Source organism: Amylibacter sp. IMCC11727, from assembly GCF_029854195.1.
In the GTDB taxonomy this organism is placed as follows: Bacteria; Pseudomonadota; Alphaproteobacteria; order Rhodobacterales; family Rhodobacteraceae; genus Amylibacter.
Window position 1 is genome coordinate 2,980,592 of sequence record NZ_CP122960.1, and the last position, 57,671, is coordinate 3,038,262.

Consider the following 57,671-nt stretch of genomic DNA (forward strand, 5'->3'; position numbering starts at 1 on the left):
ACGGGATAGAATTTCGCCAACTTGTCTTCGAATGGGGTAACGTCATCACGCCCTCGGGCCATAGTGACCAACCCATCCCATGCCCGCCAGGCCACAACAATGATGTAAATATGGACTGACAGGTTGAGCCAAAAACCAAGTCGCGACGTGCCCATGGGCACATCGTTCAGCGCATTAAACTCCACAATCCCCGTGGACAGGCCCATCAAAAGGAACAAACCAAACTGGTTGCGGTACAGGTATTTCGCAGTCCAATCATCGGTGGCAATCAATCGGTGTTCTGGACGTTCTGGCGCCAATAGGAACCGCCCCAGTGCCAAGGCCAAACGCGGCAAAGCAACAACGTTAAACACGATCACTTGGGCAAACTGCGCCATATCTGGCGTAATCAAATTGGTCGTAACCAGTCGCGCCACCGCAAAGAATGCAATCAGGCCATAGATTTGTTTTAACAGTCGAAAGCTCAGAAATTTCAGCGATTCAAACAGCGTCGCATCATCGCCGATGGTTTGCGTATGCCAATTTCGTGTCAGCCAATTCACCAGCTTTTCTGCAACAAGGCCCACTGCCAACCCTAACAGGATGGATCCGAGCAGTTGTAAAATCCCCATCCCACCTAAAGTGTTGTAGAAATTGCTAAAACTGGTGGCTTGGCTCGAAATCAAAATCGGCAATCGCACGATGGCTTCATATACGGCAGTCCATGTCCCGTTGGCCGCCGCCATTAAGAAATCCAAAACGGATGTTTCGCTGGCAACCTCTTCTTCTTTTTTGGCAACGGCATCCAAACGTTCCAGCAACATGTTGCGCACGTCTGCATCAGACATTCGTGAAACCATATCGCGCACATCTTCAGGCGTCAGGTCGGCTGCATCAACGGGATCCGTTGCCGAGGACTCTCCTCCGCCTGAAGTTGGTATAAGTGTCTGGGCAGACACAGGCTGCACCGCAAAAAGAGTTAGAATGACGGCAAGTGCCGCCCAAAAAGTCGTGAAACGCATACCAAAAGTCCCCAAAGCCCCAATCTGCCACGTAATCTGCACAGGGCGTTCATTGCCGTTAGGACAAAATCAAAATTCTGTGTCAGGCGCAAGCATCTGCATGGCCGACGAAACCTGGATTTTGGGGAAATGTGGTTACTGACCGAACGCATGGGAGCGAGGGGTGGGGTGGGTGATATGCACCCGATCAGTAACCAGTCTTGCTGCTTGCAAGATCACTATAGGCATCGCTGCCCAATCAAGGCAATCACAAATTGCGTAAAAGTTGCGCGATTAACAATATACTCTACCCTTGATTTCAGGACTTTATTTACCATTTACTGCTCGGCCCCTGAATTTGTGATTATTACGACGATGGATCGTCACCTTGATGGGACTTTCGGATTACTGAATGAACAAAAGATTAACGTTTCCCTTTTCAGCCAAATAATCGTCCAGCCACTGACAGCCTAGGTCAGCAGAATACGTCTAAATACTCGCTGTTTATGGCGAGGCACATAAATCTGTGCCACAAGGGTTGAACACCGCACCAAGACATTCATGTTAAAGCGGACAGCGAAACGCACGCGGTGCAAAGGAATCACCATGGAGCCCATGCAGCAGCCCATTTTAAACACCCCAACTTTGGATGAGCGCCCGAAACTCGAAGGTGGCAAACCCATTGTGCTGCATACAGAGTTTTCGCCTGCAGGGGATCAGCCCACTGCGATTAAAGAGCTGTGCGGCGGGATCAATGACGGCGAACAGAACCAAGTTTTGTTGGGGGCAACGGGCACGGGTAAAACATTTACCATGGCCAAAGTGATCGAAGAAACGCAGCGCCCCGCCATCATCTTAGCCCCAAATAAAACGCTCGCCGCCCAGCTTTATGGGGAGTTCAAATCTTTCTTCCCAGACAACGCTGTCGAATATTTCGTCAGCTTTTATGATTACTACCAACCAGAAGCCTATGTGGCGCGCTCTGACACGTTCATTGAAAAAGAAAGCCAGATCAACGAACAGATTGATCGGATGCGCCATTCGGCCACCCGCGCATTGATGGAACGGGACGACGTGATCATCGTCGCCTCTGTGTCGTGTATTTACGGCATCGGCTCGGTTGAAACCTACACTGCCATGACCATCGACCTGATCGCGGGTCAGGAATACAACCAACGCGGCGTGATGACTGATCTGGTGGCTTTGCAATACAAACGCAACGACAACGCGTTCGTGCGCGGCTCGTTCCGCGTGCGCGGGGACAGCGTTGAAATCTGGCCCGCCCACATGGAAGATCGCGGCTGGCGGTTTTCGTTTTTTGGCGAGGAATTGGAAAGCATCGTCGAATTTGACACGCTGACGGGTGAAAAACACGCAACCCTTGATAAGGTCCGCGTTTACGCCAACAGCCACTATGTGACGCCGCGCCCCACCATGAACCAAGCACTTAAAGGTATCAAAGCAGAGCTGGGCATTCGCCTCAAACAGCTCGAAGACGAGGGCAAACTGCTCGAAGCGCAGCGGTTAGAACAGCGCACAAATTTCGATCTGGAAATGCTAGAGGCCACAGGCGTTTGTAACGGTATCGAAAACTATTCCCGCTATCTGACGGGCCGCGCCCCAGGGGAACCGCCGCCCACATTGTTCGAATACATTCCAGACAATGCCATCGTGTTTGCGGATGAATCCCACGTGTCTGTCCCCCAAATTGGCGGCATGTACAAAGGCGACTATCGGCGCAAATTCACACTGGCCGAACACGGATTTCGCCTGCCATCCTGCATGGACAACCGTCCGCTGAAATTCGAAGAGTGGGACGCCATGCGACCCCAATCCGTGTTTGTCTCGGCCACCCCACAAAAATGGGAACTGGAACAATCAGGCGGCGTATTTGCCGAACAAATCATTCGCCCAACGGGCCTCCTTGATCCGCCCGTGGAAATCCACCCCGTGGAAACACAGGTGGATGATCTGCTGGACGAAGTGCGCAGCGTGGCCGAAGGCGGCGGGCGCGTACTGGTCACAACCCTGACCAAACGCATGTCCGAAGACCTGACCGAATACATGCACGAACAGGGCATCCGCGTGCGCTACATGCACTCTGATATCGACACATTGGAACGCATCGAAATCCTGCGCGATCTGCGGCTCGGCGCCTTTGATGTGCTGATCGGGATCAACCTCTTGCGCGAAGGGTTGGACATCCCTGAATGTAAGCTGGTGGCCATTTTGGATGCAGATAAAGAAGGCTTCTTACGCTCTGAAACCTCGCTCGTGCAAACCATTGGGCGGGCCGCGCGAAACGCAGATGGCCGCGTGATCATGTATGCTGACCGCATCACAGGGTCTATGGAACGGGCTATTGGCGAAACCAACCGACGCCGTGAAAAGCAACAGGCCTATAACGAAAAGCACGGTATCACCCCAGAAACCGTAAGAAAGAACGTCGAAGACGTACTTGCGGGCCTTTACGAAGGGGACACGGATCAATCCCGCGTCACCGCCAAGGTCGACAAACCGATGATCGGGGAAAACCTGCAAACCCACTTGGATGCCATGCGCAAAGACATGTTGAAAGCAGCCGAGAACCTCGAGTTTGAAGAGGCCGCACGCCTGCGCGACGAGGTGAAACGTTTGGAAGCGGTGGAACTCACCATTTCAGACGATCCACTGGCACGACAATCCGCCGTTGCCGCCGCCGCAGAAGACGCCAAAAAAGCCAGCGGGCGCAGCACCGCAGGGCGGGCAGGCACAACCGTTGTACGCGGCAAAAGTAAACGCAAAAAGTTTTAGGGCAGCTTTAACAGCTGCCCCAACACCATCCTCTAGTCTGGATCATCACAGCGCACCGTCACGCGCACTTTGCCTTTCAGGGGTTGTGACCATTTCAGATCAAAACTCTGCCCTCCTGGCCCAACACCCCCTTCGAAATAAGGCTGTGTGTAAACAGGTGTATTGGAACTGCTGAGCATTTGCCCATCTGGCATCGCCGCCACCACATATCGGGCCTTGGCATCAAAGGGCATGTAATTGCCGATCCCCGTGCGCCAGCCCGCCCCAACTGTGGTGCGGCTCACTTCCAGTGTGACAGGGTTCATCATGTGTTCATCAACCCCTGTAAACGTGTTGCCGATCACTGTGATGTTGCGAAACTTATCAGGCAACAAGGGTGCGATGGAACTGTCTACGCTTTCCACACGCCCAAGGTTTGGGCCCGAAAACGCTTTAAATACATTACCACTGATGTTCAGCCCGTTAATGAAATGCCCTGTGCCATGGGGCTTGATCGAAATCCAACGGAACCATGATGCAGACCCAGCAGACGTGAAATGGTTGCCCGTGATCGTCATCCCACCAAACGAAAACCCCGTGATAATATTGGGCGTTGCATCGTGTTCGTTGGTCCATTCAATCGTACAATTGTCCACATAGTTGCCCACGAACGACAGCTTTGGATGGTTCTGCGCGATGATCAAACCCGACGACCGAATATTCCCGCCTGTGTTGTCATCTTGGAAAAAGTGGTTGCCCGTAATCAACGCCCCGCCGCCGCTGATCACCCCCCAATGCAGAAACCGCAACGCGCGGTTGTTGCGCACCTTCACATCATTGCAGTTGGCGTTAAACCCGATGGTTGTGCGCTGGCTGACCGAAATTTCCTGCTCGTTCGACAGCCATTGGTTGCGATCCAACAGCATCCCCGCACACCCATGCCCCGCAGAGGTCAGGCCGCGATCTTTTGGTGTGGTAAAGAAACAATCTCGCACGTGGAAAATTAGCCCGTCATCGGCAATCATCACACCGCTGGATCGCCCGTTACAGGCAAAATCAATACTGTCGAGCGAGAAGCGGCCCAAGTAATTGAAACCCGAAAAATCCAACAAATACTGGAACCGCGTGAACGTATAGGTTTGGTTTGCAGGTGCGCCATACAGTTGACGGCTGAGCGTCAATTCACCTGTGCTGGCGTTGACAGACCGCACATAGACCTCGCGGCCAACACCCGTGCCCTGCACCAATGATCCAGGCTGCACCCCGCTGACGTTTGAAATGCCCGACAGGTTAAACGGATTGTTGGGATCATATGTGGCGGTGCGTGTGACCTCTACGTCATTCCACGCTGGGCTTGATGCGGCCTCAATCCGACCGTTGCGCAGAACGCGCCGCGATGAAAATGTGTTGCGATTTCCAACCACCGCCTGAACGTCAATCGGGCTGGTCAGGCTCACGGTGCGCCCTTTCATATCCAGCGATTCATGATCGGAAAAATTCAACAAGGCTTGCAAACCCTTTTCCAAGGCCAGTTGTTCATTTCCAAACGCTGTAAAATACGTTGGATAATCGAAATTTTGCAGCAATTGCAGTTGCGCAGCCGCTGGCATTGAGACCGTACCATGAAACCGAATTTCCGATGCAATGGTGACGGTGCTATTCAGCTGAAACACCCCGTCAGGCACCAAAACCGTGCGCCCGTTTGCTGCGGCATCTGCTGCTTCGAAAGCGGCCACGTTGTTGGTACTCCCATCCCCAATCGCGCCATAATCGGTTACATCCACCACATCCAATTTTGACGATGTATAAATGTTTGTCACATCTTCGATGATGATGTCATCTATGCGAACGATCCCGTTGTTCACCCCAGTCAAATCAATGCCGAAATGTCCAAAAACGGGGTCTTGCCCCCAAACCATGTCCACACCGCCACGGCCACCAGACCCGACAATGGCGGACACTTCGATCACCTCACCGTAATTTTCCAGTGCGATTGATGCCCCTGTTTCATCCAAACCCGTGACGTGATTGCCCCCGCTGTCCCCCGCCCATGCGGCAATGCGCACCGATGGCAGTGGCCCAGCAACCGCCTTAATCCGTGCGCGAATTTGCCAATAACATCCCGGTATCATCGGCGTATTGCCCGTATACCGCAGCTTTTGCGTGTTCGACGTTTTCAGCAATTCCAAACACCCGCCAAAATCTGCATCCGCCGCGATCAACGTGGCATTGCTCGCCCCGTCGTATGTGTCTGATCCAGGCGTTCCATCCTCGCTCGACCACACATCAAGCCCAAGCGCAAAGGCTGGTGGCATCAACTGGAGCCCATCGGTAAGTGCCTTGTTCATTCAATGTCCTTTCAAAGCATTCGGGCCAAAGCCCCACAGCAAACCACGCGCTAAACGTCACGCGGGTTGGTTCGTTCGGCGAGGCTGAAAGCTCAGCGCACCATCGCGAAAGGAAATAAGGAACAAGGTTTAACGCTGGATGACAGGACCGTTCGGCACAGCTGCCACTTGCGCATGAAAAAGGGCGCACGCAGCGCCCTATCTGATGAAAATTTTGTGGGGATTACGCCCCGACACCAGCTGTTTGCAGAATGCTGACGCCACTGATCTGCCAGTCCCCAGCGACATTCACCAACGTGTAACGCGCCACGTAATACAAACCTTTAACATCGCGCAGCAGCACATCTTGGGTATATGCCCCATCCGTTTCCACCAATTCTTGGAACGTCACTTCGGCTGGGCGATGCACCATCGGATAGCCGTTCACAACCATTTGCGCAAACCGTTCAGGTGTTTGAAAAATCTGTTTAATATTGGGCGCGGCATAGCTGAACGCAGTTTGGAAATCATCTTTCATAAACGATTGAATTTGCCCCGTGATAACCGATTTAATCTCGTCCTCTTGAGCCTGCAAAGGCATGGCCATCAAGGCCAGTGCAAAAACGCTGCTTAGAATTTTCATGATGTTTTCCTCCAATACCCCTTTAAACCTAGGCTTGTTTCATCGCTCGTCAAACCTCTTGACCCGTCCCACCGCTTTGCTACAACCCATTCAAGGGGAGCGCGAAAGCCCCGTGAGGCGGCAGCCAGAGTTTCGCATCCACATACCTTAACCAAGGAAGGATGCTCTATGCCTGCCCCAAACGAAATCACACAATCCCAACTCAATCGTCTGATCGGCACACCCGATTGCCCCGTCATTATCGACGTGCGCATTGACGCAGATTTTGCCGAAGATCCGCGCATGATCCCAACCGCCCTGCGGTGGGATTTCAACGATTCCGATGCTGCTGCGGCTATGATCGGCGACCGTCGCGCGGTCGTTTCCTGCCACAAAGGTCTCAAACTCAGCCAAGGTTTTGCTGCGATCCTGCGCAATCTGGGCGTGGCCTGTGAATTCCTTCAAGGGGGTCATGTGGCATGGGCCGATGCGAACCTTCCGTTGATCCAACCCGCCCCAACAAACAGCCTCTGGGTCACGCGGCATCGGCCCAAAATTGACCGCATCGCCTGCCCTTGGTTGATCCGCCGCTTTATCGATCCAACTGCCCGCTTTCTGTTTGTCAGCCCTTCTCAGGTTTTGAATGTGGCTGAAAAATTCAATGCCACCGCCTTTGATGTGCCAGATTGCGATTGGACACACAGCGGTGACGCCTGCACGTTTGATGCGTTTTTGAAAGGTTTCGATCTATCGATCCCCGCCCTTGACCATATGGCCCGTATCATCCGCGCCGCCGATACGGACACACTGTCCACCGCGCCTGAAGCCGCAGGGTTGTTGGCGCTGTCCCTTGGTCTGTCGCGCATGTACCGCGATGATTTGGAACAGCTGGAACAGGGCCTTCTCCTATATGATGCGCTGTATCGTTGGGCGCGGGATGCCACCAAAGAAACCCACATTTGGGACGAAACCGCATGAGCCAACCAACCCTAACTGACGCCACCAAAGTTTGGGCCAAAATCGGCTTTCTGTCGTTTGGCGGCCCTGCAGGCCAAATCGCCCTGATGCACAAAGAGGTGGTCGAAACCCGCAAATGGATGTCCGAGCGCCACTTCCTCAACGCGCTCAGCTTTTGCATGTTGCTGCCAGGACCAGAGGCCATGCAGCTCGCCACCTTCGCAGGTTGGCGATTGCACGGAACCCTTGGGGGGCTGATCGCGGGCCTTTTGTTTGTTTTGCCAGGCGCATTTGTCATTTTGGCTCTGGCATTCCTCTACATCACATTCGGCCAACTGCCCGCAGCCGAGGCAATTTTCCTTGGCATTAAAGCCACCGTTGTCATCATCGTGATCGAAGCCCTGTTACGCGTTTCAAAAAAGGCTCTGCACAGCATGGCCCATTGGCTTCTTGCAGCCACCGCCTTCGTTGCCATCTTTTTCCTCAACCTGCCGTTTCCCCTGATCATCTTGGCCGCAGGTGTGTTTGGTTTGCTCACGTCCTCCCCGCCAGAGGACGTTGAAACCCTGTCCAAGGGCCAACCGATTGGCAAAACCATCCGCACCATCCTTTTGTGGCTCGCCATTTGGTGGCTGCCGATTTTGGTGCTTGATGCAATGCTGCCCGCGTCCATCCTCACCGAAATCGCGTATTTCTTTTCCAAACTTGCCACGGTGACATTCGGCGGCGCATATGCCGTGCTCGCCTATATGGGCCAAGACGTGGTCACAGCCAAAGACTGGCTGACCACTGGGCAAATGATGGATGGCCTTGGCCTAGCAGAAACCACCCCCGGTCCTTTGATCCTTGTAACAGAATTTGTGGGCATTCTTGCAGGCTATGCAAACGGGGGATGGGGCACGGCCCTGTTGGCAGCGGGCATCACGCTTTGGGTCACATTCACCCCCTGCTTTTTATGGATATTTGCAGGCGCACCCTATGTGGAATGGATCAGCGCCCAACCTCGCCTGCGCGGCGCATTAAACGCCATCACCGCAGCCGTTGTTGGCGTGATCCTCAACCTGTCCGTTTGGTTTGCCCTGCATGTATTCTTTGGCGAAGTGACCCAAACGAAAGCAGGCATCGCCACCCTGTGGGTCCCCACGTTCAGCAGCCTCAACCCAATCGTCGTGGCGCTGGCAATTGTCGCAGGTGTTCTCCTGTTGGTCCGCCATATGAACCTGCTGTGGGTGCTCGCCATTTCTGGCACGCTCGGTTTTGCATCCTCGCTGGTTTAAACCGCTGACTTGGGCAATTAGGTCCTGTTAACACTATCGACATCTCCGCAGCGCGAGACGGATTTTGCTCTGCACAAGGCATCTGGCGTGCATAAATCTGGCGATTTTCAGCGCCAGATAACGCCCCCTCTCGGGCATGCAAGCATGCCCTGCCGGGCAGCGAAGCAGGGCAAAATCCACCGCGCCGCGTTGCGGTTTCGCGAATTTTCGCCAGACCTGCGTTATCTACCCTTGAAATAGATCACTATTCCTGCGGTCAGATGCCTTGTTCTGACGAAAATTCGACTAAAACTGCGGTGATGTCGTTAGTGGTAACAGGCCCTAGCCCAAGTCGCCGTTCAAACCTGCTTCGATCAACGCCACGGTTTCTTCAACACCATAAAGTGCGATAAACCCACCAAAACGGGGCCCTTGGGATGCACCCAGCAGAACCTCGTAAATCGCGGTGAACCAATGGCGCAGCGGTTCAAACCCATGGTTCTTACCAACTGCAAACACAACAGACTGCAGATCGTCCGCATCGGCCATGTTCAGCGTTTCGATTGGCGCTTCGCCGTTGCCCATATCCGCGTTCTTTTTGTCAATCATGGCCTTAGCCGCATCCACATCCTTCAACGCCGCCGCCAAATCTGCCAACGCCGCGCGTTCCTGATCGGTGGGTGCGCGGAACACTTTCGCAGGCTTCACAAAATCATGGTAATACCGCACGGCAAATCCCGCTGCATCATCCAGACCTGGGTTCGTTTCAGGGGACGCTTCAGGCGCATATTTGTTGATGAACCCCCACATGGCATCCTTCGTTTCCGCCGAAGAAACAGACGCAAGGTTCAGCAACATCGAGAACGGCACAACCATATCGCTGGCGGGTACATTATGCCCATGAATATGGAACACAGGGTTGTTCAACCGCTGCGTTTCATCCTGCGAAGCATAGGCCCGCAACTGTTGGTGATATTCATCCACCGCTTTTGGGATCACATCGAAATGCATCCGCTTCGCGGTTTTTGGCTTTTGATACATAAAGTACGACAAGGATTCCGCCGACGCATAGGTCAGCCATTCATCAATCGAAACACCATTGCCAGACGTTTTCGAAATCTTGTGACCGTCTTCATCCAAGAACAGCTCATACACAAAATGGTCCGGTTTCTTGCCGCCCAAAATCTCGCAAATCCGATCATAGATCGGCGTGTTTGTGGAATGGTCCTTGCCATACATTTCAAAATCCACGTCGAGCGCAGCCCAGCGGGCCCCAAAATCTGGCTTCCATTGCAGCTTCACATTGCCGCCCGTCACAGGCAGCGTGAATTCTTTGCCATCCTCGTCGTCAAACGTGATCGTCCCGTTTTTGCCATCCACATGCTTCATCGGCACATACAAAACACGCCCTGTTTCAGGATGGATCGGCAGGAAGATGGAATAGGTCGCTTGGCGTTCTTCGCGCAATGATTTCAACATCACCTTCATTACGTCATCGTATTTTTCACAGGCCCGCAGCAGCACCTCGTCAAACTTGCCTGACTGATAATACTCGGTGGACGAAATGAACTCATACTCAAACCCAAAGGTATCAAGAAAGCTGTTCAATTTCGCGTTGTTGTGCGCACCAAAACTGTCATGCGTGCCAAACGGATCAGGCACAGACGTCAGCGGCTTTTGTAAATGCGCCTGCAAACTTTCGGCATTTGGCACATTGCCTGGAACCTTGCGCATCCCGTCCAGATCATCGGAAAAACAAATCAATCGCGTCGGAATATCTGAAAGCACCTCAAACGCGCGACGGATCATCGTCGTGCGCGCCACTTCGCCAAACGTGCCGATATGGGGCAGACCTGATGGGCCATATCCTGTTTCAAACAGCACATAACCCTTTTCAGGCGCACCCTTTGAATACCGTTTCAAAATCTTGCGGGCTTCTTCAAAAGGCCAGGCTTTGCTGCTCATCGCAAGATCACGGAGTTGGGACATGATAGATTCCAGTTTTCATTTGGTTCAAGCGCACTCCCTATTGCTCCTGCCCCCAAGGGTCAATATTATCGGCACGAATATCCACCAAAGGCCGCACCAATGACCGCAGATGACCTCAACGAAAGCCCATGGAACCTTCAGGACGCGTTAATTGCGCTTATGGTCTCCACATCCGTGTCCGATACGCAAGTGCGTACATTGGAACTGTTGTCCATTGATCGCGTGGTTGGCCATTTGCCTGTTTTCGCGGATTATGACGCGGATCGCATTACGATCATCTCTCAGACCGTATTCGATATTCTCGAAGACGAAGACGGCCTAGATGCGCTGTTCGGTCTGGTGCGCAGCGCTCTGCCAGAAAAATTCAACGAAACCGCATATGCCCTATGCTGTGATGTGGCTGCCGCTGATGGTCGCTTGCGCGAAGGCGAACTGCGGTTCTTGGAAGAAATCCGTTACGAGATGAACATTGATCGCCTTGCTGGGGCCGCGATTGAACGGGGCGCACGCGCCCGCCACCTAAAGGCGTAACGCCAGATTACTTGATGCTGTCGCGGAACACTTGCCAGTGACGATCAACGATCTGTTCATACCGCGCCGTTTTCTTTAACGCTTCAAGACCTGCATTGAACCGATACATGTTGGTTGTTCCGCGCCAGTGACGTTTGGAAATCACCACATGCAGCGTGGTTGTGGACAACGCCCGTTCCATTGCTTTCACATCACCTGTCATGTCTAGGCTCGCAATGGTACTTGGCCCCAGAAATTCGTTGGCAGACACGAAATCAACTTTACCCTCTGCCAATAACTCAAAACAGGCAGCAGGGCTGTCAGCACGCACCAAATCGATCAGATCGTTGGTCAACCAAAGACGACCGTTTTCTTCCAGATCGTGGGTGAAATAACCTGCTGGACGGCAAAGGGATTTGCCGTGAATATCTGAGTCATCAAAGAACCCATAATCCGCGTCTGCTTTGGCATACAACAACTCCAAAAACTCAAACACAGGCTCCGAGAAATGGAAATTCGTACAACGTTCGTTGTTCGGATCGGCCGCGCAATCTGGTTTGATCCATGGAAAGCCCATATCGAACTTCTTTTCGTCTAACAGCGGGAACAGATGCTGTGACCAATCGTTTTCCCATGTGATCGAAAAGGGCAGCGGGCTTGGGGCCGATTCAAATGACGCATTCACCAATTCGGTGAACATACCACCCCCCAGCCAATCCTGTTGCGTGAACGGCGCGTAATTTGATCCCGTCAACAAACGGATATCTGCATCATCCTGCAGCAATGGCGTCGGATCGGCCTGCAACGCAGTCACAGTTTTTGCAGGCTCGGTGGTTTCAACCGTTTCGGTTTCTGTGGCTGCACTTGCTGCGGTGGTCGTGACATCGTCGGGCGTTTCACCGTTGATGCACGGAACGTTCAGCGCCACACCTTGCGGAAGGTCCACAAGGTTGCCTCCCAACGCCTCTTCGTTTGCGTAATAAACAACCGACCACTTGCTGCGATCACCATAGTAATTTTGCGCAATCGACAACAGCGTATCACCTTCTTGCAAGACATAAGTCCGTCCGCAATCTTCCTGCGCCTGTGCGACACCGGCCACTGTGACCAGCACTCCCCCCGCAATAAGTTGTTTCAGCATAGCATTCCCCCGAAGGCTGCGTTGTGACTTCCGACTTAGAAGCTCTCCCAGATTCGAGTCATGTGGCTATCAACGATGCGCTGATAATCACCCGAGCGTTTCAACCCGTCGAGACCCGTATTGATTAGTTCTAACATCTCTTCCGCTTGCGGGTGGGATTTCCCAACAACCACATGCAAACCTTCGATGGACAGTGGGCGCGATTGAACCACATCAACTTTGTCTTCCAGGTTCAATTCTTTCATGGCTGTTCTGCCAGAAAATTCGTTGATCGCCACGGCATCAACTTTACCCTCTTCCAACAATTCAAAACAGTCTGCCATCGTAATCGGTTGTTCCAGTTTGACCAAACCCTTGGTCAACCAAAGGCGACCGTTGCCTTCCAAATCATGCGTGAAAAATCCCTTTGGACGGCACAGTGTTTTGCCTTCCATATCCGCATCTGAGTTGAACACCAGTGGGCGTTCCTTGGATGTGAACAACAGAACCAAAATTTCAAACATAGGCTCGGAGAAATGGAGGTTCTGACACCGCCAATTATCTGGCATCGCTTTGCAGTCAGGTTTGTACCAAGGATAGGCCAAATCCATCACCGCATCCGTCAGAAGCGGGTCAAGGTGCGCTGACCAATCGTTAACCACGTAAATGCCGAAATCTTTTACTTCGGCGTTGCCTTTCATCGCACTGTCGACAACTTCGGTGATCAAACCACCCCCGGGCAATTTGCGGTCAGTAAATGGCGCATAATCATCTGCCGTTACCAATTTGATTTTACGGTCGCGTGCAGAAACTTGAACCGCCGCAGATGCGTTCGACGATGTGGTCACGACAGCCGTGTCGTCGGTCGAACTTGCCGCCGCTTGTACCGTGCCACCTTCTAACCCTTGTGGAAGCCCCCCAATACACGTCAGGCGCAGTTTTTGCCCAACGCGAATACTGTCAGGATTGCTGCCAATCGCGGCGATATTTCCCTGATGGATCGCTGACCATTTCTTAGCGTCTTTATACTGGGAATCTGCAATTAGGGACAGTGAGTCACCACGCTTTACCGTATAAACCCCGCCGCAGGTCTGCGCAGCAACGGCCGTTGCCCCCATTACCAGCGAAATACCCGCTGCGATCAAACATCTTGTTATCATGGTTCCACTCTCCCATACATTTAGCGGCAATTTGCCAGTATTGTGGGTCACGCGCAACAGTCGTTGACATGTATATTCGGCATTTTTTCATTATTTTTGGGCACAAACATGCGAAGTCTTTGCCAAACTATTGGTAAAGTTCAAATATTGCCGATTTGGGCAACTCAACCCACAATAATCAGACATCATAAGTTGCCGCGAAGAACCTGCATTTTGGAAAATTTCCACAATATATTTCCCCCAAACTCACGAAACATGAACCGCCCTTCACCACAACACGCGCTTTCGTTGACGACCTGTAAAAACCTGTCTACTGAGTGAATTCAGTAAAAGCTGGGGAAGAGCTTTTGCGCGGGGCAGTTTAAAAATCTGAATTGATCACGCGCAGGCCAAAACGCATCTGCGTCCTAAAACCCCAACACTAGTAACAGGGTGGAATTGGTCGCGTGACACATCGTTTTAATCAGCTGAAAATCTCCTTGCTCACGCCTTCCGTTTTGGCTCTCACTCTGGCGCTTGCCGCCCCAAACAGCGCAATCGCCCAATCAGTCAGCCTATCCCCTGCTCCAATTGCCGAATACAATGCGCTTGTCTCTGATTGGCAAAGCAAGCGGGACGCGTTGAACGCCGCCCTTGCGAAGAAATCCGAATTCGAAACGGAAACACAATCGCTCACTGAAAAAGCAAACGCGCAGCAAGCGAAAATTGATGCCGCAAAAGACGGGCTCAGCAGCGCAGTTGTCAAAGTTGCCAGTGCCAAAAAACGCCTTTCGCGCGTGGACACATCTGACGCGGACCCACAGGGTGATGAACTGTCCACAGCTCTAATCCAGAGCCAGACCGAACTTAACACCGTCATCTCCTCTTCCGAGGATCTGCAATCCAGCATTTCAGCGATGAAAAACGAACATGAAAAGTTGCGCTCCACGGTGGATCAGTTGAAAAACGCCGCTGCGGCAGCCCAGGCCGCAGTCAGTGCCGCAGAAGTCCTGGTTGAAGCCGTTAAATCCGCACAACAGGCCATTTCCGAAGGTGATGGTGGTTCTGAAACGGATTTGGAATCCGAATTCTTCCAAGACGCTGTGGCCCAAGCCGAAAACGCCAGCAAATCAGAACAAGCCGCCAAAGCCGCCCTTGCCGCCACACGCAAACGCCAAATCGAAGTGGGTGAACGTTTGCTCAAAGCAGATGAACAGCTGGCCAACGCCAAACAGGCCGAAACCAACGCTTATGAAAAATTCGCAGCCGCCGATGCCGCCTTCAAGGCCCATCAGAAAAAGCGGAACGCAGAAATTGCGGCGCGCAACGAATTGATCGAAGGTATTGAACAAGAACTGTCCATCGCCCAAGACCAACTCGAAGCGCAACAAGCGATCCTGCAAAATGAATCTCTGACAATGCAGGATTTCACCGCGCAACAGGCCGCAGCCGCCAACACGCTTGCTGATCTGCAATCCGATGTGGATCGTGCCCGCAATGCGTTTGAAACCGCAACGAAAACACTGCGCGGCGATCAGAAAACCCGCGCGGTCCAGTCCGCAGCAATTATCGCGAACCTGAACGCCAGCATGCGCGAATTGATGATCGCTTCGGCCCCTGCAGCGGATACAAGCACGGCCACGGATCGCGTTATCCTGCCTGCCTCTGCATTGTTTTCAGCAAGCTCGGCAAAGCTGCAAAATGCTAATGGCGTTCGCCTGAATGAGATCGCCGCGATTTTGAAAGACGCAACAAACCGTGTCCCCGAAGGCATCGATTGGATGATCCGTGTCGACAGCTATGGCACTGGCAATTCGGGCGAGGCATGGTTCCTCAGCCAAAATCGCGCCCTGTCAGTGGCACAAGAACTGATCGCAATCGGCAAATTTACTGGATCACAAGTTTCAGCAAACGGCTTGGTAAACGCTCAGCCATTTTCTGATGCAACACAAAACGGCTGGATCGAAATCGTTCTGACGTCACGGTGATCCGCGCGGCCCTTGCCAATCCAGATCAATTGCTTTGAACTGCCGCAAACGAAACCAAAAGGCAGCCCAATGACATCCCTGTTCGAAGGCATTCGCATTCTCGACCTCACCTCGATGATTTCGGGGCCCACCACCACTATGATCCTCGCGGATCAAGGGGCGGATGTAATCAAAATCGAAACCCCTGAAACTGGCGATCACACCCGCATGGTGTCCACTCGTCGTGCTGGCATGTCCGCGTCTTTTGTGAACAACAACCGCAACAAACGTTCGCTTACGCTTAACCTCAAGGACGACCGTTGCCTTGCAGCGTTTCAAGCACTTGTGAAAACGGCAGATGTGATCGTGCAGAACTTTCGCCCTGGTGTCGCCGATCGTATCGGCGTTGGCGAAACGGCCTGTCGCGCACTCAAAGACGATATCATTTACGTGTCGATTTCAGGCTTTGGCGAAACAGGCCCCTATGCGCAAAAACCCGTCTATGACCCGCTGGTTCAGGCTCTTTCAGGCCTAACAACGGTGCAGGCAGGATCGGATCAAAACCGCCCTCGATTGGTGCGCACAATCCTACCCGACAAACTGACGGGATTTGCCGCATCACAGGCCATTTCCGCCGCCTTGTTTCACCGCGAACGCACAGGCACAGGGCAGCATATTCAACTGTCTATGCTCGACACTGTTATCTCGTTTCTTTGGGGCTCCGACATGGGCGGGCACACGTTTGTTGGCAATGAATTTACCCAAGAAAACGCCCAAAGCTTTATCGACCTGATCTATGAAACCGCCGATGGCTATATCTCGGTTGCGGTGCAATCCAACAAAGAATGGGCCAACCTGTCCCGCGCCTTTGACATGCCCGAACTGGTCGACGACCCACGGTTCAAAACGGCGGCTTTGCGCGGCAAAAACATCGACGAACGCCTTAACCTGACCCAAGAGGTTTTGCGCACCCGCACCACCGAAGACTGGCTCGCACGGCTCGAAGCAGAAGATGTCCCCTGCGCCCCCGTTTTGCATCGCCGCGAAATGCGCGTTCATCCGCAGGTGCAGGCCAATGATACCATCATGGAATATGAACACCCCACTGCGGGTCGCCTGCGCCAAGCCCGCCCAGCGCCACGGTTTTCGGAAACGCCCACATCCGTGCGCATTCCACCGCCAGCCTTAGGGGAACACACAGCCGAACTCTTGGCCGAAGCAGGACTATCTCAAACAGATATCGCCACACTCGCCGCCGAAGGGCTGATCAAACTGGGGGACAGCGCATGACCAAACCACTTGATTTTTACTATTGGCCAACTCCCAACGGTTGGAAAATCTCTATCCTGCTCGAAGAGTTGGGCATCCCCTACTCCACCCACATGCTCCACATCGGCAAGGGCGAACAGTTCACTCCAGAATTCCTCGCGATCAGCCCAAACAACCGCATGCCCGCCATTGTGGATCATGACGTAACTGGCGATCCCGTGTCCGTATTCGAAAGCGGTGCAATCATGTGGTATCTAGCAGAAAAAACGGGGCAATTCCTGTCCGAGGACCCAGTGAAGCGCAAAGAAACACTGGAATGGTTGTTCTGGCAAACGGGCAACCAAGGGCCCATGGCGGGGCAACACAGCCATTTTCACAACTACGCCCCTGACAGCGAAAAAGGCGGCTATGCCGCCAAACGATACGCTGGCGAATACACGCGCTGTTTGGGCGTGTTGGAGCGCCGTCTTGAAGGGCGGGATTACATCGTAGATGACTATTCCATCGCGGATATGATGTGTTGGCCTTGGGTGCTTATCGGCAAGGCCATGGGGCTCAGCCTAGACGAATTTCCAAACGTCATTGCGTGGCGCGCCCGCGTCAAAGACCGCCCTGCCGTGCAACGCGGTGTCAGTCTTGGCAAAGACAAACGCCCAAGCCGCCCTCATACCGATGCGGAACGCAAAATCCTGTTTGGTCAGAAATGAACGACCAAGCCAAAGGCCTGATCCTCACCAGCATTGGCGTTTTGTCTGTCATCCCCGACAGTTTGATCGTGCGTCTTGTGGAAACGGATGGGCTGACATTCATGTTTGTGCGCTGCGGTTTGGCAGGCTTGATGATCGGCCTGTTCACCCTGTTTCGGCACGGTTCAAACACCCTGCAAGCCTATAAAAACTTGGGGCGCTCGGGCCTGCAATACGGTGTGCTTTTGTGCATTTCCACTTTTTGCTTCATCTATGGTTTGCGCCTAACATCCGTGGCCAACGCATTGTTCATTGTTAGCACATCCCCTGTTTTTGCTGCGCTCGCCAGTTGGGCCTTTTTGGGGGAACGGTTTTCGCCGCGCATGATTTGGACCACTATCTTTGCCCTGATCGGCATTGCGATTATCGCTGCGGGGTCTCATTCAGGGGGGCAATCATCCCTACTTGGCGATGCTATAGCCCTTGGCGCTGCAGCCACGCTGGCCTTTGCCTTTACCACGGCACGCGCGTCGCGCAGCATGTCCATGGTTCCTGCAACCGCCATCGGGTATGCTCTGACGGCGATGATTTGCGTGCCGTTTGTGCGGTTTGACACACTGTCGCAAACCGATCTGACCCTTTTGATCATTCTTGGGGGCATGTTCGTTCCATTGGGAACGGCGCTTATGTCGCTTGGTCCACGCTACATCACCGCATCCGAAGTGTCCTTGCTCCTGTTGCTGGAGGCCGTTCTCGCACCGTTGCTTGTTTGGTATGTGGTTGGCGAAAACCCTGGTCCTTATGCCTTGATCGGCGGAGCGGTTGTTTTGAGCACTTTGTTCATTTCAAACATGATCGGCCTGAAACGCGGGCGTTAAGGCATCGCATCTTACACAAGGTTTAATTGCACATCCGCAAGATCGAGCCCCTGTGCCCCCGGGATGCGCATCACTTCCACGCCGTCCACAAAGATAGACGCGCCGCTGCCATCTTCAAAATCCTGCACATCCACGTCAAAATCGTCTAATTCTTGGCGACCTTCATGGCTGTAGATGTCCACTTCAAGACGATCCTCAGCCGCATCAAAATCCATCACTGTCGGCGCTTCTTCTACCCAAGTGTTAAAGTAGCTGGTGAAGGTATCTTCCCCCTCGCCGCCATAGGCTTCGGTGGCACCGCGAATGTGCAATTCATCGTTGCCTTCGCCACCATAAACCTCATCCACTTCCCCTTCGGTGTCCGTGCCAATTGCGGTGATAGTGTCATCCCCCGAGTCGCCGTGAACCACATCCGTGTCAATGCCTGTTGCGATATCGTCATCACCCGCACCGCCGAACACATCGCCAGTGCCATGGCCAGAAACGATCACATCCTCGCCGTCACCCCCAAAGATGGTCGCGTCTGACTCCCCGTCAGTAATCAAGTCATCGCCAGCCCCCCCGTGTAAATGGCTGATCGCGTCATCTTCAAAACCGCCGCGCAAAGTGTCATCCCCATCACCGCCAAACATGTGATTATTGCCCGACCAATCCGTCAAAACATCATCCCCTGCACCGCCAGACAACGTGTCATCTCCGTCGCCCCCCGTCAGGCGATCATCCCCCCAACTTTCCTCTGGCGTGCCGTCATCCTCTGCCATCAAATCCTGATCGGCACTGTCATCGTCTAGGATATCAAGCAGATCACCCCCTGTGTCTTGCGACACCGCATCCGCTTCACTTTCGGTATTTTCCGATGGCTCATCCTCAGACGCCACCAACCCTCCAATGGCGGTTCCCGCGAAACCCAAAACCGAAAGAATAATTATTTCCAACATCTGCCCATCCTTTTCACAGCGCAGCAGACCCACGCCACGTGAAATACGCCCTACAACCCCTTAGACATGGATACAGCGATATCAGAAACAAAGGGTTAATAGCAAAAACCTGATCTAGGACGGGGCCCATGGTCACGCGGATTTCCCCTTTCCTTTTAAACGATTCTCGCCTAAAGACCCCCATCTGCTGAATTGCAGATACTCCACGGGCCTTGCTGGACGACATCCCGGCCTGCGCCATAACACTAACTCATGAAGGAGACCCCGATGTCGATTACTGCTGAAGAAAAAGCACGCTTGATGAAAGAATACGCAACCAAAGAGGGCGACACTGGTTCCCCAGAAGTACAGGTTGCGATCCTGACATCCCGCATTTCAACGCTGACAGAGCATTTCAAAACCCACAAAAAAGACAACCACGGTCGTCGTGGCCTTTTGAAAATGGTTGCCCAGCGTCGTAAACTGCTCGACTACACAAAAGCAAAAGACGAAGCACGCTATCAGGACCTGATTAAGCGTCTCGGCATCCGCCGCTAAGCGATCTTTTGATCTGAATTTTGAAACCCACTCTTTGCAAAAAGGGTGGGTTTTATTTTGCCTCAATCACACAAACAGACCGCTATGATTATTCGCCACGCCACGCTTTACGGAACGGTTCCAGCCAAACACCAACCCGCATTTGATGCCCATATGGCAGGACCCGTTATCGCGGCAATGCAGCAGTATCCAAACATCGTAAAAGTCGAGCTAGAAAAGATCACTGAACAGGGTACAGAAACCCCGCCGATCTATTTGCAGTTCAATTCTTATTACGCGACTTTGGAAGACATGAACGCCGCTTTGGCCAGCCCTGTGCGCGACACCGTAAAGGTGCTGACCCAACAGGGTTTGAAACAGTTCGATGGCTATATGACTCATTCCGTGTCACAGCTTTTAACGCCCTAAACCAAGAAGTCCGCGATTGCCGTATCTTCGGTGATATCGCGCAAGCCAAACCCAGCTGTCGCCGCCGTTTGTTCAAGCTTTGCGAAATTGGCCCGATCATCTGTTTCGATACCGATAAACACCGTCCCGAAATTCCGCGCTGATTTCTTAAGATATTCAAACCGCGCAATATCGTCGTTTGGTCCCAGCATGCCCAAAAAATCCTTCAGCGCACCAGGCCGTTGGGGCAGGCGCAGGATGAAATACCGCTTTAGCCCTAAATACCGCTGGGCCCGTTCTTTTACCTCGGGCAGACGTTCGAAATCAAAGTTCCCACCCGAGGACACACAGACAACCGTCTTTCCTTTGATTTGATCGGCAATATCCGTCAGCGCATCCACCGACAACGCGCCAGCGGGTTCCAAAACCACGCCTTCCACGTTCAACATTTCGATCATGGTGGTACAAAGCCGATCCTCTGAAATGGCCAACACTTGATCTGGCGTCACATCCATCAGCGCCGCAAAATTGCGGCTGCCGATCCGCGCCACAGCGGCCCCATCCACAAAGCTGTCCACGGTATCAAGCGTCAGCGGCCCCTTATTGGCCACCGCAGCTGCAAGGCTCGCCCCACCAAGAGGCTCGCAAAACACATAGTTCAGCGCGTCCATCCCAAAATAGGAAACGATTCCCGCGGACAATCCACCACCCCCAACAGGCAGCACAATCACATCTGGGATCCGTCCCAATTGCGCTTCGATTTCCAACGCGACAGAGGATTGCCCCTCGATCACATCCATATCATCAAACGGCGACAGGAAATGCCCTGCCTCAGCTTTGCAAAATTCTTGCGCCGCGGCCAATGTGTCGTCGAAAAAATCACCGACCAGTACAATTTCAACAAACTCACCGCCAAAAACCTTGGTCTTCATAATCTTTTGCTGCGGCGTTGTTACGGGCATGTAAATCACGCCCTTCACCCCAAAATGTTTGCACACAAACGCCACACCCTGCGCATGGTTGCCCGCGCTGGCACAAACAAACAGGTTTTGCTTTGGGGTCTTTGCCAAAACCTTGCTGATCGCATTAAACGCCCCACGAATTTTATAGGATCGAACGGGCGACAGATCCTCACGTTTCAACCAAATATCCGCGCCAAACTTTTGGGACAGATGATCGTTGCGTTGTAACGGAGTGGCTTCAAACACAGCGCGCATCGCCTTTGTGGCTTGCGCTGTTTTATCTTGAAAATCGATCATGGGATGCTCGTGCGTTTGTTTGCACCAAAGCTAACGCATTGCACGCCCCAGAACCACCCGCTAAGGTTTCCAAATGGCACCCAATCGCCTTTCTCTCAGCCTGCAATCGCTGGTCGTTCTTACCACATGTGTCTTTCTGTTTGGCATGGGGCAGTTTCACCGCGCCGCAGGGGCCGTTGTTGCCCCCGTTTGGCAGGATCAATTTGCGCTCAGCGCGGATCAGCTTGGCTTTGTGATTTCTGTTATTTTCATTGTGAACATCGTGGCCCAAGGCTTTATCGGCACGCTGCTCGATAAATACGGCCCGCGTATCATTATTAGCCTGTTCCTCCTGATCCTTGCCCTTGGCACGCTCGCTTGTATTTACGCCAACTCCTTTGTCGGCCTTGTGGTTGCGCGCCTTGTTTTGGGCTTGGGGTTGTCCGTTGGCGGTGTTGGCATGTACATGTTGCTGGCCCGAAACTTCCATGCCGATCAATTTGGCTTTCTCAACGGTCTTATGGTGACGATTGGTGGCATTGGCGGGCTCGCCGCCACGTATCCGCTGGCCTTTGTCATTGATCGTTTCGGCTGGACCAACGTGTTCATCGGTCTTTCTATTTTCACCGCCTGTCTGGCTGCAATGGTCTTTGCCACCGCGCAAAAAGAACCCAAGGAATCGGACACAGCTCCACAGCCCAAAATCAGTTTCTTTTCGCTGTTGAAAAACAAAAACCTGCACCCGATCCTGTTGATGGCCATCGTCACATGGGCTCCCATCACCTGCATCACGGGTCTTTGGGGCGGCCCCTATTTCAAAGCCGTTCACGGGCTGTCGCTCAATGAAACCGGTGCATTTCAAATGCTGTTTTTTGCGGCCACTATGACATCGGGAACCGTGTTTGGCCTGATCGACAAATACACCCACATCTCACGTTACACGGTGATCCTTACCGCCTCGGCCATTTCTGTTCTGTGTCTCGCTGCTTTGGCGCTGGCAGACGCGCTGCCGCTTTATGTGGCCGCTGCGCTTTTGTTTGTCATGATCTTCTCACAACAATTCTACGTCCCGCTGATCGCCCAGTTGCGCGATGTGGTGCCAGACGCTGCCATCGGTCGTGCGTCGAGCCTTTATACAATCGTCGCCGTGGCGGCGATCCCCGCGTTTCAAACCCTGTTTGGCATCGTCATCCAATCCACCAACACACTGCCGCCCGAAACCAGCTATCAATACGCTTTTGGCGGCATGGCGCTACTTATCCTGATCCCATCGCTGATCTATGCCGTCCTACCAGCGGCGAAAAACCCTGTTTGACACGTCAGAACAGCCTCAACGTTGCGCCACTTCCGCCCAGTGCTGCACGCAACGCTTCCCTTTCGACGCAACCTCCTGTAAACGCGCGTCATCTGAAATGCAGCGTTACGGCCCCGCCGCTGCAAACGATGATCTGGGGCGGGACGCAATGGGGCGTCCAACACAACAAGGCACTGCGGGAAGGCCCCTTTGCCTAGAATGGAAAAAGTATGTTTGACGAAGTCAAAAAATCAATCGAATGGGGCGGTGAAACGCTCACTTTGGAAACGGGTAAAATTGCCCGTCAGGCCGACAGCACAGTTATCGCCACTTTGGGTGAAACTTCTGTTTTGGCCGCTGTTGTCTTTGCGAAGAAAGAAAAGCCAGGAATGGATTTCTTCCCACTGACCGTAAACTACCAAGAAAAATACTACGCCGCAGGTAAAATCCCAGGCGGTTTCTTTAAGCGTGAAGCACGCCCAACAGAAAAAGAAACACTGACAGCACGCCTGATCGACCGTCCGATCCGCCCGCTGTTTGTTCCGGGCTTTAAGCACGAAACACAAGTCACTCTGACAGTTCTGTCCCACGATCTGGAAAATGACCCGGACATGGTGGCGATGATTGCCGCATCCGCGGCCCTTACCCTGTCTGGCGCACCGTTCATGGGTCCAATCGGCGGCTGCCGCGTTGGCTTTGTGGATGGCGAATACGTGTTGAACCCATCCGTGGACGACATGCACGAGCTGCGCAACAACCCAGAACAGCGCCTTGATCTTGTTGTGGCTGGCACCAAAGACGCCGTAATGATGGTTGAGTCCGAAGCCTACGAACTGTCCGAAGCAGAAATGCTTGGCGCCGTTCAATTCGCGCACGAAAGCATCCAGCCAGTGATCGACCTGATCATCGACATGGCCGAAGAATGCGCGAACGAGCCGTTCGACTTCCAAGCACCTGACTATTCCGACATTTTGGCGAAAATCACCAAAATCGGCGAAGCAGACATGCGTGCGGCATTCGGCAACACAGACAAGCAAGAACGCACCGCCGCTGTTTCCGCAGCCCGCGACGCGATCATCGAAGCCTTGTCCGAAGAAGAGCGCGAAGACAGCAACCTGTCCACCGCCATGAAAAAGCTGGAAAGCTCGGTTGTGCGTGGCGATATCGTCAACACAGGCAAGCGCATCGACGGTCGTGATCTGACTACCGTTCGCGGTATCGTTGGTGAAACTGGCCTTCTGCCACGGACACACGGCTCTGCCTTGTTCACACGCGGCGAAACACAGGCGCTGGCTGTAACCACACTGGGTACAGGCGATGACGAGCAGATGATCGATTCACTGCAAGGCATGTTCCGCTCCAACTTCCTGCTGCATTACAACTTCCCTCCCTACTCTGTGGGCGAGTGTGGTCGTATGATGGGCCCTGGCCGCCGTGAAATCGGTCACGGTAAACTGGCATGGCGTGCGTTGCAGGCGGTTCTTCCTGCCCCAACGGATTTCCCATACACAATTCGTGTTGTGTCCGAGATCACAGAATCCAACGGCTCCTCCTCTATGGCATCCGTTTGTGGTGGCTCCTTGTCCATGATGGACGCAGGCGTTCCATTGAAAGCACCGGTTGCTGGTGTTGCGATGGGCTTGATCCTTGAAGACGACGGCAAATACGCCGTGCTGACAGACATCCTCGGCGACGAAGATCACCTCGGCGACATGGACTTCAAAGTGGCTGGTACAGAAAACGGCATCACGTCCTTGCAAATGGACATCAAAGTTGCTGGCATCACCACCGAGATCATGGAAAAAGCGCTGGATCAGGCCAAAGACGGCCGTATGCACATCCTTGGCGAAATGAACAAAGCACTGTCCGAGACAGGTTCCTTCTCCGAGCATGCACCACGCATTGAAACCATCAACATCAACCCAGACAAAATCCGCGAAGTCATCGGCTCTGGCGGTAAAGTGATCCGCGAAATCGTGGAAACATCTGGCGCGAAAGTGGACATCAACGACGACGGCACAATCAAGATCGCTTCTTCTAACGGCGCACAAATCGAAGCCGCAAAAGAAATGATCATGTCCATCGCAGCTGAACCAGAAGTGGGCACAATCTACACTGGTACAGTCGTGAAAGTGATGGACTTCGGTGCATTCGTGAACTTCTTTGGCAAACGGGACGGTCTTGTACACGTATCCCAAATGGCAAATGAGCGCGTTGGTCACCCAAAAGACGTCGTGTCCGAAGGTCAATCCGTTAAGGTGAAACTGATGGGCTTTGACGATCGTGGCAAGGTGCGCCTGTCCATGAAAGTGGTCGATCAGGAAACTGGCGAAGAAATCACAAACGAAGAGTAATCGCTCCCCCGCCCCAGACCTGATCTGGGGCCACACAAAATTCAGAAAGGCCTCGCATTTTGCGGGGCCTTTTTTACATCATGGCTCAAAAACAGCGCATCCAGAATTATTCATTTTCAAATCTCACAGCCGCCACAACAAATTGTGCGCTTTAATTTCAAAGACTTAACACCATTTTTACTGTGGAATCTGTTGCCTTTTCACGACGCACTCCGCTTTGGAAACCGAAACGTTAAACCGTGTGAATTTTCGTTGGCTTGTTCCAAAAACCACCGCTTCCTAGACCGAATTTACCAAAAATAAGGAACTCGGAAATGAATACATTCAAAACAACCGCTCTCACCCTCGGCGCCTTGTTGGTGTCTTCTGCGGCTTTCGCAGACGGCCATTCAAACGCACCTAAATTCTATGGTCATGTCTTTGGTGGATACACCAATGCGCCTGATCTTTCCTTTTCTGGAACGATTGGCGGTGCCCCGCAAACTGTGGCCACAGAATTCGGGTCGGGCTATAACTTCGGTATTGCTGTTGGTAAAAACATCGGCGCGTGGTCGAACAGTAAAATCAACACCCGTGCGGAAATCGAATTGTCCTACAGCCGCGCAAACGTGGATGCGATCGACTTTTCTGGAAATGGTGTAGGGTTTGAACCAAACACATCTGGCAGTATTTCCACCACGAACCTGTTTGCCAACGTTCTGTTCGATTTCAAGACCTCAACGAAATGGACCCCATACGCAGGCTTTGGCGCTGGTGTCGCATTCGTCGACAATGATCTCGTCTATGGTCCAAACGTTCGTATTTCTGACAGCGATCAAGCTTTTGCCGCACAGCTGATTGCTGGCACATCTTATGAACTGTCAGAGCAAATGGACCTCACCTTTGACGCACGATATTCCCGTGCATTCAACGTGTCCTCCTCTCGGTTGAACGGCGCAGGCGCGTCCACGGGCACAGTGACCGAAGACGTGGACAATCTGCGCGTTAACGTCGGTGTGCGCTTTAAATTCTAACCACACCCCAAGCGTTTCGCGAAATACAAGGTGCACGTTTCGCGAAACGCACCCGAATAAAGACACTCAACACCCGCATTAAAACTGTTCAATCACGCCCTCATCCCAAAACCGTGTCTTATCGTTATTTGAAACGTGAACATGATTCACGTTTACTGATTTCAACAAAACTTTCTTGGAAAGGAACTGAATATGACACTGGTAAAAACTCTGATCCGCCCCGTGATTATTGGCGCGACAGCTCTCTCTCTCACCGCTCCAATGGCTCAGGCGGATGGCAAAGATGTTGCGCTGGGACTTGTCGGCGGATTGATCATTGGCAAAGTCATCGCTGACAGCCAACAAGACCGCGCCGAAAATCAATACGTTTACACCAACCGACACAAAGCACAGCGGCACAAGCATGTGTCCAAGCGGCGTAGCTTTTACAAACGCCATCGTCATGGCGGCCGTATCCACACGCATCGGTATCACAAACGCCACACCCACTGGAACTAACACGCCAGCCCGCAGGTCGCGCTCTCCCTTTGGCGCGGCCTGCACCTTTATTTGCATTGAACATCAGGGCGCGGGTTCACCCGCGCAAACCACCCAAATCAATCCCGCGCGTACACATCTTCGTAGCGCACGATATCATCTTCACCCAGGTAAGAGCCCGTCTGCACCTCGATCAAAACCATCGGCACTTTGCCTGGGTTTTCCAAACGATGAACAGCGCCAAGCGGGATGTAAACTGACTGGTTCTCCCCAACCAATTGCACATCCTCATCAATGGTTACTTTCGCTGTCCCTTCGACAACGATCCAATGTTCCGCGCGGTGGACGTGGCTTTGCAAGCTCAGCGCCGCGCCGGGGTTCACCACAATCCGTTTCACCTGAAACCGCGATCCGTTGGCAAGGCTGTCAAAGCATCCCCACGGGCGGTGGTCACGAGGAAATTGCGTGGCCTGCACCGCCTCTTTATCCTTTAGCGCTTGAACCGCCAATTTAACATCTTGCCCGCGGCGTTTGTCCGCCACCAAAACCGCATCTGGCATGGCCACGGCAATAATATTATCCAGCCCAATGCCCACCAATTCCAGATTCTCGGATTCGGACCGCAGCAAACTGTTGGTGCATTCAATCGCGCTCGCGGGGCCGTTCGTCACCACCCCATCCGCGTCTGGTCCACCTTCGGCCCATACCGCGTCCCAGCCCCCCAGATCGGACCATTTGGCCGAAAAAGGCACAGCCGCAATATTCTGTGCGTGTTCCATCACTGCGTAATCAATTGAAATATCATCCGCCTGTGCCCAAGCGTCAGGGTTCAATCGCAAGAACCCTAAATCAACCTTTGCATCGGCCAATGACCGACCAACAGGATCAATCAACCCGCTGGCGTGGGCGCGAAACGCATCCACAATCGCCTTAGCCGAAAACAGGAATATCCCTGCATTCCACAGATAATTCCCCGCGTCGAGCATGGCCTGCGCCGCATCCGCATCTGGCTTTTCCACAAATCGGCGCAGCGCGACCGCATCACCTGACACAGGGGCGCCGTCCAACTCCAAATATCCGTACCCCGTTTCTGCATGGGTGGGCGCAATCCCGAAGGTTACCAAATCTCCAGCTTCGGCCCGCGCCACACCTGCGCGAACAGCCGCCCGAAACGCCGCCGCATCTGGAACCACATGATCACTTGGCGCCACCAACATCAGCGCATTTTCGTTTTGCGCATTCAAAAACAGCGCCGCCGCCAAAATCGCAGGGGCCGTGTTACGCCCTTCGGGTTCGATCAAAATTGCACCAGGATCAATGCCAGCACTGGTCAATTGTTCTGTCACAATGAACCGAAAATCCGAATTGGTCAGCACAATCGGCGCTGCAAACCCTTCGCCAGACACGCGTTTTGCGCTGGCTTGAAACAGGCTTTCTTCTCCCACCAACGGGGCAAACTGTTTGGGATAGCTTTTGCGCGACAAGGGCCACAAACGTGTACCCGACCCTCCGCACAGCAACACAGGCGTAATCATGCTCTACCTCTTATCATTCTTCCTTTCGGTATAAGATGCTTAGGGTCGCAGAACAAAGTTAATTTTCTAGGCACATCTTCCACAACCTTCAGCCCATTGATCCAACCAAACCGCAGCACAAATCCAAAACAAATCTTCCAGCCCATAAAAAAACGCGCCACAGTGGGCGCGTTTAATCTTAAAATGGCACGGCGATCAGCTCGGCAATTTTGTCTTACGCAGATAAGGCAGAACCGTTTCAAATTCGCCAAACTTCGCTGTCGCGTCTTCGTTTGAAACCGTAGGCGGAATGATCACATCTTCGCCCGTGGTCCAGTTTGCACCGGTCGCAACACCGTGTTTTGCGGATGTTTGCAACGCATCCAGTGCGCGCAAAATTTCGGCAAAGTTGCGGCCCACCGTCATTGGATAAGTCATCGACAGTTTCAACTGTTTGTCTGGCCCGATGATGAACACAGATCGCACTGTGGCGCTGTCCGCAGGGGTGCGCCCGTCAGGCATGTACGCCTCGGCTGGCAACATGTCGAATGCCTTTGACACTTCCAAACCCTCATCCGCAATGATCGGGAAACCCGCCTCTGCGCCCGATACGGATTCGATGTCCACTTTCCACTTCTTGTGCTCTGCCACGCCGTCCACGGATACGCCCATCACCTTTGTGCCACGCGCAGCCCATTCATCTGCCAGTTGCGCCACAGCGCCAAACTCTGTTGTACACACAGGTGTGAAATCCTTGGGGTGCGAAAACAAAATCGCCCAACTGTCGCCAATCCAATCGTGGAATTTATATGTGCCTTGATCCGTTTCAGCCGTGAAATTCGGAACCACATCATTGATACGCAAACCCATTTCGTTCTCCTTTTCAAACGTATTGGCGCCATTTTCTGCCCCTCAGCCCAGAAAGACAAGCGCCAATCCGCACAGTCACGGCGACACCTCTTGAATGGACAGAATGAATTCCTATCTGAAAACCACTGCTAAGCTGCTCAATTGTATTCGTAGGGGAACACCATGGCGCTCGCTCAAGGGGATATTGTCTTTATTGGTTATGATTCCGAAAGTTGGGACCGTTTTGCGGTGCTGGCCACACGGGATCTCGACGAAGGCGAGGTTGTGCGCATCACCACATCTGATTGGGACAGCGCCAACGGCGATTTCACGGATGAAGCCAATTACATCGAATGGACTGTCCCCACAGGGGGCATTCCATCGGGCCAAACCATTATCTTTTCTGAACAAAACGGCAGCACATGGCGCACGGGCACACCCGATAACCTCTATTCCAATCAATTCGGCGCACCTGTCGAAGTGGGCGAGGTGAACATCGACGGCCAATCCAATGGCATCACCAACGAAGAGCTGTTCTTGTTTCAAGGCGATCCGGGTGATCCAGACGTGATTTCAGGCCTCGTCACAAATAACAGCTCCACCGACATTCCACCGGGCCTGACCAGCACAACGGGCCTTGTGAACATTACAGGCAACAACTCCAACACTGTGGATCTTGCGGAATACAACGGCATTTCCACAGGAACCAAAGCAGAAATCCTCGCCGCTGTCGGCAACCCAGCCAACTGGGGACATGAAGGTGGCCGCGAATACAATGGTGGCACAGGCGGCACGACGGCGGGGGAAACCGATCTTCTTGATGGGTTTGATCTGCTCAACACCACCTTTGATATCATCTGCTTTCCGCCAGGCGTCATGATTACAACCCCAACAGGGGACGTGCCCGTTGAAACTCTGGCCGTTGGCGATCTGGTCCTAACCGCAGACAACGGCATGCAGCCCATCCGCTGGATTGGTTCCAAACATTTGTCAGGCGCACGCCTCCACGCTTGCGATCATTTCCGCCCTGTCAAAATCTCCGCTGGAGCCTTTGGCAACAACCTGCCCGCCAACGACATGTGGGTGTCCCCCCAACATCGCATGCTCGTAAAAGACCGCATTGCGGAATCCCTATTTGGGCACGCCGAAACGCTCGCCCCTGCAAAGGGCTTGGTAAACGGCAACGACATCATCATTGATCGCAGCGTCACATCAGTTGAATATATCCACCTGCTGTTTGACACCCACCAAGTGATCTTTGCCAACGGCTGCCAAACCGAAAGTTTTCATCCTGGCAAAACATCAATCAACGGGCTCACAGATGCCGCGCGCAACGAAGTGTTTGATCTCTTCCCTGAACTGCGCAGCAACCCGTCCCATTTTGGCACAGCCGCACGCCCATCACTCACCATTGCAGAAAGCCAGCTGATCACAGCTGAACGCACAGGCTATCAACCAACCGCTGCGCCCATCACACACGTCTGGTAATCCTCCGCCCACATCCTTGTGAAGCAATAGACCTTGCGGCCCGTTCTCTTGGTATGCTTTTAAATCAAATGACTTTTCAGATCGTTTAGGGACTTTCACATGAAACCACTTTTGACCGCAGCCATTCTTTTGCTCGGCGCAACCCAAGCACAGGCACAATCCTGCGGTGGATCGTTCAGTTCCTTCCTCAAGGGTGTAAAATCCGAAGCCGTTTCAAACGGCACCGCAGCGGGCACAGTGGATAAATTTCTGGCTAACGCTCGCATAGATCAAAAGGTGCTTAAGGCGGATCGCTCGCAAGGTGTGTTCAAACTCAACTTCACCCAATTTGCCCAACGGGTCATCAGCGCCAGCCGCCTGTCCAAAGGCAAAGCAAACCGCAAAAAATACAACAAAACCCTGACCAAAGTGCAAAACACCTACGGCGTTGATCCTGCCGTGATGCTTGCGTTTTGGGCGCTCGAAACGGATTACGGTGCGTTTCAAGGCAACTTCAACACACTGAACGCACTGCTTACGCTCAGCCATGATTGCCGCCGCCCCGAATTGTTCCGCCCGCATATTTTTGCCGCGCTCGAACTTTACAAACGTGGTGATTTTTCACCCACCAAAACTACAGGCGCTTGGGCTGGTGAAATCGGCATGGTGCAAATGCTGCCAGGCGATATCATTACGCGCGGCGTTGATGGCGACGGTGATGGGCAGGTTTCGCTGAAAACCTCCGCACCCGATGCGCTAATGTCTGGGGCAAATGTCATCGCTGGCCACGGCTGGCGGGCCAATGAACCGTGGCTTGTGGAAATCACCGTTCCAAGCGATCTTGATTGGTCTCAAACTGGCCTTGATAAATCCATGACCGTATCCGAATGGGCCGCACGCGGAGTTAAGGCGCGGGGCGACATGCCAAACGGCGCATTGCAAGCTTCTGTTCTTTTGCCACAAGGGCGCAAAGGTCCAGCCTTCCTCGCACTGCCAAATTTCAAAGTGTACTTTGAGTGGAACAAATCCTTCGTCTACGTGACCACAGCTGCCTATTTCGCCACGCGGATCGCAGGCGCTCCTCGATTCATTGAAGGCAATCCAGACCCATCCCTGACCGACAGTCAGATGAAATCCCTGCAACGCAAACTGGCTGCACGCGGATATGATGTGGGCAAAATCGACGGCATCTTAGGGGCCAGAACCCGCGCCGCCGTTCAGGCCGAACAGGCCCGCCTTGGTATGCCCGCCGACGCATGGCCGACCAAACAGCTTTTGCAAAAACTCTAGGGCGCGTAAAACGCACCCAGCTGATTGGTGCAGGGCGCTGCAAGCGGATCAAAGAACTCAACGTATTCAATCGGATCACCCGTTTCCTGCGCCGCGATCACATTGGTAGACATGGCAAAGCGGTGAATCATGAACTGCGCCACCCAGTCTTGCGCTGAATAGCCGGCCTCAAGCCCGAAATTTGTATCCAGAAAATACAGCGTTAACGGCGTATCCAGCTTGGTTTCAACGCGCAAAAACGCATCCGCATCCGCCAAAAACGCTTCCGCCTCTGCACTACGCCCCGCATCGCCATAAACCTCTGCTAATGCAGCGCGTCCCAGTTCCACAAACCCTTTGGGCTTGCGCGAAAACACACCAAAACCAACAGCCCCAACAACCGCTGTTCCAGCAATTAATACCATGCGCCGTGACATCTGCATTTAAACGCTCCGTCCTGCCCGCATCGACAACGCCGATAACGTCAATGTTGGATTGGCGGGCGGTCCAGATGGAAATGCCCCCGCACCCAGTGCAAACACATTGCGCACCGAATGCAGCCGCATATCCGCATCCGTCACGCTGGTTTCAGGATCATCTCCCATGCGATGGGTCCCCTGAATGTGATCTTCGGAAATCAAACGCGCACTCACATTCATCGCTTCAATTTGGAACGGCACCACATCGGGCAATCGCTCCACCGCCCAATCCAGCGCATCAAACGCATATTTGGAATGCCCCTGCCACACGGTCGCGGCGTCTCCATCTTTTAGCACCACACGGTTATCCGCTTGCGGCAGGTCTTCGGCAATCAGCTTTATCTTCACGCGTTCTGCCCAACGTCCTTTTACAGGGCGGATCGGCGCAGGCGCGTTGTGGTTTTCCATCAAAACCGCCCCATGGGTTTTGCGGTGATCTCCGTCATATAAATCATAACCATGCCCTGTGATCGACGTCCCGCCAAAGAAGTTCCCTTCCCCGGGCCCCGTATCAATCATCGCAACCACGGCCACCTGCTCATGCAGATACCGCCCCAACGCCGCGTTCTTCACACCACTGCGCATCAATATCGCAGCATTGAAAATGGCGTTCGTCCCAAGGGCCACCATGTCCGCCGAAATAGTATGCTCCACCCCATCCGCGCTTCGCACCACGACACCGCTGGCCACACCGTTGGTGATATCAATGGAACGCACCTCGGCCCCAACCACAAGGGTCACACTGTCCCGTTCAAAATGGCTCAGCCCGTTCAGGATCGAAAATTTCGCATCCACAGGGCACAGGTTACAAATGCCGTTGGCACAGCATTGCGGCCGCGTGCCCCCATTGGCCCGCGCCGTCGGATGAGGCACCCAATTGCGTGAATGGCGCTGCAGTGCCACATCACTGCGGCTCAGGACATGAGGTTCAAACGGAAACGGCCCAGAACGCGGCAAAATGTGATCTGTCCCACCGCCAGCCACCTCCATCACCGCTTCCACTTCCCCATAAAGCGGCTCCAACTCGGCATAGCTCAACGGCCAATCCATCCCCACACCATATCGGCTTTGCAATGCAAAGTCGTTTGGGTGAAACCGTGGCGATGCCGCCCACCTCCAATTGGAATTGCCCCCAAACACCGTATGCGCCTTCCAATGCTTCAAATACCCAGACGTGTTCTCAACGGGAATATCTTCTTCAACTTGAATATTGCGCTTCAACTGATCCGCATGGGGTTGCACCTGCCCCTTTTCCAACACCAGCACCCGCAGGTTTTCGGGCAACTCGCGCAGGAAAAACATCGCAGCAAAGCTCGACCCAGCGATCACCACATCCCAGTGATCCGTCACAACGTCTGTCAGGGGTTTCGTGGTGAAAATGATAGGGCTCCTTTGCGGTTGATCCGTTTAGAATCCATTCCGCCCCCACGATCAAGCCTTAGGTTGGTTCTAGCCCACCATCTGTTCGGCTTGGGTCAGGTCCACACTCACCAATTGGCTCACGCCCAACTCTGCCATGGTCACACCGAACAAGCGGTCCATCCGCGCCATAGTCACCGCATGGTGCGTGATAATCAGGAACCGCGTGTCCGTGCGGCGCGTCATTTCATCCAGCAGATCACAGAACCGCGTCACGTTCGCATCATCGAGCGGCGCATCCACCTCGTCCAGCACACAGACCGGTGATGGATTGGCCAAGAACACCGCAAAAATCAACGACAGCGCGGTCAACGTTTGCTCCCCACCTGACAACAGGCTCAACGTCGACAATTTCTTACCAGGTGGCTGGCACATAATCTCAAGCCCAGCTTCCAGCGGATCATCGCTTTCCACCAGAACAAGGTTCGCATCACCGCCACCAAACAAATGCTTAAACAACGTGGCAAAATTCGAATTCACCTCATCGAACGCCGCCAACAACCGCTCGCGCCCTTCTTTGTTCAGGCTGGCAATCCCCGTGCGCAACGCCTTGATCGCTTCTTCCAGATCAGATTTCTCCGTGACCAGCGCATCGCGTTCTTCGGTCACTTCCTTCGCGTCTTCTTCGGCCCGCAGGTTTACTGCACCGAGCGCATCACGCTGGCGACGCAACCGTGCAACATCATTTTCAATGGCCTGTGCAGGGGGCATATCCTCTGGGTCTGCTTGCAAAGTTTCCAGCAGCTTCTCAGGTGAACATTCCAGCTCTTCGCGAATACGATCCGCCGCCGTTTCCACCTGCACCCGCGCCGCATCTGCCACCGCATCCGCTCGTGCCCGTGCTTCTCGCGCCTCAGATGCCGCGCGCTCTGCGTCCCGCTCGCCCTGCTCGGCTTGGCGCAGGTTGGTTTCTGCAACGGCCAACGCATCGGACGCATCTTTCAACCGCGCCTCGGCCTTTTCAATTTCGCGGCCCAACTCTTCGCGCTTGGCAAGAATTTCTTCAGGCGCAGCGGTGGCATCTTTCAACTCCACCTCAGACGCCTCTTTGCGCGAAGCCAGTTCTGCAATCCGCGCCTCGGCTGTTTCCAACCGATGCCGCCACCCAGACACTTCTTTGGTGATTTCCTGACGCCGTTTGGTTCGCGCTTCGCCGTCACGACGTTGCTCATCGTAAAGCGACCGTTTCGTCAGCATCGTCATACGCGCGGCTTCTACCGCCACCTTCAACGCTTCGGCGGTTTCGCGTGCCGCGTCAAGATCACCCAGATCGCGCACCGCTGTTTCCGCTTCTTTCACTGTGGCCGAAGCCGCCAGTGTTTCTTCGCGCAACCGTGTTTCTGCCAGAGTTTGCGTTTCAACCTTGCCAGACAACATATCGCGATCCGCCTCGGCACGGCTCATGGCCCGTGTCGCGGCTGTCGCTGCTTCATCCGCTACCTTACGCGCACGCCGCGCTTCTTGATCGGCCGCAATCGTGGCTTGCAGGGCCGCATGGACTGCATCGAAATCCGCCCGCGCCTTGGCCGCTGCATCTGCCGCAACACTGTGCGCCCCGCGCAGGTCTTCCAATCGGTTCACCTGCTGCAAACGCAATGCCGCCGCACTTGGCGCATCATCTGCCCCTGCGCGAAACCCGTCCCAGCGCCACAGATCACCTTCAACGGACACCAACCGTTGACCGGGCTGCAAATCCGCCTGCAACCGCGCCCCGTCGGCCCGCGCCACAACCCCAATCTGGCTCAACCGCCGTGCCAAAACATCTGGGGCTGTCACATGCCCGCCCAGCGCCGCGGCCCCAGCGGGCAACGCCGCCACACCAGAATAGCTCGGCATTTGCGCCCAGCCAGAAATTCCATCCGCACCCACAACAGGCGCTTTCAAATCATCCGCCAATGCCGCGCCCAGTGCCGCTTCATACCCTTTATCGGCACGCACATCATCCAGAACCTGCGCACCGCCCGATTGGTCCCGCGCGATCACACGCTCAAGCGCCGCAACCTCGGCATTCAATGCGTTGGCTTCACCTTCTGCTTCGGACAAGGCGGCCCGTGCTTCTGAATCTTTGGATTGCTCCTCTGCACGTCTTGCCTCAATGTCGCCAAGCGTGGTTTCCGCCTTTAACGCGGCTTCCTGCGCTACACCGTATGTGGTGCTGGCCTCGGCCAAACGCTGTTCAGCTTCCGCCAAACCGTCCTTCGCTTTGGTCACAGACTCTGCCGCCGCTTCGGATTGCTCAGCACGCGACGCCAAAACCTGTTTCGCATCCGACAACATCCGATGCGCCGATTGGTGCCGTGCCGCCAACCGCGCCACGTCTTCGTTGTGGCGATCCAAATCGGATTCTTTTTCTTGCATCACAGCAGCGGCATCATGGGCTTCGGCCCCCGCCGCTTCGATCCGCTCATCCTGACCTTCAGAGGCTTTTACAATTGCCTCAAATTCCCAGTCGAGCCGTTTGATGGTTTCTTCCGCATCACGGTTCAAACCGCTTTCACGTTCGATGTCTTTGCCCAGCTGTTCAATCCGACCGCGCAACGTATCAATCGCCGCCCGCGCCCGATTTTCCTGATCCCCCAGCGCATCCCGCTCCACACGCAACCGCTGTACAATCGCACCCGCAACGGCTTCTTCTTCGCGCAACGGAGGCACTTTGCCTTCCAAATCCATGCGCAACTTTGCCGCCTGTGCCGCGCCGCCCTGACCAGATGCCGCCAGCTTGGTCGCAGCCGTCAACTGCTCAATCGCTGCGGCCAGCGCCAAATCCGCCTCGCGCCAACGACGATACAACAACAATCCTTCGGACTGCCGCAATTCATCAAGGATAGACCGATACCGCGCCGCCTGCCGTGCTTGCCGCGCCAACGTGTTCAACTGACTATCCAGCTGTTCAATCACATCATCGACACGGGCAAGGTTGGTTTCCGCCCCGTTCAGCTTCAACTCCGCCTCATGGCGACGCTGATACAAACCACTGATCCCCGCCGCTTCTTCCAACACGCGACGGCGGTTTTTGGGCTTCGCGTTGATCAGTTCCGAAATCTGCCCTTGGCGCACCAATGCAGGGGAATGTGCGCCAGTGGACGCATCTGCAAACAACATCTGCACATCGCGCGCACGGGTGTCTTTGCCGTTGGTTTTATAGGCAGACCCCGCATCGCGCGTGATGCGCCGAATTACCTCTAGCGTGTCCTGATCATTAAACGCCGCAGGGGCCAGCCGGTCGCTGTTGTCCAACTGCAAGGCAACTTCTGCGTAATTGCGTGCAGGGCGCGTGGCTGCCCCCGCAAAAATTACGTCTTCCATGCCACCACCGCGCATGGCTGTGGGGCGGTTTTCCCCCATGACCCAACGCAACGCTTCGAGCAGATTCGACTTCCCGCAACCATTAGGCCCCACAACACCCGTCAGCCCGTCCGAGATCACCAACTCGGTCGGATCCACAAAGCTTTTGAAGCCCGTGAGACGAATTTTGGAAAACTGCAAGTCGCGCTGCCCTGTTGATTCTTAGTTATCGACCAAATTCTTGGCCCATCGGCCATGAGTCAACCAAAAACCCCTGCATTTAGCCTGATGAGCAGAGTTATCCACAAGATATTGGCGTTTTCGGCAATTTTTCTCGTTTCCCCCACGCCGTAAAAATCCCGCACTATGTCGGAATCCTTCTTGCGCCTGCCTCCAATTGATTGCACAAAGATCGTGCAAGGTTCCTCATTCAAACGCCAAGCGTTGAGGATTAATTGGGAATGTGGTGCAGGCGGACCGATATCAGGGGCCTAAATCCACAACCGCCCCCGCGACTGTAAGCGGCGAGCGATGTCTGAAAATACCACTGCGGCAACGCGGGAAGGTCAGACAAAGCGTTGAGCCGCAAGTCAGGAGACCAGCCGAGCGAGAGACCTTAACCCATACTGTCGGGAGTGGCAGTGAAGGAGACCAAGATATGAAAAACGAAGCTAAAGTAGCCGTTCAAACTCAAAGCCTGTCAAAAACAAACATGATGGTAATCGCATTCGCCGCGTTTGTTGGCTTGGGTATCATCGCCATCACAGGTCACGTTCAAGCAGCAGCCTTGCACGACGCAGCACACGATGTGCGTCACGCAACCGGCTTTCCTTGCCACTAAATCTCCTGCGCTGCTGAACCGCAGTGCGTTCAATACACTTCAGTTGGCACAGCCGGATCGCATCCTTGCGTTCGGGCCAACTGCGTATGTTAGGCTTTGAAATGCTCACACGGATCATCACGACCGCCCTGTTTGCGGGCTTTATCGCAGGCGTCCTTGCCGCGATCCTCCAATTCCTCCTCGTACAACCCCTCTTGCTGCACGCCGAACTGTTTGAAGGCGGCGACCTTACGCACTTTGGCGCTTCGGGCGCTGGCACGGCGGCCCACGCTCCGTGGCCAGGCATTGATCCGATACGCGATATGCTGAGCGTCGTGTTCACCGCGCTGATCTACACAGGCTATGCCTTCCTGCTCGTGGCTGCTGTCGCATTTGCAGCAGATCGCGGCCACGACATTACACCGCGCACAGGCCTCATCTGGGGCGTTGCAGGTTTTGTCGCGGTGCAACTCGCCCCAGCCATGGGCTTGCCCCCAGAACTTCCAGGCGCAGGTGCAGCAGATGTTGCCCCACGCCAAGTTTGGTGGTTTGGCACGCTCTTTGCCACAGGCCTCGGCCTCTGGCTTATCGCCTTTGGCCAAAGCGCCGTGTCATGGATCATCGGCGCAGCTGCGCTTGCGGTGCCCCACATTATCGGCGCACCGCAACCTGATCTGTTGGTGGGCCCTGTACCACCGGAAATCGCTGCTCACTTTGCCGCGCGCGCACTTGGCACGGGTCTTGTCGCTTGGGTCATTCTCGGTGGTCTCGTCGGCTACTTCTGGAACAAAGAGGCCTAACAATGCGCAACCCCATCGCATTCCTGTTCATCGGCTTGTTCTTTGGCACGGGCATCGGATTCATCTGGGCGGGATCGCTCGGGGTGACCTTCGATGGCCATGACCATGCGGAACACGCGGGCGGCGGGGCAGCGGTGGATCACGCAAATATGGATCACGGCGGCATGGATCATTCCCCAGTGAATGTCCCCGCTGGCCCCAATGCCCCCACGCTCGCGATGGTGCTGCACAAGGACACGATGTCTGGCCTGAACCTCGAAATTCAAACCACGAATTTCACCTTCAGCCCAGAAACCGTGAACCAAGCCAACATCACAGGCGCAGGCCACGCCCATGTTTATGCCAACGGCAAAAAACTGTCTCGCGTATACGGCAACTGGTTCCACATCACGGGGCTGCCTGCTGGCGAACACACCATCATGGTCGAACTCAACGCCAACAGTCACGGCGTGATCCAAGTGGACGGCAAACCCCTGCAAGTCACACAAACGGTGACGATCCCATGACCTATGCTGGTATCCGCCCGATCAAACAAAACCGCAACTTCCCTGCGGGCCTTGCATCTTCGATCCACCCATCAGGTGCATCGGCATACAGTTTGGCAAAGGCTTCAACATCGGGCCCATCCGCCTCGGCATCGACACCCGCAAACAAATATGCCGCCTTGCCCTCACTGCGAAACGCAACCGCTGTGGGCTTGTCACACACATTCAAACACTCTTGCCCGCGCACCTCAAAATCCCCCAACGGGGCCAGCCGCGCAGACACATCCGCAATCAACGCCGCCCCTTTCGGGTCGCCATCCAATGCCGCACATGTCGTGCAAATGAAAACAGTATGAGCCATAGGCTCACCTAACCGAAACAAAACACCCGCGCAATCGCTGCGCTACAGGAGCCATCCATGTCCGCAAAAATCCCCGCCACAGTTGTCACAGGTTTTCTGGGCGCAGGCAAAACCACCCTCATCCGCCATATGCTGCAGAACGCAAACGGCAAACGCATCGCTCTGATCATCAATGAATTCGGCGATCTGGGCGTGGATGGTGATATCCTCAAGGGCTGCGGCGATGAAACCTGCACCGAAGACGATGTGATGGAACTCTCCAACGGCTGCATCTGCTGCACCGTGGCCGATGATTTTGTGCCAACCATGGAAAAACTGCTGGCCCGCGAAAACGCACCAGACCACATCGTTATCGAAACCTCAGGCCTCGCCCTACCACAACCGCTGGTCCGCGCCTTCAACTGGCCCGAAATCCGCACCCGCGTCACCGTTGATGGGGTTGTTACAGTGGTGGATGGCAAGGCCGTGACCGAAGGCCGCTTCGCCCACAACGTGGCCGCCGTCGATGCCCAACGCGCCATGGACGAAAACCTTGATCACGAAACACCGCTGTCTGAATTGTTCGAAGACCAGATCGCCTGTGCCGACATGATCGTGGTGAACAAATCCGATCTGCTCGATGCGGATGAATCCACATCTCTCGTCACCAAACTCAAATCCGAAAGCCGCGATGGCGTGCAAGTGGTCAAAGCCTCCATGGGCGCACTCCCTGTCGATGTGCTGCTCGGCCAAGGCATCGGTGCCGAAGACGACCTCGATGCCCGTCACGAAGTCCACCACCATCACCACCATCACGATGACGACCACGACGATCATCACGACGACGATCACCACCATGATCACGAACATGAGCACGGCCACGACGAATTTGAATCCTTCGTGGTGGAACGGGCCGAGATCACAGATCCAACGGCATTTGCAGAACAAGTCGCCGATGTGATCCGCGCCAACGATATTCTCCGCCTCAAAGGCTTCGCTGCTGTGACTGGCAAACCCATGCGGCTCACGTTGCAGGCCGTTGGCCCTCGCGTCGACACCTACTTTGATCGTCCGTTCAGCGCGGATGAACCCCGCACAACCCGCCTTGTCGTCATCGGCCAAGCAGGTCTTGACCAAACCGCAATCACGGCTGCCCTGCAATGACCCTCACTGTTCAAACAGGCGATCCACGCGATCCAGCAGTTGTAAAACTGCTGGAACAATCGCACGCCTTGATGAACGAACTCTTTCCCGCCGATAGCTGCCACTACCTCGAAATTGACGATCTCTGCGTCCCCGAAATTACCATGCTTACCATTTCGGAGGGCAATCAAATCATCGGCTGTGGCGCACTGTCCAACAAATCCACCTACGGCGAATTGAAATCCATGTTCGTGGACCCAGCCGCCCGTGGCAAAGGGGCCGCTGACCGCCTAATCAGAGAACTCACCACCCTCGCCAAATCCCAAAACCTGCCGCTGTTACGCCTTGAAACAGGTGAAAAACTCGCCGCCGCGATAAAGCTCTACGAAAAACACGGTTTCACCCGCCGTGGCCCCTTTGGCGACTACCACGATGATCCTGAAAGCACCTTCATGGAACGCCAAATCTAACGCGTTCCCTCGCGCTTCTTTGTTCTCTAAATACTCAAACACGCCCGCGTCCAGACGAAAGCCAACACACTATGCACCTCCTGAACGCCCAGCCTGGCACGATTGACGACAATGAACCCGTTGACCTCGGCCAAACCCCTGCCGACATCGTCTTCATCTCCGCCGCTGACACCGAACTCGCGGGCCTGTCCGAAGCGCGCTCCGAACACGCATCCCCTCCAACCCTGCGCCTTGCAAACCTCACCCATTTGCAACACCCGATGTCCGTCGATCTGCACATCGAACACTGTGCCACAAAATCCAAACTTGTCATCGCCCGATGCCTTGGCGGCACAGGCTATTGGAAATACGGCCTTGAACAATACGCCATCCACTTAGGCCAAGCAGGCATTCTATTTGCCGCACTCCCAGGGGACGACAAACCCGACGAAGACCTCTGGCGCCTTTCCACCGTGTCTCGTGATGATTGGGAAAACCTCTGGGCCTATATGGTCGAAGGCGGGCCAGAAAATAACACCAACTTCCTCAACTACGCCGCCAGCATGGCAAACGGCGGCGACACACCGCCGCTGGCCAAACCGCTCCTACGCGCAGGCGTTTACTGGCCGGGCGCAGGTATTGCAGACCTTTCTGCCGCTCAAGAAAACTGGACAGACGGCGCCCCCATCGTCCCGGTCATTTTCTACAGGGCCCTTGTCCAAGGTGCCGGCCTGCACCCCATCAATCGCCTCACCAAATCGCTCTTGCGTGCAGGCCTCAATCCCTTGCCCATCTTCGTGGCCAGCCTCAAAGACCCTGTCTCTGTCGCCACCCTCGAAACCCTCTTCAATGACGCCCCACCCAGCGTCATCCTCAACTGCACCTCCTTCGCCGTCGGCTCGCCGCACGCAGGCGACACTGCTGCTCAAAACCCACTCGCTGCCCCTTTTGCAAATGCCGCCCCAATTTTCCAAGTGGTCCTGTCTGGCGCTTCCGAAGCAAGCTGGGAAGAAGGCCTCCACGGTCTCACCGCCCGCGACATCGCCATGAACGTGTCCCTGCCCGAAGTGGACGGCCGCATCCTCTCCCGCGCTATTTCTTTCAAAGGTGAAGCCTATTTTGACGAGGCAACCGAATGTCCCATCGCTGCTTACCGCGCGCGCGGGGACCGTATCGAATTTGTCGCCCAACTCGCCAAAAACTGGGCCACCCTTCGCGCCACAAAACCCGCGGATCGCAAGACAGCCCTCATCCTCGCCAACTACCCCAACAAAGATGGCCGCCTCGCCAATGGCGTTGGCCTTGACACACCAGCCGCAACTGTAAACGCCCTGAAAACCCTGTCCGACAACGGCTATTCCATCCAGAATATCCCCGCCGATAGCGATGCCTTGATGACGCAAATCATGGCAGGCCCCACCAACTGGCTCACGGATCGTGCAGATCGCACGGGCGGCGCAGAACTTCCTCTCGCCGACTACCTCGAACACTACAAAAAACTCCCCCTCGATGTGCGCGATCAAATCGAAACCCGCTGGGGCGCACCGACCCAAGACCCCTTTTTCTTGGCAAAAATATCCAAATCCGACACGATCGACACCCCGGACCCCGACGGCCATTTCGCCCTTTCAATCTTCGATTTCGGCAATGCACTCGTGGGCGTGCAACCCGCACGCGGCTACAACATCGACCCAAAGGAAACCTACCACTCTCCCGATCTTGTCCCACCGCACAACTATCTCGCCTTCTACTTCTACCTGCGTCACGCATTCGGCGCACACGCGCTCATCCACATGGGCAAACACGGCAACCTCGAATGGCTGCCAGGCAAAGCCCTCGCCCTCTCCGAAACCTGCTTCCCCGAAGCAATCCTCGGCCCAACCCCGCACATCTACCCGTTCATCGTCAACGATCCGGGCGAAGGCACACAAGCCAAACGCCGCGCCGCCGCAGTCATCATCGACCACCTCACACCGCCGCTGACGCGCGCCGAAACCTACGGCCCCCTGCGCGATCTCGAAGCGCTCGTTGATGAATATTACGAGGCCGCAGGCGTCGATCCCCGTCGCCTCACCCACCTGCGCCGCGAAATCCTCGCCCTCACCTCTGCCACGGGCATCGACACGGATGCGGGCATGGGCGGCGCAGACGAAGAATCCGATCTCGCCAAACTCGATGAATACCTATGCGAGCTGAAAGAGGCGCAAATCCGCGACGGCCTGCACATCTTTGGCTCCTCTCCCGAAGGTCGCCTCGAAACCGATCTCATCGCTGCGCTCGCACGCGTTCCGCGTGGCAACGACGCACCCGAAAACGCCTCCCTGCAACGCAGCCTCGCCAACGATCTCGGCCTCAACTTCGATCCGCTCGATTGCCAAATGTCCGACCCATGGACAGGCCCACACCCTCAAATCCTCGCCGATCTCGACACCAGCACATGGCGCACCTGTGGCGACACTGTGGAACGCATCGAACGGCTCGCATCCCAACTTATCGACGGCACAGATCCCACCGACCTGCCCCAAACCACTGCCGTCCTAGATCACATCAAAACCCACATCCGCCCCACGGTCCGCGCCTGCGGTCCTGCGGAATCTGACGGCCTCCTCACCGCGCTCAATGGCCATTTCGTTCCCCCCGCCCCATCAGGCGCACCAACGCGGGGCCGCATGGATGTGCTGCCCACAGGCCGCAACTTTTTTTCTGTCGATTCACGCGCTGTCCCCACCCCCACCGCTTGGGCTTTGGGTTGGAAATCTGCCAACCTCCTCATCGAACGCCATCTGCAAGATCACGGTGATTGGCCACGCACGCTGCTGATCACCGCATGGGGCACCGCGAACATGCGCACAGGCGGCGATGACATCGCACAGGCACTCGCGCTCATGGGCGTGAAACCCCAATGGGACAGCGCCAACCGCCGCGTCACAGGGTTCGAAATCCTTCCACTTTCGGTTCTCGCCCGCCCCCGCGTCGACGTCACACTGCGCGTCTCAGGCTTTTTCCGCGATGCCTTCCCGCAACAAATGGCGCTCGTGGATTCTGCCGCCCGCGCCGTCATGGAACTCGATGAACCCGCCGATCAAAACCCCGCCGCCGCCCGCCTGCGCGAAGAAGGAACCGAAGAAGCCGCCTTCCGCGTTTTTGGCTCCAAACCCGGCGCATACGGCGCTGGCCTGCAAGCGATGATCGACGAACGTCTCTGGGCCAACAAGGCCGACCTCGGCGAAGCCTACCTTGAATGGGGCGGCTACGCCTACGGCGCTAAAACCGATGGAACACAGGCCAAAGAAGCGCTCAAAACCCGCCTCTCCCAGACCGAAGCCATCGTGCAAAACCAAGATAACCGCGAACACGACCTCTTGGATTCCGACGACTACTACCAATTCGAAGGGGGCGCCGCCGCCGCAATCGCAACCTTGCAAGGCCAAGACCGCCCGATCTATCACAACGACCACTCACGCCCCGAACGCCCCGTGATCCGCACCCTCGACGAAGAGATTTCTCGCGTCGTCCGCTCCCGCGTGGTGAACCCGAAATGGATCGACGGCGTGAAACGTCACGGCTACAAAGGCGCGTTCGAAATTGCCGCCACGGTCGACTACATGTTCGCATTTTCCGCCACCACGGGTGCCGTAAAAACCCACCACTTCGATCTGGTGCACGCCGCCTTTATCGAAGACGAAGCCACCCGCGACTTCATCAACGACCACAACGCCCCCGCCCTACGCGAAATCGCAGACCGCCTGCTCGAGGCCATGGACCGCGGCCTCTGGATCCCCAAATCCAACTCCGCAAAAGCCACGCTGGAGGAGTTATCGAATTGAACGTTCCAACGAGCAAGGTAATCCACGCGGGCGCAAACCATGATTGGCAAGCGATCCTAGACCTGCTGCACACCTGCTTTGCCTATATGGAAACCCGCATCGATCCGCCATCTTCGCTACACACACTCACACCCGCTGATATCCAGCGACAAGCGACAAACGAAACCCTCCTCCTCGTTTTCGACGCAGATCAGATGCCAATCGCCTGCACCTTCCTCACTGAACACCCCGATTGCCTCTACCTCGGCAAAATGGCCGTCCACCCAGATCATCGCGGCAAAGGCATCGCCAAGGCTTTGATCGACACATCCACCGACCTCGCCCGCACCCTTGGTCACACAAAACTCCGCCTGCAAACCCGCATCGAACTGCACGAAAACCACGCCATCTTCGCCCATCACGGCTTCGTCAAAACCGCCGAAGGCACACACCCGGGCTTCATCCGCCCCACAGAAATCACCATGGAAAAGACACTCTAAAGCGTTTCGCGAAAACCCTGCGACATCAGCCTTTCGCGAAACGAATTACGTCTTCGTTACTTACAGGTCTCTCAATCACCATCAAGTGGATCAGGGTTAACGCGAAAGGCAATAAGCCCAACTCTTTTTCTTGGGCCAAATATCCAAAATTCCACCCTTGCCAGAACGCCCCAACCCCGTAAGGTTCCCCTAATCATAGGAACCTAACATGTCTCCAGATCAAATCTTCTACCTGATCCACCTGCCTATCTTTCCCGCATGGGCGCTCCTCTTCTTCGCTCCCAAATGGCGCGGCACGCAAATCTTCGTTCACACGGCTTTGATCCCCCTCGTCCTTGGTGCGCTTTACACGCTCCTGCTCGCGCGTGGCATCATGGGCGAAAGCACGCCCGGCGCAGGGTTTAACTCCCTGTCCGCCGTCATGGCCCTCTTTGCGCATCCTATCGGCGCGCTCAATTCATGGGTCCACTTTCTCATCTTCGATCTATTCGTCGGCGCATGGATCAGCCGTGATGCCATCCGGCATGGCATCAAAACCCCAATCACATGGCCCTTCCTGCTTTTCGCACTGATGTTTGCCCCGCTCGGCCTCGCCGCATGGCTTATCTTCAAGGGCGTCACAGGGCGCGGCTGGTCCCTACAAGAGACATCACCATGACAAAAACCACAGGCCACTGCTTTTGCGGCGCTGTCACCTTCGCCTATTCTGGCCCCCAAACTTGGGCTTGCTACTGCCATTGCACCGATTGCCGCCGCAACTGCGCCGCACCTGTTGCTACATTCTTGGGCACACCGCTTGATGGGTTCGAATGGACAGGCCAAACGCCAAAGCAATTCAACTCGTCCAAAGGCGTCATCCGCCACTTCTGCGATACCTGCGGCACCCCCATGGCATTCCAAGCGGATCACTACGTAGGCGAAATCCACCTCTATGCCGCAACACTGACGGAACCCGAAACATTCGAACCCCGCTCTCACGTATACTACAACAGCCGTCTCCCATGGTTTCACTTGGAAGACGGCCTTAAAAAATACGGCGGTTCAGCGGATTAAGCGTAGCTCACCACTTCATACTCAATCCCATCATGATCCTCGAAATAAAACCGCTCACCCGGTTCATAATCCTGATGTGAATTCGGCTCATACCCCGCCGCAATGACCTTCGCCTCAATCGCGCGCAGGTCATCCACAACCACCGCCAAATGGTTCAATCCAGCCACCGTTGTGTAACTGTCCTCTTTTGACGGTTCCGCTACGGGTTCTTTGTACAACGCAACATAACTGTCGCGCCCGCCCACATGAATGCTGCGCCCTTGCGTTTTAGATGCCCCTTCCCAGCGAATGCTCCAACCAAACACATCCGCCAACATCTTCGCACTGCGATCCAAGTCACTCACAGTTACATTCGCATGTTCTAATCTTACTTCAGCCATAACAGTCTCCTTCTTGCATTTCTTACTGTTATGTCTAAGCTACGGCCTCAACCTAACTTTAGGTCAAGGACTATTTTTAATGCAGTCTAAAATTGAAAAAACCATATCTATCGGATACTTATCCGAACGCACTGGGGTCGCCGTATCTGCGCTGCGCTACTATGAAACGCAAAACCTGCTGCACCCTGAACGCAATGCAGGGGGCCAACGGCGATTCTTGCGGGCCGATATCCGCCGCGTGTCTTTCATCCTCATCGCACAACAATTCGGCTTTACCATCGACCAAATCAAAACTGAACTGGATCGCCTGCCCGCTGGGCGCACGCCTACCAAACGGGATTGGTCAAAGATCGGCACGCATTTCGGCAAAATCCTCGATGAAAAAATCGAAACCCTGCAAAATATGCGCAACAGCCTGAACAGCTGCATCGGCTGTGGCTGTCTCTCGCTCAAATCCTGTGCGCTTTACAACCCCGCGGATAAGGCTGCGACGCGAGGCACAGGCCCGCGTTACCTCATGGGGGACAAGTCGGGCGACATCTGACGCCCGTTTCTTTGTTCTGAAAATACTCGAAAAAACCTATGCAGGCTTCAGATCATAGGTCTTCTGCTTGAGGAATTTCATCAAGCCAGGCCCGTCTTTCTCAAACGCTTGCAAGACTTCTGGTTCAATCAGCTCACCCACAACAACCTTTTGGTCTTTGTGCATGGCCTTTTTGATTTCATGCAACAACAGCGATTGGCGCAGCGTCACCGACAGTTTGTCGGCAATCTGATACGCGCGGGAATTGGACCCTGGGAAAAACACAGGCAAAACCTGCGCCCCGGATTGGCGGATCATCTTGGCTGTAAACGGCATCCAATCAGGATCCACAACAGGGCCAAACCACGTGTCACTGGTGGCAACTGTGCCCGCAGGAAACAACGCGATACAGCCATCGTTTTTCAAATGTGCGATGGCTTCTTTGCGCATCCGAATGTTGGTCTGGATGGCATCTGGCTCATGCGGGAACGCAACGGGCAGCAGATATTTGTCGATCCGTGGCACATGGCGCAAAAACGCGCGGGCCAGAATTTTGTAATCATCGCGGGCATGGCTCAACAAATGGGCCATCACAATCCCATCGACCAATCCGTGTGGATGGTTTGAAACCACCACCAAAGGTCCGGTTTTTGGAATGGAATCCAACTGATCCTGCGGCGTCGTCAGCTTGATATCCAAACGGTCCAGAACAGACTTCCAGAAATCTGGATCGCGATCTTCGTCTTTTTCCCACTGCCGCACCAGCCACAACAGCTTCAGTCGGCCAGTCAGGTTTTCGATCACGCGAATCAACGCGCGCTTCCACACTGACGTAAATGATCCAGCATAGGTCAACTCGGACGCCTTATAAGGTTCCGTGCCACCCGTTGCTTCCAGGATCAATTGTTCCTTGGTTTTCATCACTTACCTTCGCCGAAATAGTCGCCGACCAATGCTTTAATCGCATCGCCCAGCTCTGCCGCTTGATTTCCGCTGGTCTCTACAGTAATTTCGCACCCTTTGGAAGCGGCAAGCATCATAAGCCCCATAATACTGTCGCCGCCCACATCAATACCGTCCTTGGATACGGTTGCTTGTGCGTCAAACGCTTCCACTGTTTCCACAAACTTCGCCGACGCGCGCGCGTGCAGCCCTTTTTCGTTGATGATCGTTAGATCCATCCGCATGGCCTGTCCCCTTAGCCTATGGAATTTGCAACCCATTGCTGGCGTTAATGTATTTCTTGCCCGCCGTCACGGACAGTTCGACCGCCTTATCCAGCGGCAATCTGCGGGACTTTGCCAGTTTCACCAGCATCGGCAAATTGGCCCCATACATAATGCGCCGTCCCGATCCTGTGCAGGCTTTCATGGCCAGATTGCTCGGGGATGATCCGAACATATCCACCACGACGACAACACCGTCCCCCTGATCCACACGATCAGCGGCCAGACAAATTTCGTTTTGCTTGGCGTCACGATCCACTTCGGCAGCCGTTGGAATGGCTTCGATGTTGTCCAGTTTGCCCAACACATGCTCCGCCGCGGCCAAATACTCTTTGGCCAAACCACCATGTGCAACGATTACGATCCCGATCAAAGCCGGTCTCTCCTATTCAATTCAGGCGCCCCGACGCCGTTCCATTTCGCGATGTCGTCGTGACACCTGCCAGCCGTCCGCCTCAAGCGCCTTGGCCAATTCTTCTGCAACAGCAACCGATCTGTGCTGCCCACCTGTGCATCCCAGCCCAATGCTGAAATGCGCCTTACCCTCATCGCGGTACGCTGGCAACAACAGTCGCGTTAGGCTGGTTAACTGATCAAAAAACGCGCTGTATTTTGGGTCTGACGAAACATAGTCCAAAACATCACTATCTTGACCCGTTTTTTCGCGCAAACTTTGATCCCAATACGGATTCCTAAGAAAGCGGCAATCCATCACCATGTCAATTCCGCGCGGCACGCCACGTTTATAAGAAAACGATTGCACCGAAATGGCCAAAGACGCGCCGCCTGTCCCGCTGAACAACCCGCCAATTTCTGCTTTCAGATCATGCGGGGTCAGCGGTGTTGTGTCGATCAACACATCCGCACGGCTGCGCAACTCTTTGAGCAGTTCGATTTCCTGTTCGATCCCGCGCAGGGGTGTGTCATCTGGGGCCATTGGATGGCGGCGGCGGGTTTCAGAATACCGCCGCACCAACGCATCTGCTTGGCAATCCACATACAACAGCGAAGGCTCCATCACTTCGTCTTGTTTGAACGCGTCATACACATCCAAAACGCCGCGAACCGAAAAGTCCCGCGTCCGCACATCCAGCCCCAGCGCCATTGGTCGTCCATCGGGCGGGCCTGCAATCAACCGTGGCAACAGGGCCAGCGGTATATTGTCGATGGTTTCATACCCCAGATCCTCGAACGCTTTAATGGCCGTGCTGCGCCCTGCCCCAGATGGGCCTGTGACCAAAACAACGGGAATATTCCCATCTTTTGCCGTCTGAGCATTTGGTTTCAAATGGATCACGTTCGCAGATACGCCTTCACGTCAGGCGCCCACCGCGCCCCAGAATTGTTAGGGTAGACGCTAAATTTGGAACATTTCGCCCATTTATCAAGCCAAATCGAACGCCAAGCACTTCACAATACTGCAACTGTGGCAATCTCGTTGGTGCGTCTTGGGCCAAATCCACCACCCAAACCAATGGTGCGCTGCGCACAGACGTGGTTTCGATGATCCCTAAAAAACGGGCCTCGACCTTGGATTTCAATGGCTCAGGCGCGGAGATTTCAACATGTGATCCTGATTGCACCAGCAGCACTTGATCATCCGCGATCAAATCCGCCCCCAGCGCCATCATCTGCAAAGCCAGCCCGGATTTCCCACTGCCAGAGCCACCCACAAACAGAAAACCCCGCCCATGAACCGCAATCGCGGTACCATGGACGGGGCTGTTATTTATCGCCAACATGGGCAGGTTTTACACAGGCAAACCAACCACAAAACGCGCACCAAGCGGCGCATCGCCGTCTTCCGCGTCACGCGCATGGATGTTTTCGGCCCAGATGACACCTTTATGGGCTTCAACAATCTGCTTGGAAATGGACAGACCAAGACCAGAATTGTTGCCATAATCATGCTCTGGACGTTCCGAATAGAACCGTTTGAACACTTTGGTCAGCGCCTCTTCTGGGATCCCTGGACCAGTGTCTTCAACCACGATCAACACGCGGTTGTCTTTCTCACGGGCCCAAACCCGAACCGCATCGCCCTGTCCACAGAATGAAATCGCGTTGGAAATCAGGTTCACAAAAACCTGCGCCAAACGGGCTTCCATACCGTCAAACATGATCGGCGTGTCTGGCTCATCCCAGATCAGCTCGACTTCTTTGTCATTGGCTTCATGTGTGTGGAACTCCGCAATACGGCTCAGCATGAGGGTCAGATCAAAGACTTCTTCCTCTTCTTTCACCAGCTCTGCATCCAAACGGGACGCATTTGAAATATCAGACACCAAACGGTCCAGACGGCGCACATCGTGTTCAATCACGTCCAGCAACCGAACACGGCCATCCCCTTCGGGTGCAATGCGCAAGGTTTCCACCGCGGAGCGCAAGGACGCCAACGGGTTTTTAATTTCGTGGGCCACGTCGGCCGCAAACTCTTCGTTTGTGTCGATCCGATCGTAAAGTGCCGATGTCATATCACGCATGGCACGGCTCAGACGGCCAATTTCATCAGGGCGTCCAGACAAATCTGGGATACGCACACGGGTTGCATCATCCTGACGGCCTTCTTTGGTTGTGCCAGCCTCGGCAGCACGGGCCAAATCATGGATCGGATTCGCAATTGTGTTGGCCAGCGCCACGGACAATACGATGGATACAACAACTGCCAACAGGAACAGGCGCAATACGGACTGCTGCTCAGCGGCCAGCAATCCATCGAGGTATCCAGGCTGTGATGTCAAAACCATCGCTGCAGCAATGGACCCATCGACCATAATCGGGCGCGACACGGCCAAAACGGTTTCACCCGCTTGCGTGTTGGACCGACGAATTGATTCTTGGCCAGAAAACGCTGCCTTTGCCATTTCACTTGCAAAGAACTGTTCCGACATAGGTGCGGTTTGTCCGCTTACGGTGCGCAAACCAGGCAACACATCCAAAACACCACCAAGCCATGCGATAAACCCGCTGCCAGTGGCCAAATCAACAGATGCACCGTTCAACTGCACTGCAATGCTTTCGTCTGGCAGGTAAACACGCGCAATCAGGCCCTCTGAAACAGGCAATCCTTCGATCAGGCCACGATTGGTTGTGTTTTCGTCGAACAAACGCGCTTCGATTACATTCGTATACAACTCAGATTCGATCACCATGCTGGATTGTTTTTCAACAACCAAACCGCCTTTGAACTGGTTCAGGTACAACATACCCACCAGCAAAATGCACAGCGCAATCAGATTGAACGTAATAATACGACGCGCCAACGCGGATGTGCGGATGCGGGTCAGGTTTTCCAACCCGACAGAGCGCAACAAACCGCGCCCCCCGCTCAGACCGATTGCATTCGCAACGTTTGAAAACAGATTACCCCGGCCCCCGCGCGGTTCTTCTGTCATATGCTCGTCTGCCAAGATGGCCATTATTCTGTGTACCGGTAACCAATACCATACAGTGTTTCGATGGCTGAAAACTCATCGTCAACACTGCGCATTTTCTTGCGCAACCGCTTGATATGGCTGTCGATTGTACGATCATCCACATACACCTGATCGTCATAAGCAACGCCCATCAGCTGATCGCGGCTTTTCACAAAACCAGGACGGCTGGCCAATGCTTGCAACAACAGAAATTCTGTCACTGTCAAACTCACAGGCTTGCCTTTCCATGTCACTGCGTGGCGCAGCGGGTCCATGGTCAATTCGCCCCGTTCGATCAGATTTTCATTTGGTGCGTCTTCGGTTTTACCCGCATCAGACAGTTTTGCCTCTTGGCGGCGCAGAATCGCGCGAATACGTTCCACCAACAAACGCTGTGAAAACGGCTTGCGCACATAATCATCCGCGCCCATCCGCAAACCCAGAACTTCGTCAATCTCGTCATCTTTAGATGTCAGAAAGATCACTGGCATGTCCGTGCGCTGGCGCAACCGACTCAGCAAGTCCATTCCGTCCATACGCGGCATCTTAATGTCCAAGACTGCCATATCGGGCAATTCATCTGTGAACGCGTTCAGCGCCTGAAGCCCATCATTATAAGTAGAAACATCGTAACCTTCTGCTTCCAGTGTCATAGACACAGAAGTCAGAATATTGCGGTCGTCATCGACCAACGCAATCTTTGCCATTGTTTGCCCTCGAAAGCTGCCTGCATTTTTTATTTTTATAACCCTACTTAGGTACACGTTCGTTAACGGCGCAAATGTTTTTTCCGCTAAGTGGTCTATTTTTAGCCACAATTTTTCCCAATTTTGTCATTTGAGTCACACTCTGCCCCAAACCCCTTATTAAAAAGGCGCCGTGTTAACGTTAACTCAGGCACATTACCGCAATCGCTGGCCTTCCATTACGTGACTATGGTGCTATACAGCCCGCGTTGCTGCCGCAGCATTCACAGGAATGGCCGTAAAGGGCCGCTAATTGATACAATCAAGCGCAGGGTGATCAACACCGCGTCGCGCTGAGGAGCAAGACCATGGAAGCAGGCCGCTTCAATCCTTCCCAATCTTTGGAAAAAACGGGCATCACGGGTGTCGCTAAGGCGCACTACAACTTGCTGGAGCCAGCCCTGATCGAAACATCCGTCAAACGCGGCGAAGGCGAACTGGGCCAAGGCGGAACGATTCTCGTTTCCACAGGCAAATTCACGGGCCGCTCTCCTAAAGACAAATTTGTGGTGGATGAGCCTTCCGTAAAAGACACCATCTGGTGGGAAAACAACCCGCCCATGGCCCAAGACGCATTTGCGCAACTGCACGCAGACATGCTCGACCACATGAAAGGTGGCGAATATTTCGTCCAAGATCTGTTTGGGGGCGCTGACCCAGATTACCGCGTCAACGTGCGCATGGTGACAGAGCTGGCATGGCATTCCCTATTCATCCGCACCATGCTGCGCCGTCCAGAAGTCGAGGAACTCGACACCTTCGCACCAGAATACACGGTCATCAACTGCCCGTCCTTCAACGCGGACCCAGCCAAACACGGCTGTCGCAGCGAAACAGTGATCGCCATTTCTATCGAAAAGAAACTGATCCTGATTGCGGGCACGGAATACGCTGGCGAAAACAAGAAGTCTGTTTTCTCTCTGCTGAACTACCTTCTGCCAGACCAAGGCGTCATGCCGATGCACTGCTCTGCAAACCACGCAACAGATGACAAAGACGACGTGGCTGTGTTCTTTGGCCTGTCTGGCACAGGTAAAACGACCCTGTCAGCGGACCCCAACCGCATTTTGATCGGCGATGACGAACATGGCTGGTCCGACAACGGAACCTTCAACTTTGAAGGCGGCTGTTACGCCAAAACGATCAACCTCTCCGCCGAGGCAGAGCCAGAGATTTTTGCCACTACACAGAAATTCGGCACTGTGATCGAAAACATGGTCTACGATCCGTTCACCAAAGAGCTGGATTTCGACGATGATAGCCTCACCGCCAACATGCGTTGCGCCTATCCTCTGCACTACATCTCTAACGCATCTGACACGGGTCTTGGTGGCACTCCACGCAACATCATCATGCTTACATGTGATGCCTTTGGCGTTCTGCCTCCGATTTCACGCCTGACACCTGCACAGGCAATGTACCACTTCCTGTCTGGCTTCACATCCAAAGTAGCTGGCACAGAACGCGGTGTAACAGAACCACAACCAACGTTTTCCACCTGCTTTGGTGCACCGTTCATGCCGCGCCGCCCAGAAGCCTACGGCGCTCTGCTGCGGGACCGTATCGCAGCATCGGGTGCAACCTGCTGGTTGGTGAACACAGGTTGGACAGGCGGCGCCTACGGCACAGGTTCGCGCATGCCAATCCGCGCCACCCGCGCTTTGCTGACAGCCGCGCTCGATGGTTCATTGAACAGCGCAGACTTCCGCAAAGACGAAAACTTCGGCTTTGACGTTCCAACATCCTGCGCAGGCGTGGCCGACGTCCTGCTCGATCCGCGTCGCACATGGGACGACCCCGCCAGCTATGACCGCAACGCGGCCAAATTGGTTCAGATGTTCTCTGACAACTTCAAACAATACGAAGAATACGTCAGCGACGATGTTCTGGCTGAAAAAGTCGGCGCATAAAAAGCGAAACAGTCTAAAAAAATAAAGCCGAGGCATCCGCCTCGGCTTTTTTGTTCGAATTGCATCCTGTTCCTCAATCCCCTAGCGTCAAACACCATAGCAAACAGGGATTTTCAACATGTCAGGCAAGAAACAAGACACGAACTGGCCCCTTCCAAAATTCTATTTCTCAGTCATCATTGGCGGTGAAACAGTCTCCTTCCAAGAAGTTTCGGGCCTCGATGTCGAAAACCAAACCATTGAATATCGCCATGGTGACAGCCCTGTTTATAAAACAGTCAAAATGCCAGGGATGCAAAAACTCGGAAACGTCACGTTGAAAAGGGGCGTTTTCACAAAAGATAACAAATTTTGGGATTGGTACAGTAAGATCGAAATGAACACGATCGAACGTGAATTCGTTCAGATCCAGTTACTTGATCAATCGGGTAAACCAACCATGACATGGACCCTCGACAACGCTTTCCCCGTCAAAGTAAGCGGAATCGATCTTCAAGAAGAAGGCAACGACGTCGCGGTGGAAACCATCGAAATTGCGTATGAAAAACTCAGCGTCAGCAATTCTTAAACAATCATGACAAACCTGATCCTCTACCTCATGGGCATCAATGCCCTCACCGCGCTCATCTTTTTCTACGACAAACGCCAATCCCAATCAGGCGGCTGGCGCGTGCCAGAAAATTCGTTGCTTGGCTTGGCAATCCTTGGCGGTTCTTTAGGCGCAAAATTTGCCCAACTTAAATTCCGCCACAAAACCCGCAAACAGCCGTTTGGCCATATACTGAACGCCATCCTTGTTCTACAAATCCTGCTGGTTCTCGCGCTCGCCCTGCCATGGACCCGTACGATTTTGCTGTCCCCCACATGAACAGGCGTAACATTGCCTGCGGCAAACATCCGACTTGCGCTTGGTAAAGCTCCGAACCTAAACTCAGCCCATGAAACGTCTTCCCGCCACTTTGGCCTGTGTTTTGGCCCCGCTACCTGCGCTGGCACATCCCCATGTGTTTGTGGACGCGGGCGTGTCATTTATCTTCAACGACGCGGGCCAATTAACATCCGTTAAAATCGAATGGGCCTACGATGATCTTTACACGCTGATCACGCTCGATGATTTGGGGTTGGATGTGGACGGGGATGGCATCATCACCGTGGCCGAACAGGAAAAACTCGTTGGCTTTGACATGAAATGGATTGATGGGTTTGAAGGCGATCTTTACGTCACCCTCGCCGACACTCCCCTAATCCTAAGCCAACCCAAAGAATACACCGCCGAACTGGTGGATGGTCGACTCATCACATCCCACGTGCGCACCTTCGAAAATCCCATAACCCTATCGTCTGAAACCATCGCACTGAAAGTCTACGATCCCACCTATTACTCCGCTTACACCCTCGATCTCGGGGCCGAGGTGATCAACAACACTGGCTGTAACATGACCCAAATTCCTGCGGATCTCGGCAAAGCCTACGATGTGGTGGAAAACCTGCTCTATGGCAGCAACTCTGATGATGATTACCCTGCGGTGGGCGAAAACTTTGCCGACACGTTGACCTTATCATGCGAAACATCCTCCTAGGAATCGCGCTGTTCTGCGCGGCCAGTCTTGCCCTGTTTTGGATCATCGGCGGGTTTGATCAACTGGCCGCTTGGGCATCCTCAGGGCAACGCAATTTTCAAAACCAAATGGCCCGCAGTTTACGCGCCCTGCGCAGCGGCGATGCTGGCGCTGTCATCGCTTTAATGGGCGTCTGTTTCGCTTACGGTTTCTTTCACGCCGTAGGTCCGGGCCACGGCAAATTCCTGATCGGTGGCTACGGCGTCGCCACGCGCGTCACCATGTGGCGGCTTTCGGGCATCGCCTTATTATCGAGCCTAGCGCAGGGCCTCTCCGCTGTGTTGCTGGTTTACGGTGGCATCCTTTTATTGGGACTGACCCGCAGCCAAATGGTGGACACCGCAGAAGATATCTTTGCCCCCGCCAGTTACATCGCCATCGCGCTTGTGGGTCTGTGGCTGGTGATACGGGGCTTGCGTAAATTCTGGCGGATGCGCCACGTTCATCCCGATACCGCAGGGCATTCCCACACAGGCCACGGCGACACTTGCGAAAGCTGTGGTCACCGTCACGGCCCATCCGTTGAGGAAACCGAAAACGTTCGATCCCTGCGCGATCTTATCCTACTGGTGGGCGCAATTGCCATTCGTCCCTGCACGGGGGCTCTATTCCTGCTGATCCTCACATGGCGCTTTGATGTGTTCGGCGCTGGCATCGCAGGCACATTCGCCATGGCCCTTGGCACTGCCAGCGTCACCATCAGCATCGCGATTGCCGCCACGCTGTTTCGCACCACCACCTTGCAATCGGTCTCAGGGCCAACGGCACTGCGCGTTGTCCCCGCCCTCAAAATCGCGGCAGGGCTGATCGTCGGCATTGTTGCCGTTCAACTGTTGCTTTCAGTGATCTAGGCTAACTGCTGTTCAACCAGCTTCACCCAAAACGCGGCCCCAAGACCCAACACCTCATCATTGAAATCATAGTCCGCCGAATGCAGCGGACGCGCGTGCGAACCACTCACACCATTGCCCATCAACATAAAACACCCGCGTTTGGCATTTGCGAAATGTGCAAAATCCTCGGAAAACAACTTCGGCTCGCAAGACCCATTCACCGCGCCCACCTGTCGTGCCGCACGCGTCCCATCTTGGGCCGCAACTACGTCATTAATGACGGAGGGAAAAATCGTGTCGTAACGGACCTGCCCTGCAACACCATGGGCCAAACACACGCCCGCCACAATCTGGCGCATCCGCACTTCAATGGCGCTGTTTACTTCAGGGCTCAACGCCCGCGCATCCCCACGCAACACCGCATGGCCAGGCAACACATTGCGTTTCCCATCCGTCTCAAACTCAGTGATCGACACCACACCGTTCAAACTGGGGTTCAGCTTACGTGACACGATGGTTTGCAGCGCGCTGACAATCTCTGCGCCCACAACAATCGCATCCACCCCCATATGGGGCAGCGCCGCATGCCCCCCTTGCGCGGATATCTCAATCTCGAACAAGGCCTCGCTT

54 protein-coding genes and 1 riboswitch (2 of these 55 running past the window's edge) are annotated in these 57,671 nt (G+C 54.4%); of the genes, 31 read left to right on the top strand and 23 right to left on the bottom strand.

Going from position 1 to position 57,671, the window contains the following annotated elements; all coding sequences use genetic code 11:
- Window positions 1-1,001 carry the beginning of a mechanosensitive ion channel family protein gene (locus QBD29_RS14960; protein WP_280098885.1) on the bottom strand. The gene continues 1,294 nt to the left of window position 1, outside the view, so the window shows 1,001 of its 2,295 coding nt (coding positions 1-1,001); it begins with the start codon at window positions 999-1,001; its stop codon lies off the left edge, out of view.
- Window positions 1,002-1,595: 594 nt separating this feature from the next.
- Between QBD29_RS14960 and uvrB the strand changes: the two genes are divergently transcribed.
- Window positions 1,596-3,773 (top strand): excinuclease ABC subunit UvrB, encoded by a 2,178-nt coding sequence (gene uvrB, locus QBD29_RS14965; protein WP_280098886.1) that lies wholly within the window; start codon window positions 1,596-1,598, stop codon window positions 3,771-3,773.
- Window positions 3,774-3,805: 32 nt separating this feature from the next.
- Here the strand turns inward: uvrB and QBD29_RS14970 are convergent, their stop codons facing one another.
- Complete coding sequence (locus QBD29_RS14970) at window positions 3,806-6,100, bottom strand: glycosyl hydrolase family 28-related protein (RefSeq protein WP_280098887.1); 2,295 nt, start codon at window positions 6,098-6,100, stop codon at window positions 3,806-3,808.
- A 223-nt stretch (window positions 6,101-6,323) separates the two neighbouring features.
- Window positions 6,324-6,722 (bottom strand): DUF4864 domain-containing protein, encoded by a 399-nt coding sequence (locus QBD29_RS14975; protein ID WP_280098888.1) that lies wholly within the window; start codon window positions 6,720-6,722, stop codon window positions 6,324-6,326.
- A 168-nt stretch (window positions 6,723-6,890) separates the two neighbouring features.
- Here QBD29_RS14975 and QBD29_RS14980 point away from each other — a divergent pair, with 168 nt between their 5' ends.
- On the top strand, window positions 6,891-7,679 hold the full coding sequence (locus QBD29_RS14980) for a chromate resistance protein ChrB domain-containing protein (protein WP_280098889.1): 789 nt from the start codon (window positions 6,891-6,893) through the stop codon (window positions 7,677-7,679).
- Window positions 7,676-8,935, top strand: a complete 1,260-nt coding sequence (gene chrA, locus QBD29_RS14985) for a chromate efflux transporter (RefSeq protein WP_280098890.1) — start codon at window positions 7,676-7,678, stop codon at window positions 8,933-8,935. Before QBD29_RS14980 ends, chrA begins: the two co-directional genes overlap by 4 nt.
- A 321-nt stretch (window positions 8,936-9,256) precedes the next feature.
- Here chrA and QBD29_RS14990 read toward each other — a convergent pair whose 3' ends face one another.
- Window positions 9,257-10,903, bottom strand: coding sequence for a lysine--tRNA ligase (locus QBD29_RS14990; RefSeq protein ID WP_280098891.1), 1,647 nt, complete (start codon window positions 10,901-10,903; stop codon window positions 9,257-9,259).
- Window positions 10,904-11,002: 99 nt separating this feature from the next.
- On the opposite strand from QBD29_RS14990, the gene QBD29_RS14995 reads away from it, so the two are divergent.
- Complete coding sequence (locus QBD29_RS14995) at window positions 11,003-11,434, top strand: tellurite resistance TerB family protein (RefSeq protein WP_280098892.1); 432 nt, start codon at window positions 11,003-11,005, stop codon at window positions 11,432-11,434.
- A 7-nt stretch (window positions 11,435-11,441) separates the two neighbouring features.
- Here QBD29_RS14995 and QBD29_RS15000 read toward each other — a convergent pair whose 3' ends face one another.
- Together QBD29_RS15000 and QBD29_RS15005 are read right to left on the bottom strand one after the other, a co-directional pair.
- Complete coding sequence (locus tag QBD29_RS15000) at window positions 11,442-12,554, bottom strand: transporter substrate-binding domain-containing protein (protein ID WP_280098893.1); 1,113 nt, start codon at window positions 12,552-12,554, stop codon at window positions 11,442-11,444.
- Window positions 12,555-12,589: 35 nt separating this feature from the next.
- The gene (locus tag QBD29_RS15005; protein ID WP_280098894.1) at window positions 12,590-13,693 is read right to left on the bottom strand and encodes a transporter substrate-binding domain-containing protein; all 1,104 of its coding nucleotides are present in this window, start codon (window positions 13,691-13,693) and stop codon (window positions 12,590-12,592) included.
- Window positions 13,694-14,139: 446 nt separating this feature from the next.
- On the opposite strand from QBD29_RS15005, the gene QBD29_RS15010 reads away from it, so the two are divergent.
- The 4 genes from QBD29_RS15010 to QBD29_RS15025 all read left to right on the top strand — a co-directional run bounded on the left by QBD29_RS15010 (window position 14,140) and on the right by QBD29_RS15025 (window position 18,472).
- A complete protein-coding gene (locus QBD29_RS15010; protein ID WP_280098895.1) occupies window positions 14,140-15,660 on the top strand; it encodes an OmpA family protein in 1,521 nt (506 codons plus the stop codon).
- A gap of 69 nt (window positions 15,661-15,729) precedes the next feature.
- Window positions 15,730-16,929 (top strand): CoA transferase, encoded by a 1,200-nt coding sequence (locus QBD29_RS15015; RefSeq protein WP_280098896.1) that lies wholly within the window; start codon window positions 15,730-15,732, stop codon window positions 16,927-16,929.
- On the top strand, window positions 16,926-17,615 hold the full coding sequence (locus tag QBD29_RS15020; protein WP_280098897.1) for a glutathione S-transferase N-terminal domain-containing protein: 690 nt from the start codon (window positions 16,926-16,928) through the stop codon (window positions 17,613-17,615). Before QBD29_RS15015 ends, QBD29_RS15020 begins: the two co-directional genes overlap by 4 nt.
- A complete protein-coding gene (locus tag QBD29_RS15025) occupies window positions 17,612-18,472 on the top strand; it encodes a DMT family transporter (protein WP_280098898.1) in 861 nt (286 codons plus the stop codon). The genes QBD29_RS15020 and QBD29_RS15025 overlap by 4 nt, the downstream gene beginning before the upstream one ends.
- 11 nt (window positions 18,473-18,483) lie before the next feature.
- On the opposite strand, the gene QBD29_RS15030 is transcribed toward QBD29_RS15025, so the two are convergent.
- On the bottom strand, window positions 18,484-19,410 hold the full coding sequence (locus QBD29_RS15030) for a calcium-binding protein (RefSeq protein ID WP_280098899.1): 927 nt from the start codon (window positions 19,408-19,410) through the stop codon (window positions 18,484-18,486).
- Window positions 19,411-19,677: 267 nt separating this feature from the next.
- Between QBD29_RS15030 and rpsO the strand changes: the two genes are divergently transcribed.
- On the top strand, window positions 19,678-19,947 hold the full coding sequence (gene rpsO, locus QBD29_RS15035; RefSeq protein WP_280098900.1) for a 30S ribosomal protein S15: 270 nt from the start codon (window positions 19,678-19,680) through the stop codon (window positions 19,945-19,947).
- An 84-nt stretch (window positions 19,948-20,031) separates the two neighbouring features.
- On the top strand, window positions 20,032-20,355 hold the full coding sequence (locus QBD29_RS15040) for a hypothetical protein (protein ID WP_280098901.1): 324 nt from the start codon (window positions 20,032-20,034) through the stop codon (window positions 20,353-20,355).
- On the opposite strand, the gene ilvA is transcribed toward QBD29_RS15040, so the two are convergent.
- A complete protein-coding gene (ilvA, locus tag QBD29_RS15045; protein ID WP_280098902.1) occupies window positions 20,352-21,593 on the bottom strand; it encodes a threonine ammonia-lyase IlvA in 1,242 nt (413 codons plus the stop codon). The two genes, QBD29_RS15040 and ilvA, sit on opposite strands and share 4 nt — an antisense overlap.
- Window positions 21,594-21,666: 73 nt before the next feature.
- Here ilvA and QBD29_RS15050 point away from each other — a divergent pair, with 73 nt between their 5' ends.
- The 4 genes from QBD29_RS15050 (at window position 21,667) to QBD29_RS15065 (ending at window position 26,731) form a co-directional block, all read left to right on the top strand.
- A complete protein-coding gene (locus QBD29_RS15050) occupies window positions 21,667-22,887 on the top strand; it encodes an MFS transporter (RefSeq protein ID WP_280098903.1) in 1,221 nt (406 codons plus the stop codon).
- 209 nt (window positions 22,888-23,096) lie between these two features.
- On the top strand, window positions 23,097-25,220 hold the full coding sequence (pnp, locus tag QBD29_RS15055) for a polyribonucleotide nucleotidyltransferase (protein ID WP_280098904.1): 2,124 nt from the start codon (window positions 23,097-23,099) through the stop codon (window positions 25,218-25,220).
- A gap of 314 nt (window positions 25,221-25,534) precedes the next feature.
- Complete coding sequence (locus tag QBD29_RS15060; protein WP_280098905.1) at window positions 25,535-26,233, top strand: outer membrane beta-barrel protein; 699 nt, start codon at window positions 25,535-25,537, stop codon at window positions 26,231-26,233.
- 192 nt (window positions 26,234-26,425) lie between these two features.
- Window positions 26,426-26,731, top strand: coding sequence for a hypothetical protein (locus QBD29_RS15065; RefSeq protein WP_280098906.1), 306 nt, complete (start codon window positions 26,426-26,428; stop codon window positions 26,729-26,731).
- A gap of 98 nt (window positions 26,732-26,829) precedes the next feature.
- Here QBD29_RS15065 and QBD29_RS15070 read toward each other — a convergent pair whose 3' ends face one another.
- Complete coding sequence (locus tag QBD29_RS15070; RefSeq protein WP_280098907.1) at window positions 26,830-28,245, bottom strand: mannose-1-phosphate guanylyltransferase/mannose-6-phosphate isomerase; 1,416 nt, start codon at window positions 28,243-28,245, stop codon at window positions 26,830-26,832.
- 195 nt (window positions 28,246-28,440) lie between these two features.
- Window positions 28,441-29,094 (bottom strand): peroxiredoxin, encoded by a 654-nt coding sequence (locus QBD29_RS15075; protein ID WP_280098908.1) that lies wholly within the window; start codon window positions 29,092-29,094, stop codon window positions 28,441-28,443.
- 162 nt (window positions 29,095-29,256) lie between these two features.
- Here QBD29_RS15075 and QBD29_RS15080 point away from each other — a divergent pair, with 162 nt between their 5' ends.
- Entirely contained in the window at window positions 29,257-30,561 is a 1,305-nt protein-coding gene (locus QBD29_RS15080) for a Hint domain-containing protein (RefSeq protein ID WP_280098909.1), read from the top strand.
- A gap of 99 nt (window positions 30,562-30,660) precedes the next feature.
- Entirely contained in the window at window positions 30,661-31,830 is a 1,170-nt protein-coding gene (locus QBD29_RS15085; RefSeq protein ID WP_280098910.1) for a lytic murein transglycosylase, read from the top strand.
- On the opposite strand, the gene QBD29_RS15090 is transcribed toward QBD29_RS15085, so the two are convergent.
- The 3 genes from QBD29_RS15090 to smc all read right to left on the bottom strand — a co-directional run bounded on the left by QBD29_RS15090 (window position 31,827) and on the right by smc (window position 37,193).
- Window positions 31,827-32,252, bottom strand: coding sequence for a hypothetical protein (locus tag QBD29_RS15090; protein WP_280098911.1), 426 nt, complete (start codon window positions 32,250-32,252; stop codon window positions 31,827-31,829). The genes QBD29_RS15085 and QBD29_RS15090 overlap by 4 nt on opposite strands.
- Entirely contained in the window at window positions 32,253-33,638 is a 1,386-nt protein-coding gene (locus tag QBD29_RS15095) for a GMC family oxidoreductase (protein ID WP_280098912.1), read from the bottom strand. It lies immediately after the preceding gene.
- Between the two features lie 99 nt (window positions 33,639-33,737).
- The gene (gene smc, locus QBD29_RS15100) at window positions 33,738-37,193 is read right to left on the bottom strand and encodes a chromosome segregation protein SMC (RefSeq protein ID WP_280098913.1); all 3,456 of its coding nucleotides are present in this window, start codon (window positions 37,191-37,193) and stop codon (window positions 33,738-33,740) included.
- A 201-nt stretch (window positions 37,194-37,394) separates the two neighbouring features.
- A riboswitch (cobalamin riboswitch) is annotated at window positions 37,395-37,614 on the top strand.
- 36 nt (window positions 37,615-37,650) lie between these two features.
- Here smc and QBD29_RS15105 point away from each other — a divergent pair.
- The 3 genes from QBD29_RS15105 to QBD29_RS15115 all read left to right on the top strand — a co-directional run bounded on the left by QBD29_RS15105 (window position 37,651) and on the right by QBD29_RS15115 (window position 39,118).
- A complete protein-coding gene (locus QBD29_RS15105; RefSeq protein ID WP_280098914.1) occupies window positions 37,651-37,833 on the top strand; it encodes a CbtB-domain containing protein in 183 nt (60 codons plus the stop codon).
- 101 nt (window positions 37,834-37,934) lie between these two features.
- Entirely contained in the window at window positions 37,935-38,612 is a 678-nt protein-coding gene (locus tag QBD29_RS15110) for a CbtA family protein (RefSeq protein WP_280098915.1), read from the top strand.
- Window positions 38,613-38,614: 2 nt separating this feature from the next.
- Window positions 38,615-39,118, top strand: coding sequence for a hypothetical protein (locus QBD29_RS15115; RefSeq protein WP_280098916.1), 504 nt, complete (start codon window positions 38,615-38,617; stop codon window positions 39,116-39,118).
- A gap of 1 nt (window position 39,119) precedes the next feature.
- Here QBD29_RS15115 and QBD29_RS15120 read toward each other — a convergent pair whose 3' ends face one another.
- The gene (locus QBD29_RS15120) at window positions 39,120-39,458 is read right to left on the bottom strand and encodes a DUF1636 domain-containing protein (protein ID WP_280098917.1); all 339 of its coding nucleotides are present in this window, start codon (window positions 39,456-39,458) and stop codon (window positions 39,120-39,122) included.
- A gap of 57 nt (window positions 39,459-39,515) precedes the next feature.
- Between QBD29_RS15120 and cobW the strand changes: the two genes are divergently transcribed.
- The 6 genes from cobW (at window position 39,516) to QBD29_RS15150 (ending at window position 46,388) form a co-directional block, all read left to right on the top strand.
- Entirely contained in the window at window positions 39,516-40,601 is a 1,086-nt protein-coding gene (gene cobW, locus QBD29_RS15125) for a cobalamin biosynthesis protein CobW (protein ID WP_280098918.1), read from the top strand.
- Window positions 40,598-41,050 (top strand): GNAT family N-acetyltransferase, encoded by a 453-nt coding sequence (locus QBD29_RS15130; RefSeq protein WP_280098919.1) that lies wholly within the window; start codon window positions 40,598-40,600, stop codon window positions 41,048-41,050. Before cobW ends, QBD29_RS15130 begins: the two co-directional genes overlap by 4 nt.
- 71 nt (window positions 41,051-41,121) lie before the next feature.
- Entirely contained in the window at window positions 41,122-44,856 is a 3,735-nt protein-coding gene (gene cobN, locus QBD29_RS15135) for a cobaltochelatase subunit CobN (RefSeq protein ID WP_280098920.1), read from the top strand.
- A complete protein-coding gene (locus QBD29_RS15140) occupies window positions 44,853-45,335 on the top strand; it encodes a GNAT family N-acetyltransferase (protein WP_280098921.1) in 483 nt (160 codons plus the stop codon). Before cobN ends, QBD29_RS15140 begins: the two co-directional genes overlap by 4 nt.
- A 208-nt stretch (window positions 45,336-45,543) precedes the next feature.
- A complete protein-coding gene (locus QBD29_RS15145; protein WP_280098922.1) occupies window positions 45,544-45,993 on the top strand; it encodes an ABA4-like family protein in 450 nt (149 codons plus the stop codon).
- On the top strand, window positions 45,990-46,388 hold the full coding sequence (locus QBD29_RS15150; RefSeq protein WP_280098923.1) for a GFA family protein: 399 nt from the start codon (window positions 45,990-45,992) through the stop codon (window positions 46,386-46,388). Before QBD29_RS15145 ends, QBD29_RS15150 begins: the two co-directional genes overlap by 4 nt.
- Here the strand turns inward: QBD29_RS15150 and QBD29_RS15155 are convergent.
- A complete protein-coding gene (locus QBD29_RS15155; protein ID WP_280098924.1) occupies window positions 46,385-46,768 on the bottom strand; it encodes a VOC family protein in 384 nt (127 codons plus the stop codon). The two genes, QBD29_RS15150 and QBD29_RS15155, sit on opposite strands and share 4 nt — an antisense overlap.
- Window positions 46,769-46,847: 79 nt before the next feature.
- Here QBD29_RS15155 and soxR point away from each other — a divergent pair, with 79 nt between their 5' ends.
- Entirely contained in the window at window positions 46,848-47,312 is a 465-nt protein-coding gene (gene soxR, locus QBD29_RS15160) for a redox-sensitive transcriptional activator SoxR (protein ID WP_280098925.1), read from the top strand.
- A gap of 36 nt (window positions 47,313-47,348) precedes the next feature.
- Here the strand turns inward: soxR and QBD29_RS15165 are convergent, their stop codons facing one another.
- Genes QBD29_RS15165 through QBD29_RS15195 form a run of 7 tightly spaced genes read right to left on the bottom strand, consistent with a single transcriptional unit; the run spans window position 47,349 to window position 52,640 of the window.
- Window positions 47,349-48,212 carry a lysophospholipid acyltransferase family protein gene (locus QBD29_RS15165; protein WP_280098926.1) on the bottom strand — a complete coding sequence of 288 codons (864 nt, stop codon included), beginning with the start codon at window positions 48,210-48,212 and terminating at the stop codon, window positions 47,349-47,351.
- Window positions 48,212-48,478, bottom strand: coding sequence for an HPr family phosphocarrier protein (locus QBD29_RS15170; RefSeq protein WP_280098927.1), 267 nt, complete (start codon window positions 48,476-48,478; stop codon window positions 48,212-48,214). Before QBD29_RS15170 ends, QBD29_RS15165 begins: the two co-directional genes overlap by 1 nt.
- A gap of 16 nt (window positions 48,479-48,494) precedes the next feature.
- The gene (locus QBD29_RS15175) at window positions 48,495-48,890 is read right to left on the bottom strand and encodes a PTS fructose transporter subunit IIA (RefSeq protein ID WP_280098928.1); all 396 of its coding nucleotides are present in this window, start codon (window positions 48,888-48,890) and stop codon (window positions 48,495-48,497) included.
- Window positions 48,891-48,911: 21 nt separating this feature from the next.
- Complete coding sequence (gene rapZ, locus QBD29_RS15180) at window positions 48,912-49,805, bottom strand: RNase adapter RapZ (protein WP_280100978.1); 894 nt, start codon at window positions 49,803-49,805, stop codon at window positions 48,912-48,914.
- Between the two features lie 25 nt (window positions 49,806-49,830).
- Window positions 49,831-50,259: a serine kinase gene (locus QBD29_RS15185; RefSeq protein WP_280098929.1), complete on the bottom strand. Its 429-nt coding sequence runs from the start codon at window positions 50,257-50,259 to the stop codon at window positions 49,831-49,833.
- A gap of 9 nt (window positions 50,260-50,268) precedes the next feature.
- Complete coding sequence (locus QBD29_RS15190) at window positions 50,269-51,936, bottom strand: sensor histidine kinase (protein ID WP_280098930.1); 1,668 nt, start codon at window positions 51,934-51,936, stop codon at window positions 50,269-50,271.
- Entirely contained in the window at window positions 51,936-52,640 is a 705-nt protein-coding gene (locus tag QBD29_RS15195) for a response regulator transcription factor (RefSeq protein WP_280098931.1), read from the bottom strand. The genes QBD29_RS15190 and QBD29_RS15195 overlap by 1 nt, the downstream gene beginning before the upstream one ends.
- A 347-nt stretch (window positions 52,641-52,987) precedes the next feature.
- On the opposite strand from QBD29_RS15195, the gene QBD29_RS15200 reads away from it, so the two are divergent.
- The 5 genes from QBD29_RS15200 to QBD29_RS15220 all read left to right on the top strand — a co-directional run bounded on the left by QBD29_RS15200 (window position 52,988) and on the right by QBD29_RS15220 (window position 57,059).
- A complete protein-coding gene (locus QBD29_RS15200; RefSeq protein WP_280098932.1) occupies window positions 52,988-54,589 on the top strand; it encodes a phosphoenolpyruvate carboxykinase in 1,602 nt (533 codons plus the stop codon).
- Between the two features lie 118 nt (window positions 54,590-54,707).
- A complete protein-coding gene (locus QBD29_RS15205) occupies window positions 54,708-55,157 on the top strand; it encodes a phage tail protein (RefSeq protein ID WP_280098933.1) in 450 nt (149 codons plus the stop codon).
- Between the two features lie 6 nt (window positions 55,158-55,163).
- Complete coding sequence (locus QBD29_RS15210) at window positions 55,164-55,457, top strand: DUF1294 domain-containing protein (RefSeq protein WP_280098934.1); 294 nt, start codon at window positions 55,164-55,166, stop codon at window positions 55,455-55,457.
- Between the two features lie 70 nt (window positions 55,458-55,527).
- On the top strand, window positions 55,528-56,169 hold the full coding sequence (locus QBD29_RS15215) for a DUF1007 family protein (RefSeq protein ID WP_280098935.1): 642 nt from the start codon (window positions 55,528-55,530) through the stop codon (window positions 56,167-56,169).
- Window positions 56,151-57,059, top strand: coding sequence for a hypothetical protein (locus QBD29_RS15220; protein ID WP_280098936.1), 909 nt, complete (start codon window positions 56,151-56,153; stop codon window positions 57,057-57,059). Before QBD29_RS15215 ends, QBD29_RS15220 begins: the two co-directional genes overlap by 19 nt.
- Here the strand turns inward: QBD29_RS15220 and QBD29_RS15225 are convergent.
- Window positions 57,056-57,671, bottom strand: partial view of an amidohydrolase gene (locus QBD29_RS15225; protein ID WP_280098937.1) — the 3' portion only. It continues 521 nt past the right edge of the window; only the last 616 of its 1,137 coding nucleotides appear in the window; its start codon lies beyond the right edge, outside the window; the stop codon is at window positions 57,056-57,058. The two genes, QBD29_RS15220 and QBD29_RS15225, sit on opposite strands and share 4 nt — an antisense overlap.

What these genes read in the sequence shown, in the direction of transcription:
- uvrB (WP_280098886.1), top strand. Translation starts at nt 1,596, where the DNA reads ATGCAGCAGCCCATTTTAAACACCCCAACTTTGGATGAGCGCCCGAAA.
- QBD29_RS14970 (WP_280098887.1), bottom strand. Translation starts at nt 6,100, where the DNA reads ATGAACAAGGCACTTACCGATGGGCTCCAGTTGATGCCACCAGCCTTT.
- QBD29_RS14975 (WP_280098888.1), bottom strand. Translation starts at nt 6,722, where the DNA reads ATGAAAATTCTAAGCAGCGTTTTTGCACTGGCCTTGATGGCCATGCCT.
- QBD29_RS14980 (WP_280098889.1), top strand. Translation starts at nt 6,891, where the DNA reads ATGCCTGCCCCAAACGAAATCACACAATCCCAACTCAATCGTCTGATC.
- chrA (WP_280098890.1), top strand. Translation starts at nt 7,676, where the DNA reads ATGAGCCAACCAACCCTAACTGACGCCACCAAAGTTTGGGCCAAAATC.
- QBD29_RS14990 (WP_280098891.1), bottom strand. Translation starts at nt 10,903, where the DNA reads ATGTCCCAACTCCGTGATCTTGCGATGAGCAGCAAAGCCTGGCCTTTT.
- QBD29_RS14995 (WP_280098892.1), top strand. Translation starts at nt 11,003, where the DNA reads ATGACCGCAGATGACCTCAACGAAAGCCCATGGAACCTTCAGGACGCG.
- QBD29_RS15000 (WP_280098893.1), bottom strand. Translation starts at nt 12,554, where the DNA reads ATGCTGAAACAACTTATTGCGGGGGGAGTGCTGGTCACAGTGGCCGGT.
- QBD29_RS15005 (WP_280098894.1), bottom strand. Translation starts at nt 13,693, where the DNA reads ATGATAACAAGATGTTTGATCGCAGCGGGTATTTCGCTGGTAATGGGG.
- QBD29_RS15015 (WP_280098896.1), top strand. Translation starts at nt 15,730, where the DNA reads ATGACATCCCTGTTCGAAGGCATTCGCATTCTCGACCTCACCTCGATG.
- QBD29_RS15020 (WP_280098897.1), top strand. Translation starts at nt 16,926, where the DNA reads ATGACCAAACCACTTGATTTTTACTATTGGCCAACTCCCAACGGTTGG.
- QBD29_RS15025 (WP_280098898.1), top strand. Translation starts at nt 17,612, where the DNA reads ATGAACGACCAAGCCAAAGGCCTGATCCTCACCAGCATTGGCGTTTTG.
- QBD29_RS15030 (WP_280098899.1), bottom strand. Translation starts at nt 19,410, where the DNA reads ATGTTGGAAATAATTATTCTTTCGGTTTTGGGTTTCGCGGGAACCGCC.
- rpsO (WP_280098900.1), top strand. Translation starts at nt 19,678, where the DNA reads ATGTCGATTACTGCTGAAGAAAAAGCACGCTTGATGAAAGAATACGCA.
- QBD29_RS15040 (WP_280098901.1), top strand. Translation starts at nt 20,032, where the DNA reads ATGATTATTCGCCACGCCACGCTTTACGGAACGGTTCCAGCCAAACAC.
- ilvA (WP_280098902.1), bottom strand. Translation starts at nt 21,593, where the DNA reads ATGATCGATTTTCAAGATAAAACAGCGCAAGCCACAAAGGCGATGCGC.
- QBD29_RS15050 (WP_280098903.1), top strand. Translation starts at nt 21,667, where the DNA reads ATGGCACCCAATCGCCTTTCTCTCAGCCTGCAATCGCTGGTCGTTCTT.
- pnp (WP_280098904.1), top strand. Translation starts at nt 23,097, where the DNA reads ATGTTTGACGAAGTCAAAAAATCAATCGAATGGGGCGGTGAAACGCTC.
- QBD29_RS15060 (WP_280098905.1), top strand. Translation starts at nt 25,535, where the DNA reads ATGAATACATTCAAAACAACCGCTCTCACCCTCGGCGCCTTGTTGGTG.
- QBD29_RS15065 (WP_280098906.1), top strand. Translation starts at nt 26,426, where the DNA reads ATGACACTGGTAAAAACTCTGATCCGCCCCGTGATTATTGGCGCGACA.
- QBD29_RS15070 (WP_280098907.1), bottom strand. Translation starts at nt 28,245, where the DNA reads ATGATTACGCCTGTGTTGCTGTGCGGAGGGTCGGGTACACGTTTGTGG.
- QBD29_RS15075 (WP_280098908.1), bottom strand. Translation starts at nt 29,094, where the DNA reads ATGGGTTTGCGTATCAATGATGTGGTTCCGAATTTCACGGCTGAAACG.
- QBD29_RS15080 (WP_280098909.1), top strand. Translation starts at nt 29,257, where the DNA reads ATGGCGCTCGCTCAAGGGGATATTGTCTTTATTGGTTATGATTCCGAA.
- QBD29_RS15085 (WP_280098910.1), top strand. Translation starts at nt 30,661, where the DNA reads ATGAAACCACTTTTGACCGCAGCCATTCTTTTGCTCGGCGCAACCCAA.
- QBD29_RS15090 (WP_280098911.1), bottom strand. Translation starts at nt 32,252, where the DNA reads ATGCAGATGTCACGGCGCATGGTATTAATTGCTGGAACAGCGGTTGTT.
- QBD29_RS15105 (WP_280098914.1), top strand. Translation starts at nt 37,651, where the DNA reads ATGAAAAACGAAGCTAAAGTAGCCGTTCAAACTCAAAGCCTGTCAAAA.
- QBD29_RS15110 (WP_280098915.1), top strand. Translation starts at nt 37,935, where the DNA reads ATGCTCACACGGATCATCACGACCGCCCTGTTTGCGGGCTTTATCGCA.
- QBD29_RS15115 (WP_280098916.1), top strand. Translation starts at nt 38,615, where the DNA reads ATGCGCAACCCCATCGCATTCCTGTTCATCGGCTTGTTCTTTGGCACG.
- QBD29_RS15120 (WP_280098917.1), bottom strand. Translation starts at nt 39,458, where the DNA reads ATGGCTCATACTGTTTTCATTTGCACGACATGTGCGGCATTGGATGGC.
- cobW (WP_280098918.1), top strand. Translation starts at nt 39,516, where the DNA reads ATGTCCGCAAAAATCCCCGCCACAGTTGTCACAGGTTTTCTGGGCGCA.
- QBD29_RS15130 (WP_280098919.1), top strand. Translation starts at nt 40,598, where the DNA reads ATGACCCTCACTGTTCAAACAGGCGATCCACGCGATCCAGCAGTTGTA.
- cobN (WP_280098920.1), top strand. Translation starts at nt 41,122, where the DNA reads ATGCACCTCCTGAACGCCCAGCCTGGCACGATTGACGACAATGAACCC.
- QBD29_RS15145 (WP_280098922.1), top strand. Translation starts at nt 45,544, where the DNA reads ATGTCTCCAGATCAAATCTTCTACCTGATCCACCTGCCTATCTTTCCC.
- QBD29_RS15150 (WP_280098923.1), top strand. Translation starts at nt 45,990, where the DNA reads ATGACAAAAACCACAGGCCACTGCTTTTGCGGCGCTGTCACCTTCGCC.
- QBD29_RS15155 (WP_280098924.1), bottom strand. Translation starts at nt 46,768, where the DNA reads ATGGCTGAAGTAAGATTAGAACATGCGAATGTAACTGTGAGTGACTTG.
- soxR (WP_280098925.1), top strand. Translation starts at nt 46,848, where the DNA reads ATGCAGTCTAAAATTGAAAAAACCATATCTATCGGATACTTATCCGAA.
- QBD29_RS15165 (WP_280098926.1), bottom strand. Translation starts at nt 48,212, where the DNA reads ATGAAAACCAAGGAACAATTGATCCTGGAAGCAACGGGTGGCACGGAA.
- QBD29_RS15170 (WP_280098927.1), bottom strand. Translation starts at nt 48,478, where the DNA reads ATGCGGATGGATCTAACGATCATCAACGAAAAAGGGCTGCACGCGCGC.
- QBD29_RS15185 (WP_280098929.1), bottom strand. Translation starts at nt 50,259, where the DNA reads ATGTTGGCGATAAATAACAGCCCCGTCCATGGTACCGCGATTGCGGTT.
- QBD29_RS15190 (WP_280098930.1), bottom strand. Translation starts at nt 51,936, where the DNA reads ATGGCCATCTTGGCAGACGAGCATATGACAGAAGAACCGCGCGGGGGC.
- QBD29_RS15195 (WP_280098931.1), bottom strand. Translation starts at nt 52,640, where the DNA reads ATGGCAAAGATTGCGTTGGTCGATGACGACCGCAATATTCTGACTTCT.
- QBD29_RS15200 (WP_280098932.1), top strand. Translation starts at nt 52,988, where the DNA reads ATGGAAGCAGGCCGCTTCAATCCTTCCCAATCTTTGGAAAAAACGGGC.
- QBD29_RS15205 (WP_280098933.1), top strand. Translation starts at nt 54,708, where the DNA reads ATGTCAGGCAAGAAACAAGACACGAACTGGCCCCTTCCAAAATTCTAT.
- QBD29_RS15210 (WP_280098934.1), top strand. Translation starts at nt 55,164, where the DNA reads ATGACAAACCTGATCCTCTACCTCATGGGCATCAATGCCCTCACCGCG.
- QBD29_RS15215 (WP_280098935.1), top strand. Translation starts at nt 55,528, where the DNA reads ATGAAACGTCTTCCCGCCACTTTGGCCTGTGTTTTGGCCCCGCTACCT.
- QBD29_RS15220 (WP_280098936.1), top strand. Translation starts at nt 56,151, where the DNA reads ATGCGAAACATCCTCCTAGGAATCGCGCTGTTCTGCGCGGCCAGTCTT.